General features: G+C 60.7%; 55 protein-coding genes, 1 tRNA gene and 1 pseudogene (1 of these 57 running past the window's edge). 21 read left to right on the top strand and 36 right to left on the bottom strand.

Annotated features, from left to right (window positions below; genetic code table 11):
• Window positions 1-629: the 5' portion of an undecaprenyl-diphosphate phosphatase gene (locus tag FHE74_RS05795; RefSeq protein ID WP_139465564.1), read on the bottom strand. It extends 232 nt beyond the left edge of the window; the window shows 629 of its 861 coding nt (coding positions 1-629); the start codon lies at window positions 627-629; its stop codon lies off the left edge, out of view.
• A gap of 111 nt (window positions 630-740) precedes the next feature.
• On the opposite strand from FHE74_RS05795, the gene FHE74_RS05790 reads away from it, so the two are divergent.
• Together FHE74_RS05790 and FHE74_RS05785 are read left to right on the top strand one after the other, a co-directional pair.
• Window positions 741-1,718: a hypothetical protein gene (locus FHE74_RS05790; RefSeq protein ID WP_139465563.1), complete on the top strand. Its 978-nt coding sequence runs from the start codon at window positions 741-743 to the stop codon at window positions 1,716-1,718.
• 23 nt (window positions 1,719-1,741) lie between these two features.
• Window positions 1,742-2,821, top strand: a complete 1,080-nt coding sequence (locus FHE74_RS05785; RefSeq protein ID WP_139465562.1) for a quinone-dependent dihydroorotate dehydrogenase — start codon at window positions 1,742-1,744, stop codon at window positions 2,819-2,821.
• A gap of 29 nt (window positions 2,822-2,850) precedes the next feature.
• On the opposite strand, the gene FHE74_RS05780 is transcribed toward FHE74_RS05785, so the two are convergent.
• Complete coding sequence (locus tag FHE74_RS05780) at window positions 2,851-3,381, bottom strand: YbhB/YbcL family Raf kinase inhibitor-like protein (RefSeq protein ID WP_139465561.1); 531 nt, start codon at window positions 3,379-3,381, stop codon at window positions 2,851-2,853.
• Between the two features lie 152 nt (window positions 3,382-3,533).
• Here FHE74_RS05780 and FHE74_RS05775 point away from each other — a divergent pair.
• Window positions 3,534-3,619: transfer RNA gene (locus tag FHE74_RS05775), tRNA-Leu, on the top strand.
• Window positions 3,620-3,668: 49 nt separating this feature from the next.
• On the opposite strand, the gene FHE74_RS05770 is transcribed toward FHE74_RS05775, so the two are convergent.
• Window positions 3,669-4,094 (bottom strand): cupin domain-containing protein, encoded by a 426-nt coding sequence (locus FHE74_RS05770; RefSeq protein ID WP_139465560.1) that lies wholly within the window; start codon window positions 4,092-4,094, stop codon window positions 3,669-3,671.
• Window positions 4,095-4,142: 48 nt separating this feature from the next.
• Between FHE74_RS05770 and FHE74_RS05765 the strand changes: the two genes are divergently transcribed.
• Window positions 4,143-4,790 carry a TVP38/TMEM64 family protein gene (locus tag FHE74_RS05765; protein ID WP_246049204.1) on the top strand — a complete coding sequence of 216 codons (648 nt, stop codon included), beginning with the start codon at window positions 4,143-4,145 and terminating at the stop codon, window positions 4,788-4,790.
• A gap of 10 nt (window positions 4,791-4,800) precedes the next feature.
• Window positions 4,801-5,328 (top strand): MarR family transcriptional regulator, encoded by a 528-nt coding sequence (locus FHE74_RS05760; protein ID WP_139465559.1) that lies wholly within the window; start codon window positions 4,801-4,803, stop codon window positions 5,326-5,328.
• Here FHE74_RS05760 and FHE74_RS05755 read toward each other — a convergent pair.
• Genes FHE74_RS05755 through FHE74_RS05745 form a run of 3 tightly spaced genes read right to left on the bottom strand, consistent with a single transcriptional unit; the run spans window position 5,296 to window position 7,790 of the window.
• Entirely contained in the window at window positions 5,296-6,531 is a 1,236-nt protein-coding gene (locus FHE74_RS05755; RefSeq protein ID WP_139465558.1) for an SPFH domain-containing protein, read from the bottom strand. The genes FHE74_RS05760 and FHE74_RS05755 overlap by 33 nt on opposite strands.
• Complete coding sequence (locus FHE74_RS05750; protein WP_139465557.1) at window positions 6,531-6,956, bottom strand: NfeD family protein; 426 nt, start codon at window positions 6,954-6,956, stop codon at window positions 6,531-6,533. Before FHE74_RS05750 ends, FHE74_RS05755 begins: the two co-directional genes overlap by 1 nt.
• A 9-nt stretch (window positions 6,957-6,965) precedes the next feature.
• Window positions 6,966-7,790, bottom strand: a complete 825-nt coding sequence (locus FHE74_RS05745) for a DUF3097 domain-containing protein (RefSeq protein ID WP_139465556.1) — start codon at window positions 7,788-7,790, stop codon at window positions 6,966-6,968.
• 33 nt (window positions 7,791-7,823) lie between these two features.
• Between FHE74_RS05745 and FHE74_RS05740 the strand changes: the two genes are divergently transcribed.
• A complete protein-coding gene (locus tag FHE74_RS05740) occupies window positions 7,824-8,528 on the top strand; it encodes a hypothetical protein (protein ID WP_139465555.1) in 705 nt (234 codons plus the stop codon).
• A 12-nt stretch (window positions 8,529-8,540) separates the two neighbouring features.
• Here the strand turns inward: FHE74_RS05740 and FHE74_RS05735 are convergent, their stop codons facing one another.
• The 3 genes and pseudogenes from FHE74_RS05735 to FHE74_RS05725 form a co-directional block, all read right to left on the bottom strand.
• Complete coding sequence (locus FHE74_RS05735; RefSeq protein WP_139465554.1) at window positions 8,541-9,578, bottom strand: ferrochelatase; 1,038 nt, start codon at window positions 9,576-9,578, stop codon at window positions 8,541-8,543.
• 23 nt (window positions 9,579-9,601) lie between these two features.
• Window positions 9,602-10,012: pseudogene (locus FHE74_RS10860) on the bottom strand (NlpC/P60 family protein); the annotation flags it as partial.
• 1,075 nt (window positions 10,013-11,087) lie between these two features.
• On the bottom strand, window positions 11,088-11,549 hold the full coding sequence (locus tag FHE74_RS05725; RefSeq protein ID WP_139465552.1) for an Rv1476 family membrane protein: 462 nt from the start codon (window positions 11,547-11,549) through the stop codon (window positions 11,088-11,090).
• 206 nt (window positions 11,550-11,755) lie between these two features.
• On the opposite strand from FHE74_RS05725, the gene can reads away from it, so the two are divergent.
• Both can and FHE74_RS05715 read left to right on the top strand, forming a co-directional pair.
• Window positions 11,756-14,575 (top strand): aconitate hydratase, encoded by a 2,820-nt coding sequence (gene can / locus FHE74_RS05720; RefSeq protein WP_218973319.1) that lies wholly within the window; start codon window positions 11,756-11,758, stop codon window positions 14,573-14,575.
• A 151-nt stretch (window positions 14,576-14,726) separates the two neighbouring features.
• Window positions 14,727-15,290, top strand: coding sequence for a TetR/AcrR family transcriptional regulator (locus FHE74_RS05715; RefSeq protein WP_139465551.1), 564 nt, complete (start codon window positions 14,727-14,729; stop codon window positions 15,288-15,290).
• 20 nt (window positions 15,291-15,310) lie between these two features.
• Here the strand turns inward: FHE74_RS05715 and FHE74_RS05710 are convergent, their stop codons facing one another.
• The gene (locus tag FHE74_RS05710) at window positions 15,311-15,535 is read right to left on the bottom strand and encodes a PLDc N-terminal domain-containing protein (protein WP_246049203.1); all 225 of its coding nucleotides are present in this window, start codon (window positions 15,533-15,535) and stop codon (window positions 15,311-15,313) included.
• A gap of 46 nt (window positions 15,536-15,581) precedes the next feature.
• On the opposite strand from FHE74_RS05710, the gene FHE74_RS05705 reads away from it, so the two are divergent.
• From FHE74_RS05705 to FHE74_RS05695, 3 genes are read left to right on the top strand one after another with little or no spacing between them, the layout of a single operon-like run.
• On the top strand, window positions 15,582-15,845 hold the full coding sequence (locus FHE74_RS05705) for an ACT domain-containing protein (RefSeq protein WP_139465550.1): 264 nt from the start codon (window positions 15,582-15,584) through the stop codon (window positions 15,843-15,845).
• Between the two features lie 4 nt (window positions 15,846-15,849).
• Window positions 15,850-17,214, top strand: a complete 1,365-nt coding sequence (locus FHE74_RS05700; protein ID WP_139465549.1) for a PFL family protein — start codon at window positions 15,850-15,852, stop codon at window positions 17,212-17,214.
• 25 nt (window positions 17,215-17,239) lie between these two features.
• Window positions 17,240-18,673 carry an amino acid permease gene (locus tag FHE74_RS05695; protein ID WP_139465548.1) on the top strand — a complete coding sequence of 478 codons (1,434 nt, stop codon included), beginning with the start codon at window positions 17,240-17,242 and terminating at the stop codon, window positions 18,671-18,673.
• Window positions 18,674-18,685: 12 nt separating this feature from the next.
• On the opposite strand, the gene FHE74_RS05690 is transcribed toward FHE74_RS05695, so the two are convergent.
• The 9 genes from FHE74_RS05690 to FHE74_RS05650 form a co-directional block, all read right to left on the bottom strand.
• Window positions 18,686-20,314 carry an ABC-F family ATP-binding cassette domain-containing protein gene (locus tag FHE74_RS05690; protein ID WP_139465547.1) on the bottom strand — a complete coding sequence of 543 codons (1,629 nt, stop codon included), beginning with the start codon at window positions 20,312-20,314 and terminating at the stop codon, window positions 18,686-18,688.
• Window positions 20,315-20,347: 33 nt separating this feature from the next.
• Entirely contained in the window at window positions 20,348-21,622 is a 1,275-nt protein-coding gene (locus FHE74_RS05685) for a sialidase family protein (RefSeq protein ID WP_180339692.1), read from the bottom strand.
• Between the two features lie 156 nt (window positions 21,623-21,778).
• Window positions 21,779-22,183, bottom strand: coding sequence for a metal-sulfur cluster assembly factor (locus FHE74_RS05680; protein ID WP_139465545.1), 405 nt, complete (start codon window positions 22,181-22,183; stop codon window positions 21,779-21,781).
• Window positions 22,184-22,186: 3 nt separating this feature from the next.
• Complete coding sequence (gene sufU, locus FHE74_RS05675; RefSeq protein WP_139465544.1) at window positions 22,187-22,639, bottom strand: Fe-S cluster assembly sulfur transfer protein SufU; 453 nt, start codon at window positions 22,637-22,639, stop codon at window positions 22,187-22,189.
• Window positions 22,640-23,902 carry a cysteine desulfurase gene (locus FHE74_RS05670; protein ID WP_139465543.1) on the bottom strand — a complete coding sequence of 421 codons (1,263 nt, stop codon included), beginning with the start codon at window positions 23,900-23,902 and terminating at the stop codon, window positions 22,640-22,642.
• Window positions 23,902-24,660 (bottom strand): Fe-S cluster assembly ATPase SufC, encoded by a 759-nt coding sequence (gene sufC, locus FHE74_RS05665; RefSeq protein ID WP_139465542.1) that lies wholly within the window; start codon window positions 24,658-24,660, stop codon window positions 23,902-23,904. The genes FHE74_RS05670 and sufC overlap by 1 nt, the downstream gene beginning before the upstream one ends.
• Before the next feature lie 19 nt (window positions 24,661-24,679).
• Window positions 24,680-25,852 (bottom strand): Fe-S cluster assembly protein SufD, encoded by a 1,173-nt coding sequence (gene sufD, locus FHE74_RS05660; RefSeq protein WP_139465541.1) that lies wholly within the window; start codon window positions 25,850-25,852, stop codon window positions 24,680-24,682.
• Window positions 25,852-27,297: a Fe-S cluster assembly protein SufB gene (gene sufB / locus FHE74_RS05655; protein WP_139465540.1), complete on the bottom strand. Its 1,446-nt coding sequence runs from the start codon at window positions 27,295-27,297 to the stop codon at window positions 25,852-25,854. Before sufB ends, sufD begins: the two co-directional genes overlap by 1 nt.
• Window positions 27,294-27,956 (bottom strand): helix-turn-helix transcriptional regulator, encoded by a 663-nt coding sequence (locus tag FHE74_RS05650; protein WP_425456327.1) that lies wholly within the window; start codon window positions 27,954-27,956, stop codon window positions 27,294-27,296. Before FHE74_RS05650 ends, sufB begins: the two co-directional genes overlap by 4 nt.
• A gap of 229 nt (window positions 27,957-28,185) precedes the next feature.
• Between FHE74_RS05650 and mptB the strand changes: the two genes are divergently transcribed.
• The 5 genes from mptB to FHE74_RS05625 are packed head-to-tail and all read left to right on the top strand — an operon-like array spanning window position 28,186 to window position 33,508.
• Window positions 28,186-29,787 (top strand): polyprenol phosphomannose-dependent alpha 1,6 mannosyltransferase MptB, encoded by a 1,602-nt coding sequence (mptB, locus tag FHE74_RS05645; protein ID WP_246049202.1) that lies wholly within the window; start codon window positions 28,186-28,188, stop codon window positions 29,785-29,787.
• A gap of 11 nt (window positions 29,788-29,798) precedes the next feature.
• Complete coding sequence (locus FHE74_RS05640; RefSeq protein ID WP_139465538.1) at window positions 29,799-30,716, top strand: ABC transporter ATP-binding protein; 918 nt, start codon at window positions 29,799-29,801, stop codon at window positions 30,714-30,716.
• 5 nt (window positions 30,717-30,721) lie between these two features.
• On the top strand, window positions 30,722-31,507 hold the full coding sequence (locus FHE74_RS05635; protein WP_139465537.1) for an ABC transporter permease: 786 nt from the start codon (window positions 30,722-30,724) through the stop codon (window positions 31,505-31,507).
• Window positions 31,508-31,534: 27 nt separating this feature from the next.
• The gene (locus FHE74_RS05630) at window positions 31,535-32,497 is read left to right on the top strand and encodes a COX15/CtaA family protein (RefSeq protein WP_139465536.1); all 963 of its coding nucleotides are present in this window, start codon (window positions 31,535-31,537) and stop codon (window positions 32,495-32,497) included.
• 42 nt (window positions 32,498-32,539) lie between these two features.
• Window positions 32,540-33,508, top strand: coding sequence for a quinone oxidoreductase family protein (locus FHE74_RS05625; protein ID WP_139465535.1), 969 nt, complete (start codon window positions 32,540-32,542; stop codon window positions 33,506-33,508).
• Here FHE74_RS05625 and FHE74_RS05620 read toward each other — a convergent pair whose 3' ends face one another.
• Window positions 33,509-34,408 carry a heme o synthase gene (locus tag FHE74_RS05620; RefSeq protein ID WP_139465629.1) on the bottom strand — a complete coding sequence of 300 codons (900 nt, stop codon included), beginning with the start codon at window positions 34,406-34,408 and terminating at the stop codon, window positions 33,509-33,511. It abuts the gene before it with no gap.
• 395 nt (window positions 34,409-34,803) lie between these two features.
• Between FHE74_RS05620 and tkt the strand changes: the two genes are divergently transcribed.
• The 5 genes from tkt to pgl all read left to right on the top strand — a co-directional run bounded on the left by tkt (window position 34,804) and on the right by pgl (window position 41,373).
• The gene (tkt, locus tag FHE74_RS05615; RefSeq protein WP_139465534.1) at window positions 34,804-36,906 is read left to right on the top strand and encodes a transketolase; all 2,103 of its coding nucleotides are present in this window, start codon (window positions 34,804-34,806) and stop codon (window positions 36,904-36,906) included.
• Between the two features lie 27 nt (window positions 36,907-36,933).
• Window positions 36,934-38,013: a transaldolase gene (gene tal / locus FHE74_RS05610; protein WP_139465533.1), complete on the top strand. Its 1,080-nt coding sequence runs from the start codon at window positions 36,934-36,936 to the stop codon at window positions 38,011-38,013.
• Window positions 38,014-38,124: 111 nt separating this feature from the next.
• Entirely contained in the window at window positions 38,125-39,660 is a 1,536-nt protein-coding gene (gene zwf, locus FHE74_RS05605; protein WP_139465532.1) for a glucose-6-phosphate dehydrogenase, read from the top strand.
• Window positions 39,661-39,697: 37 nt separating this feature from the next.
• On the top strand, window positions 39,698-40,624 hold the full coding sequence (locus tag FHE74_RS05600; protein ID WP_139465531.1) for a glucose-6-phosphate dehydrogenase assembly protein OpcA: 927 nt from the start codon (window positions 39,698-39,700) through the stop codon (window positions 40,622-40,624).
• Window positions 40,625-40,662: 38 nt separating this feature from the next.
• Window positions 40,663-41,373, top strand: coding sequence for a 6-phosphogluconolactonase (gene pgl, locus FHE74_RS05595; RefSeq protein WP_139465530.1), 711 nt, complete (start codon window positions 40,663-40,665; stop codon window positions 41,371-41,373).
• A gap of 70 nt (window positions 41,374-41,443) precedes the next feature.
• On the opposite strand, the gene secG is transcribed toward pgl, so the two are convergent.
• From secG to FHE74_RS05515, 16 genes are all read right to left on the bottom strand, one after another.
• The gene (gene secG / locus FHE74_RS05590; protein ID WP_139465529.1) at window positions 41,444-41,677 is read right to left on the bottom strand and encodes a preprotein translocase subunit SecG; all 234 of its coding nucleotides are present in this window, start codon (window positions 41,675-41,677) and stop codon (window positions 41,444-41,446) included.
• A gap of 59 nt (window positions 41,678-41,736) precedes the next feature.
• The gene (gene tpiA / locus FHE74_RS05585; RefSeq protein WP_139465528.1) at window positions 41,737-42,522 is read right to left on the bottom strand and encodes a triose-phosphate isomerase; all 786 of its coding nucleotides are present in this window, start codon (window positions 42,520-42,522) and stop codon (window positions 41,737-41,739) included.
• A gap of 24 nt (window positions 42,523-42,546) precedes the next feature.
• A complete protein-coding gene (locus tag FHE74_RS05580) occupies window positions 42,547-43,767 on the bottom strand; it encodes a phosphoglycerate kinase (RefSeq protein ID WP_139465527.1) in 1,221 nt (406 codons plus the stop codon).
• A gap of 108 nt (window positions 43,768-43,875) precedes the next feature.
• Window positions 43,876-44,880 (bottom strand): type I glyceraldehyde-3-phosphate dehydrogenase, encoded by a 1,005-nt coding sequence (gene gap / locus FHE74_RS05575; protein WP_139465526.1) that lies wholly within the window; start codon window positions 44,878-44,880, stop codon window positions 43,876-43,878.
• 170 nt (window positions 44,881-45,050) lie between these two features.
• Entirely contained in the window at window positions 45,051-46,034 is a 984-nt protein-coding gene (gene whiA / locus FHE74_RS05570; protein WP_246049201.1) for a DNA-binding protein WhiA, read from the bottom strand.
• 52 nt (window positions 46,035-46,086) lie between these two features.
• Window positions 46,087-47,058 (bottom strand): gluconeogenesis factor YvcK family protein, encoded by a 972-nt coding sequence (locus tag FHE74_RS05565; protein ID WP_139465524.1) that lies wholly within the window; start codon window positions 47,056-47,058, stop codon window positions 46,087-46,089.
• A 28-nt stretch (window positions 47,059-47,086) separates the two neighbouring features.
• Complete coding sequence (gene rapZ, locus FHE74_RS05560) at window positions 47,087-47,986, bottom strand: RNase adapter RapZ (protein ID WP_139465523.1); 900 nt, start codon at window positions 47,984-47,986, stop codon at window positions 47,087-47,089.
• A 16-nt stretch (window positions 47,987-48,002) separates the two neighbouring features.
• Window positions 48,003-50,057, bottom strand: a complete 2,055-nt coding sequence (gene uvrC / locus FHE74_RS05555) for an excinuclease ABC subunit UvrC (RefSeq protein ID WP_139465522.1) — start codon at window positions 50,055-50,057, stop codon at window positions 48,003-48,005.
• Between the two features lie 9 nt (window positions 50,058-50,066).
• Window positions 50,067-50,627, bottom strand: a complete 561-nt coding sequence (locus FHE74_RS05550; protein WP_139465521.1) for a PH domain-containing protein — start codon at window positions 50,625-50,627, stop codon at window positions 50,067-50,069.
• A gap of 11 nt (window positions 50,628-50,638) precedes the next feature.
• Window positions 50,639-51,118: a 6,7-dimethyl-8-ribityllumazine synthase gene (gene ribH, locus FHE74_RS05545; RefSeq protein ID WP_139465520.1), complete on the bottom strand. Its 480-nt coding sequence runs from the start codon at window positions 51,116-51,118 to the stop codon at window positions 50,639-50,641.
• Window positions 51,115-52,386, bottom strand: a complete 1,272-nt coding sequence (locus tag FHE74_RS05540) for a bifunctional 3,4-dihydroxy-2-butanone-4-phosphate synthase/GTP cyclohydrolase II (RefSeq protein ID WP_139465519.1) — start codon at window positions 52,384-52,386, stop codon at window positions 51,115-51,117. The genes ribH and FHE74_RS05540 overlap by 4 nt, the downstream gene beginning before the upstream one ends.
• A gap of 21 nt (window positions 52,387-52,407) precedes the next feature.
• Entirely contained in the window at window positions 52,408-53,040 is a 633-nt protein-coding gene (locus tag FHE74_RS05535) for a riboflavin synthase (protein WP_139465518.1), read from the bottom strand.
• 17 nt (window positions 53,041-53,057) lie between these two features.
• Complete coding sequence (gene ribD, locus FHE74_RS05530) at window positions 53,058-54,044, bottom strand: bifunctional diaminohydroxyphosphoribosylaminopyrimidine deaminase/5-amino-6-(5-phosphoribosylamino)uracil reductase RibD (RefSeq protein WP_139465517.1); 987 nt, start codon at window positions 54,042-54,044, stop codon at window positions 53,058-53,060.
• Entirely contained in the window at window positions 54,041-54,700 is a 660-nt protein-coding gene (gene rpe / locus FHE74_RS05525; RefSeq protein WP_139465516.1) for a ribulose-phosphate 3-epimerase, read from the bottom strand. Before rpe ends, ribD begins: the two co-directional genes overlap by 4 nt.
• 42 nt (window positions 54,701-54,742) lie before the next feature.
• Window positions 54,743-56,185: an RsmB/NOP family class I SAM-dependent RNA methyltransferase gene (locus tag FHE74_RS05520; RefSeq protein WP_139465515.1), complete on the bottom strand. Its 1,443-nt coding sequence runs from the start codon at window positions 56,183-56,185 to the stop codon at window positions 54,743-54,745.
• The coding region (locus tag FHE74_RS05515) for a methionyl-tRNA formyltransferase (protein ID WP_139465514.1) at window positions 56,186-57,083 on the bottom strand (898 nt) is incomplete at its 5' end.

Here is a 57,083-nt window from a genome sequence, read left to right as displayed (position 1 = left end):
GCGAGAACTGCAGGGATGGCCAGCAGGAAGCTGAAGCGAGTAGCCACTTCCCGGTCCAGATTGCGGAATAGGCCGCCTGAGATCGTCGCCCCCGAACGGGATACCCCGGGGATAAGCGAGAGGCACTGGCACAGGCCCATGATGATGGCGTCCTTCATCGTGAGCTCGTCATAGCCTCGGGCCTTCTTGCCCATGCGCTCAGCGGCGATGAACACGAAGGAGAAGAGAATCAGGACGGTTGCGGTGATCCACAAATTGCGCAGACCCTCGCGGATGAGGTCCTTGAAAAGGACACCCACGAGAGCGACGGGGATGGTGCCGACGATGACCATCCAACCCATGCGATAGTCAAAACCGCGCTGGTCCTTGTTAAACACTCCACGGAACCAACCAGTGAGAATCTGCCAGATTTCCTTTGCAAAGTAGACCAGCACCGCGGCCTCTGTTCCCAGCTGGATAACGGCAGTAAACGAGGCGCCGGCGTCTGCTCCCCAGAAGAGCTCGGAGATGATGCGCAAGTGGCCCGAAGAGCTCACGGGCAGGAACTCGGTGAGGCCCTGAACGATGGACAGCACGATGACTTGCGACCAACTCATAGTGTCGGGCGCAGCGGCAGCGAGGGTGATCATGGGGCGATACCTTAGCCCCTTGAGTGGCAAAAGCGCGTAGCCACCCGGTTAAGCACGGACAACTCCTGCCGTTTCTGTTGTGTATTCCAATGGCCGGTAAAGTTAGTGGTCGTGATTCGCCGTGCTCTCGTAACGTTCGCTTCCCTTGGCCTTGCAACAGGTTTGGCTGCATGCCAGATCGGGCCCACGCATATGACCGAGGGGCAGGATGGGCAGGGCCCAGAGCCAATGGGCAACGCCACCGCGGTGGCGTCTCCCCCTGCGCAGGATCCCGCCGGAGAGATACTTGGCATTGGAGGGGTAACCGACCTCGCGGTCGACGGCCAGCACATAGCCGCCCGGGTCGCTGATGACGTGTTGGTAGGCACCCTCGATCAACTCCGTGACGGCACTGCCCGTCGTATCGATGCGACGGGTTGTACAGATTTGACTGGCGCTCCATTCGTTCTTGCCTGCGGCGAGACGGTGCGGCTGATTGATGCTAAAGGTAGCCAGGACGAATCCATCGACATAGGTCATCCAATACACAGCGCTGTTCAAGCCAGTAGCGGTGAAGTAATTGCCGCCTCTGGGGAGGAAAACCTCGTGTGGGTTCACCGGGCGGGAGAGGACGCCACCCAGATTGAGGTGGACAAGCCCACGGACGAACTTCTACTCACGCAGGGTGACCACGTACTCCGGATCAACCGCGAGACCACCACGATTCAAGATGTGCAGTGGCGGGATGCTCGCCAAGGCGGAACCTTGCGGGTTGGCCTTGGCGTCGGCACGCTCAACGCCGGCCCTGAGGAAACCGCCGTTGTGTCCGACACCCGAGGCAATCAGCTCTTCCTCTACACCGCGGGCGACGTCGTTCGCCTGCATCAGACCGCACCAACCGAACCGTCGCCATACGCAACTGCCTGGTATAACGATCGCGCCTGGATTGCGTCCACGGCAAACAATGTTGCGCAGAGTTTTGATGTCTCGGGTGGAGTGCCCGTGGAAGACACGCGGTTTAACACCATTGCCAACGTTCGAGTGATGGCATCCACCTCAGAGGGACTGATTCTGGGCGGGCCTGCAGGTCTACAAGTCGTCAAGCCATAATCGCTTTCAAGAAGGAAAAGAACATGGGTATCTACCAGCTTGCGCTCAAGGCAATGTTCCGTGTTGAGGCGGAGAAGATTCACACCGCTATGGTCAGCGGCCTGAACGTTCTCCAAAACCTTCCCCCAGCGCGGTTCGTGCTCAATCAGGTGCTCCCGGTGAAGGATCCGGCCCTTAGCCAGGAGCTTTTCGGGGTCACCTTCCCGCGACCCCTCGGCCTGGCAGCAGGCTTTGATAAGAACGCCGTGGCACCGGATGTGTGGTCGTGCCTTGGATTTGGCCATGCCGAATTGGGCACCGTCACTGCGTCGCCTCAGCCGGGAAACCCAGCTCCTCGCCTTTTCCGTTTGCCGGAGGACAAGGCGATTTTGAACCGCATGGGATTCAACAACGCCGGCGCCAGCGACGTGGCCCGCAATCTCTACCGGCGCAACAAGAGCAACATTGTGGGCATCAACATCGGAAAGACGAAGCTGGCAGACGACGCCGTCGCAGATTACCGGTCATCCGCCCGGTTGCTCGGATCGCACGCGGACTACCTCGTGGTCAACGTCTCCTCCCCCAACACTCCTGGTTTGCGCGACTTACAGGCAGTCGAGTCCCTGCGCCCCATTCTGGAGACTGTACGGGATGCAACGACCACGCCAGTTCTGGTCAAGATCGCTCCCGACCTCAGCAACGAGGACGTGGATGCAGTGGCGGACCTCGCAATTGACCTGGGCATTGCCGGCATCGTGGCCACCAACACGACCATTTCCCGCCAGGGTTTGAAGACTAAGAACGTGGAAGAGCTCGGCGCCGGTGGCGTTTCCGGTGCTCCGGTTGCCGCGCGCTCCCTAGAGGTGCTCCGTCGCCTGCACGAGCGTGCTGGTGACAAGCTCGTTCTGGTGTCTGTCGGCGGCATTTTCACGGGCGAGCAGGCCTGGGAGCGCATTACCGCAGGCGCGAGCCTGCTCGAGGGCTATACCCCCATGATTTACGGCGGTCCTGGCTGGATCCGCGGAATCCACCGCGATATTGCCGCTCAAATCCGGGCACACGGCCTGAACTCGATCTCCGAGGCTGTCGGTTCAGGCCTGCCGTGGATCGCGGGGGCACAGTAGCTGCGATCTAGACAGCCTGCCCCTCGCTTTTAGTTTTCGTACCAGCCCCACACGAGGGTGCGCGCGAGGGAATGGAAGTACAGGTTGAATCCGAGGACTGTGGCGGTGGACTCGGGGTCAATGTCCAGCTTCTCGACGTCCACTGCGTGTACCGCAAAGAGATAGCGATGCGGTCCGTGTCCCTCCGGGGGCTGGGCTCCGTAGTATTCGCGTTGCCCGGCGTCGTTACGCAGCGAGACGGCGCCAATGCCCAGATCTTCCTGGGCACCAGCGTTGGTCGGCAGCTGCGTTACCTCCACTGGAATGTTGAACGCGGCCCAGTGCCAGAAGCCTGATCCGGTTGGAGCGTCGGGATCCAAGCACGTCACCGCCAGGGACTTGGTCCCCTCGGGCAGATCCGACCATGCAAGCTGTGGCGAGACATTGGCTGGAGCGCACTGCTCTTCCGCCAGTTTGTCCCCCGCAACGATGTCGGTGGAACTCAAAGTGAAGGTTGGAAGGTCCTTGAGCGCTGCGTAAGGATCTGGGCCAGGGAAACGGGAGTCGTTGTAGGTGTTCATGGATCCCGTTGTACCAAAACGCACGTCCGCGCGGGCGAGACTCTGGCTCAGTGTTAGGGGGATTTTGCCGCCGCGACGTGGGGATTTGTTGCCCCGTGTTGGGGCGGCTAAGGTATTCGACGTGCCAAGGCGAGCATCGCCTGGAACCACCTGCCCGGGTGGCGGAATGGCAGACGCGCTAGCTTGAGGTGCTAGTGTCCTATTAACGGACGTGGGGGTTCAAGTCCCCCTCCGGGCACACAGTAACCGCCTGTGATCGCATGGATCACAGGCGGTTTTTGTTTTACCTAGTGTTGCTCGTTCGGATCGTTGTCCGCGTCTTGCTTGGTCAAGTGGACCGTTCCGGGCACATGGTCCGGAGCAGCGTAGATGGAGTAGAGCTTTACTGGCTGGTCCGATTCATTGACCAGGTTGTGCCACTTTCCTGCTGGAACAAACACGGCTTCGTCCGGGCCAAGCTCCCGGTCCAGGTCTAGGTTGTCAGGATCCTCGCCCACCATGATGTGGCCCGTGCCGGATTCCACCCGCAGGAACTGGTCGTGGTCGTCGTGGACCTCTGCTCCGATTTCACCTCCGGCCGGAATAGACATCACAGTCATCTGGAGGTGGCTGCCGGTCCACAGCGTGTCGCGGAATGCGTCGTTGGCGTTGGTCACCTCTTCCAGGTTCAAAGCGTACGGATTAGGGCCATGGTCAGTTCGTAGATCGTTCATAGGCGCCAGTGTAGGTTTATGCCGTCGGCGGTGCTAGCGTGAATTTTCGTGCTCAAGAAGGTGTGCGCGCTGGTTCTAGCGGTAGTGGCAATCGCTGTTGTGATGCTTGTCGACGTCCCTGGTCTTGCCACGATGCGCACCTGGGCCGAACAGCTCGGGCCCGCTTTCGTCGTGGTGTTTTGGCTGTTCTATGTCCTAATCACGCAGTTTCCTATTCCCCGCACCGTGTTGACCATTTCCGCGGGAGCGCTCTTCGGACCTTGGCTTGGCATAGCCTTGAGTTTGAGCGCTACGACAGTCGCAGCAGTGATTTCGCTCGTCGTCGTGCGCAACCTTCTTAAGGAATGGATTGCTCCGCGCCTTACTCACCCCATGATCGAACGCATCAACGCGCGTCTCAGGCAGCGCGGGTGGCTGGCTATAACCTCGCTGCGCCTGATCGCCGGGGTCCCCTTCAGCATCATGAACTACGCGGCCGCCGTCAGCGATGTGCGGGTTGGAGTATTCGCCGTTGCCACCCTGGTGGGTTCAGCGCCGGGCACGATCTTGGTCACGCTGTTCGGAGATGCCCTAGCTACTCGCTCAAACCCCTGGGCATTGGCGGCTATGGCGGTGCTAGCGGTGATCGGCATTGTGGGAGTGCTTGTCGACGCGAAAACTCCTACCCAGAGCGAGTCAGTCAAGGCTGAACGGTAGACTAGCGGGCATGTTTGTCGTCCATGCCCGTTATCGTGGCCGGGATAAGCGCCGGCGAGAGATCGTCGAATCGTCTGCGGAAGCCCTGTCTACTCTTCCTGGGGTACGCGGATTTAGCGCCAGTGGCGTGGAGGATATCCAGTCGCAGGTGGAGGACGCAGGAGCCGTTACTAGCGTGGTGATGGCGCTGCTTTCCGACGGAAACTGGGCCATCGCAATCGCCTGTGGCCAGCACGCTAAGGATCGAGCAGCACGCGCCTGCGGTCGCCGCCCAATGAGCGTGCGGGTAGTTGGAGACGAGGATGTCGAGGCAGTATTCCTGCTTCTCGCTCAGGTGCTGGGTAAGCGCACGCCCGAGGGCCGGGAGGCTACCTCACTTGTGCGCCGAGGGATGACCCAGAATGAAGCCGCTGGGCAGCTCGGCATTTCCAAGCAGGCGATGTCTCAACGCCTACAGGCCGCCGGATGGGCGGCAGAAAATGCCGGCTGGCAGCTCGCCGTGAACTTACTCGAGCTCTTCCGCGCTCGCTGCGTGTGACCCCTCAGCTGGTTCGACTGGCTGCTCGGCAACCTGAGCCTTCGGCTCGAGCGAGGGCGTTTCATTGTCCGGCCGGCGCAGGGATCGCTGGGCCAACTGGGCGGGATCTTCGTCCACGGGCTTTTGCGCCACGGCGTTGGCCTGGGCGACTGCCTCGGCAATCTCCGGAGACGATGCGGTGCTAAACCACGAGTCGGTGTTATCGGGCTCGGCCATCTTCCGGGTCTCCTCGTCCACACCAGGAGCCTCATAGCGGAAGACTCCCTCTGCGTCCTGCGTGGCAAAGGACTTGGCAAACTTCTCCAGCGTGTCGCCGAACTGCGAAGGGATCATCCACATCGTGGAGGCCTGTCCGTCTGCCATCTCTGGCAGCTTCTCCAGGTACTGGTAGGCAAGAACCTCCGGCGTGATGCGGGATGCCTTGATCGCCGCGTTGACCTTCTGAATGGAGCGGGCCTCACCCTGAGCGCGGAGGTACTTGGCGGCACGTTCACCCTCTGCGCGCAGAATCTCGGCCTGCCGATCCGCCTCAGCCTGCAGGATCGCGGCGTGCTTCTCACCTTCCGCGGAGAGGATGCGGGCCTGCTTCTTACCCTCTGCGGTCTTGATGTCGGATTCGCGCTGGCCCTCGGCGGTCAGGATCATCGCGCGCTTCTCCCGGTCCGCCTTCATCTGCATCTCCATGGACTGCTGAATCGACGGCGGCGGATCAATGGCCTTGAGCTCGACTCGGCTAATGCGCAATCCCCACTTCGCGGTGGCCGCGTCCAACTCACCGCGCAGGCGGCGGTTGATGGTGTCACGGCTAGTGAGGGTCTCCTCGAGCGTCATGCCACCCACAACGTCACGCAGGGTCGCCACTGAGATCTGTTCGACACCCACGATGTAGTTGTCCACGCCGTAGATCGCGCGTGCAGGCTCGTTGATCTGGAACGTAACCACGATGTCGATAGCGACCGTCAGGTTGTCCTGGGTGATCACCGCTTGCGGCGGGAAGGACACAACGCGTTCGCGCGTATCGACGCGCTCGCGCACCGTGTCGATGAACGGAACCAGTACGGTGAGACCGCCGGAGACCGTGCGTGTGTATTTACCCAGACGCTCGACGACGGCTGCCTCACCCTGCGGGATAAGAGCAATGGATTTGGCGATGAGCAGCACCACTAACGCGATGATGGCCGCCAATAAGATTAAGCCGAACATTATTCCTTCCAAACAATCGCTACGGGACCCTCGATAGCTGCCACAGTCACGACGTCTCCGGCCTGAACTGGATCCTTGGGGTCGAGAAGTCGAGCGCTCCAAATGGAACCATCGAGGCGGATCTGGCCTCCAGAACCATCGATAGCGTCAATGACGTGCGCCGTCTGCCCCACCAAGGATTGAGGTGAGGTGTCGAGGGCTGCAGGAGTATTCAAACGACGACGAAGCGCTGGTCGAAGAAACACCAGCAGCCCCACCGACGAGACGGCGAAGGTGAGCACTTCTGCCCACAATGGAACGTCGAAAAGCGCCACCCCAGCTGCGGCGGCAGCGCCCCCGGCGAGCATGAGAAGGGTGAACTCACCGGCCAGCAATTCCAGGCCAGCAAGAACGACAGTGACGATCAGCCAGATTAAAACTCCCACATAGCCAAGCTATCGTAAATCGGCCTTGGATACTGTGGGATCGGTAACGAAGTCGACTAGACGCTCCACCGCTCCAATTAGCGTGGGATCAATGTCGCGGAACGAGCTCACCGCCGAGGAAACGCGATGCCAGCCCTCCTTCGGATCAGACCAGCCTAATCGGCGGCACACCCCCGTCTTCCAATCTTCTCCATAGGGCACCTCGGGCCAGGCAGAAATTCCTACGCTCGAGGGCTTGACCGCTGCCCAAATATCGATGAACGGATGGCCCGTGACCATGACATGCTCGCCCACGTCGGCGGTCAAGCGCATCTCTTTCGATCCCTTAACCAGGTGATCGGCCAGCACCCCTACTCGGCGGCCCGGCCCCGGCCGGAATTCTCGGAGACGCTTCGGCAAATTGTCGAGTCCTTCGAGGTACTCCACAACGACACCCTCAACACGCAGATCGTGTCCCCACACCTGTTCCACGATGGCCGCATCGTGTATGCCCTCCACCCAGATCCGAGACGGGGCCGCAACTTTGGCCTGGACATTCTCAACACGCCTGGAACCGGAATTGGATCGCTGAACTGCTCGTTTAGTCACCGGCCGCCGCAGTGTTACGCGCTGGCCCTCGAACAAGAAGCCTCCGCGCAGCAGCTTGAATAGGCGCTGGCGTCCTCGCCGATCCTCGAGGCGTACAAACTCCCCGTCGTAGGTCCTCTCGCAGCCCACAACTGCGCCGACGAAGTCGTCGCCGTGAACTTCCACGACAATTCCGTACGCGGCATCAACAACCGGGTAATCACGTGGTCGGTTCCGTCGATGCCCCGAAAATATGTCCTCGTACATGGCCTCACACTGTATCTACTAGCCTTGCCCTCCATGGACATGCGCGCCGAAGTGTATTCACCCCTCCAGAACGCGTCCGTGTGGCTTGCGGCTTGGGTGCACGGAATGGAGCCTGCTGATGAGATGATCGAGGCTTGGGCAAGCCTAGGTTACAGCGCATCCATTGACCTACTAGGAGAGATTCGCCAGCGCATTGATCTCCAGGACATCCCCAGCGTGCGTTTGGTATTGAGCGGGGCTGGCGACGCCATGGGGCTTCCCGGCGATCATCGCGAGTCCATCGCGCTTGCCGGCTGTGGGCTACTTTTGCCCACCTGGGAGAACGAAGACGAGATTCTGACTCTTGGTCCTTCTCCGGCCTTGGCACCACCGATGTGGCTCAGCCCTGGTGAAGCAGACAGCATGCTGAGTGCGGCGGTGGATCAGGCTGCGAACCTCGTGGAGGCATCTGGCTATCGCACGGACTCTCTGCGCGCTCCCCGGCTCACAGTAGGAACCCTGGCGGACTTTTACGACACCCCAGGACTCCCTCCCTCTATTCCCCCGCGCGCCGCAAAGTTGTTTGCGCGCACAGACCAAGTAGCCGCGATTATTGAGACGGTAAAGAACCGGGTCGGCGAGCACAGCTTGGATGCGCACCTGCTTCCGCTGCTGCGAGTAGTGCGCACAGGCCGAATGGTGGGCGTAACGTACGCGGCCGCGGAGTATGCAAAGCTCAGCAGGCGACCTGGCAGATAGAATTTCGCCCTTCTACCCCACCGCAGAGCAGCATCCAGGGCGACATGGGTGACCATTCACAGTGCACCCTTGGACGCTCACTGCTCCGAGTCCTACGCGCAGGGAATCATTACTGAGCTCGTCAATGAGGTCCACGACCATGCGAGAAAAGCGTTCTGAGGGGCCCGCAGTACGTGTGCGGTGCACGGAAACACCGAGTTCCTGGGCAGCGCTGACCAGTTCGGTGTCCAGGTCCCAGATGACCTCCATGTGGTCCGAAATAAAACCAATGGGGCACACGACTACGTCACTGATACCGCCCTGTGCGAGGGCCTTTGTATGGTCCACAACGTCAGGCTCAAGCCACGGGGTTGCTGGGTTGCCTGAGCGGGACTGCCACACGACGTCGTAATCCGTGATCCCAGCGGCCTGCGCTACCAAGCGCGAGGCCTCAGCCACCTGCCGGGAATACAGGTTCTTATCACCCTCGCCACCGGCTTTGTTGTCCGCTTCGGAGGGAACCGAGTGGGCCGTAAAAAGGAGTTTGGTTGTGGGGAGATCTTCCGGAGCCACTTGGGAAAAGGACTCCTCCACAGCTTCTGCCATCTCCTCTATGAAAAGTGGATGGTCGAAGAACTGTCGCAGTTTGGTGAAGGTAATGGAGTCTGCAATCTCCCGGAGTCCTTGGATGTCCTCTTGGTATTGCAGACAGGCCGAGTAACCTCCCCACGCGGAGGTTGCTAGCACGAGCGCATCCTGTACGCCGTCCTTGACCATCTGCTCGACCGTTTCCTGGGCAAACGGGTGCCAATTTCGGTTGCCAAAGTACACCGGCAGGTCAATGTGACGCGCTTCCAGCTCGGCCCGGAGATTATCGATGATCTCCAGGTTGAGCTCGTTCAACGGACTCTTCCCACCAAAGTGGTAATAGTGCTCGCCCACGATCTCGAGTCGCTCGTCAGGGATATTGCGCCCACGGGTGACGTTGCGCAAGAACGGCACGACCTCCTCCGGGCGCTCCGGCCCGCCGAAAGAAAGAACGAGGAGTGAATCAAACTTTCGTATAGTCATGCCGACATCCTACGGCTCCGCGATTAGAGCAAGCGAACGACCTTGTCCGCCATCCCCTCGAAGCGCACCGGGGCCACCTGCACGGTCTGGCCGGAAGCCGGTGCTTCGACCATCGTCCCATCGCCCAGGTAGATGGCGACGTGCTCGCTGCCACCCGGGCCATAGAAGATCAAGTCGCCGCGCTGCATCTCTGATGGATCAACGGCGGTACCGCGGTTGTACATATATCCGCTGTAGTGCGGTAGATCCAGGCCAGCAGCAGCGAAGGCGTACTTCACTAGACCCGAGCAGTCGAAGCCAACCTTGCCGTAGTCTCCATTGGCATCGCCAACTCCACCGTCGCGCAGGCCAGCCGACGGACCGTCATTGGTGCCGCCACCCCACGCGTACGGCGTACCCACCTGAGCCAATGCACGCTGGACTACAGACTCGATATCACCAGCAGATGCTGCCTCCGGCGTGGAAGTCTTCTGCGATTCATCCGTAGCTACCGCACTGGTCTCTGCCACGGACGGCGTATCGACGCTCCCTTCAGCCGCAACGGTCGGCGTAGCCGTGCTGTTCTCTTCCGCGGTAGGCGTATCGACGCCCCCTGTAGCCGATTCTGCAGATTCCATTGGCTTTTCTGGCTCGGAGACTGCTGAAGCGGTAGCGGTCTCCGCATTGTTGGTCGAGGTAATCGCCTTCTCGTGGTCGGCTGCCTGATCACGCAGGGTGGTCAGCTCGGTTTCCTTAGCTGCCTGCGTTGCACGCTGGGCCTCGAGGGAGCGGACCACGGAACGCTGGCGTTCCACCTGCTGGGGCGTCACCGTGCTGTTGCCATCGGCAAAGACCGCGCGAGAAAGGTCGTCGAGAAGCTTCTGGGCCTGCTGCAGGGCTTGCGTCGTACGAGCCAGGTCCTGTTGCGCGCTTGATAGCGCACGGTTGGTGGCATCCAGATCAACAACGGCGTTGGCCGAATCGGTTGAAGGCGAAGCTGTGACTCCGAGCGACTCGAGGGTCTTCAGAATGTTCTCTAGCTCCGTGAGGTGCTGTTGAGCTTCACCAGCGGTGGATGAAAGGTCATTGATTGGATTGGCGTGCGCGGTGGCTGTGCCCGACATAACGGACAGCGCCGCGGCACCAGCGACGGCGTATGCACGTCGCTTCTGCAGCGTGGGGGCCACGTGATCTCCTTAGTCACGTCAAGCCAGTGGCATTGACTTGACGCGGATAGGCGTACGGAAAATTCGGCTCACGAGCCACCCACTGTCCCCAGCTTCGCGCGTGCTTCCCCACATGCTCGAAGGAGTGACGTGTGTCGACGGTCAGGTCGACGGGCTTGATACTCGAGGGGCAAAGAACACCTCGTGAGCCACACCGAACACCATAGGTCACAATTTGGTCAAGTTGCACACCTTTAACATCTGCCACATTCACAGAAAAAGCCCCGGCGCCATATGACGTCGAGGCTGCCTGGGGCTTTAAGTCCAGTTTAAGAAATAGTGATGCTTATCACACCCCTAGGGGTCAAGGCTTCACCCTTGTCTGCATGGCGGCAATTGCTGCCGAGATCGCAAGGATTAACAGCACCACCACCGTGATCACCAGGAAGGGAAAATCAGGAGAGTCGAGTTCGGTAAAGAGGCTTCGCGTGCCGGCAATATAGTCAGGATTAGACGCTAGCGACCACTCTGCCGATTCAATCTCCGCTCTGCTGTGGGAGGCGCTTACGACTGCAGCCGCTTCAGGGCTACGCACGATGACCGTGTCCAATCCGGACGTGTTCATGACGTCCTGGGCCAAATCGCGCAATTCCGGCGCGCTACCCGCGTGTTCTGGAACGACCACGATGCCCGAATCGTCGATAAGCGCCTCGCGCAGACCGTGCTCTAGAGCCGGATCTGCCGGCAAATTGTGGAAAGCAACGGAGTCTTCGTCTAATTGTTGGGCGATCTCCGCAACAAGCGTTGGGTCCGACAGGTGGCTCATGGGCATAAACCTTAGGGCGCGATCCTTACTAGATGGGGGTAGCGAGGCGCGTCGAATACAAACAGAACGCTTGTACTGTTAAGCTTTGGCCCAGACGCTTGATCCTTGGGACGTAAACTCGGTCCTGGACCTACCAGCGTTCACCGGAACACCCGCCCACCTAAGGCGGGCGGCAAACCGTGATAGTCAATGAAATGGAGCTCACTGTGACTGAAAGCAAGAACTCCTTCAATGCCAAGCGCACCCTCGAGGTCGGCGAGAAGTCCTACGACTACTTCGCGCTCGATGCAGTGCCTGGCATGGAGAAGCTTCCCTATTCCCTGAAGGTGCTCGGCGAGAACTTGCTGCGTACCGAAGACGGCAAGAACGTGACTGAGGATCACATTCAGGCCATCGCTAACTGGGACCCGAAGGCCGAGCCCTCCACCGAGATCCAGTTCACCCCGGCCCGCGTCCTCATGCAGGACTTCACAGGCGTTCCCTGCGTGGTGGACTTGGCCACCATGCGTGAGGCCGTCTCCACCCTGGGTGGAAACCCGGATCAGGTGAACCCCTTGAACCCGGCCGAGATGGTCATCGACCACTCCGTCATCGTGGAGGCTTTCGGTCGTCCGGACGCCCTCGACAAGAACGTCGAGATCGAGTACGAGCGCAACCAAGAGCGCTACCAGTTCCTGCGTTGGGGTGCAGAGAACTTCTCCAACTTCAAGGTTGTTCCTCCGGGAACCGGCATCGTCCACCAGGTCAACATTGAGTACCTGTCCCGCGTTGTCTTCGACAACGAGGGCGTTGCCTACCCGGATACCTGCATTGGTACCGACTCCCACACCACCATGGAGAACGGCCTGGGCATCCTGGGCTGGGGCGTCGGCGGCATCGAGGCCGAGGCAGCCATGCTGGGCCAGCCGGTCTCCATGCTGATCCCGCGCGTCGTGGGTTTCAAGCTCACCGGCGATATCCCGGTCGGTGTGACCGCTACCGACGTGGTGCTGACCATCACCGACATGCTGCGCGAGCACGGTGTAGTGGGCAAGTTCGTTGAGTTCTACGGCAACGGTGTGAAGGCTGTGCCGCTGGCCAACCGCGCCACCATCGGCAACATGTCCCCCGAGTTCGGCTCTACCTGCGCGATCTTCCCGATCGACGAGGAAACCATCAAGTACCTCGAGCTGACTGGCCGCGACGAGCAGCAGATCAAGCGCGTCGAAGCCTACGCCAAGGCACAGGGCATGTGGCTGGAGCAGGACGCTCCGGAGGCCGAGTACTCGGAGTACCTCGAGCTCGATCTGTCCACCGTCGTCCCGTCCATCGCCGGCCCGAAGCGTCCGCAGGACCGTATCCTGCTGTCCGAGGCCAAGGACACCTTCCGCAACCAAGTCACCGACTTCACCCAGGATCCGGTCGCCGAAGACGAGTCCAAGGCCGCCGAGAAGATGGGTGCCGAGGGCGAGGACCAGCACGAGTACGACAAGTCCTCCGCTGAAGACTTCAACTCCTCCTGGCCGGGTCGTGGCGAGTCCGCAGCCGCGGGCGCTGCAGGCCGTCCGTCCAAGCCGGTGAAGGTCACCTCCAGCGCTGGAGGCGAGTTCACGCTCGACCACGGCATGGTTGCCATTGCCGCGATCACCTCCTGCACCAACACCTCCAACCCGTCCGTCATGGTGGGTGCTGGCCTCCTGGCCCGCAAGGCCAACGAGCTCGGCCTGCGCGCCAAGCCGTGGGTCAAGACGATCATGGCTCCGGGTTCCCAGGTCGTCGACGGTTACTACAAGCGCGCTGATCTCTGGAAGGACCTAGAGGCTCTCGGCTTCTACCTCGCAGGCTTCGGTTGCACCACCTGCATCGGTAACTCCGGTCCGCTTCCGCAGGAGATCTCGGATGCGATCAACGATAACGATCTGACCGCTACCGCCGTCCTGTCCGGTAACCGAAACTTCGAGGGACGTATCTCCCCCGACGTGAAGATGAACTACCTGGCTTCCCCGCTGCTGGTCATCGCTTACGCCATCGCGGGCACCATGGACTTCGACTTCGAGTCCCAGCCGCTGGGCAAGGGCAAGGACGGCCAGGACGTCTACCTCAAGGACGTGTGGCCCTCCACCGAGGAGATCGAGGAGACCATTTCCCAGGCGATCTCCCGCGAGATGTACCTGGCCGACTACGCCGACGTGTTCAAGGGTGACGAGTCCTGGCAGAACCTGGACATCCCGACTGGCAAGACCTTCGACTGGAACGACGACTCCACCTACGTCCGCAAGGCTCCGTACTTCGACGGCATGCCCACCGAGCCGGCTCCGCTGGAGGACATCACCGGGGCTCGCGTTCTGGCCAAGCTGGGCGATTCGGTCACCACCGACCACATCTCCCCTGCTTCCTCGATCAAGCCGGGCACCCCTGCCGCTAACTACCTCGACGAGAATGGCGTGGAGCGCAAGGACTACAACTCCTTCGGTTCTCGCCGCGGCAACCACGAGGTTATGGTTCGCGGTACCTTCGCCAACATCCGTCTGCGCAACCAGCTCGTCGACGTTGCGGGTGGCTACACCCTCGACTTCACCAAGGAGGACAAGCCGCAGTCCTTCATCTACGACGCAGCGCAGAACTACAAGGAGGCTGGCACTCCCCTCGTGGTAATCGCTGGTAAGGAGTACGGAACCGGCTCCTCCCGCGACTGGGCTGCTAAGGGCACCAACCTGCTCGGTGTGAAGGCCGTCATCACCGAGTCCTTCGAGCGCATCCACCGCTCCAACCTGATCGGCATGGGTGTTATCCCGCTGCAGTTCCCGCAGGGCGAGTCCCACGAGTCTCTCGGCCTGGATGGTCACGAGACGTTCGACATCACGGGTATCACCGCCTTCAACGAGGGCGAGCAGATCCCGTCGACTGTCCACGTAACGGCTACCAAGGAGAGTGGCGAGACCGTCGAGTTCGACGCTGTCGTTCGCATCGATACCCCTGGTGAGGCTGAGTACTACCGCCACGGCGGCATCCTGCAGTACGTGCTGCGTCAGATGGTCAAGGCCTAACTCGCCTGATCACGGCAGGGCGCCCGCGGACCGTTAGGTCACCCGGCGCCGTGCGCTGAGAGTGGGGGCCGAGCACTGAAAGAGCGTGCTGGCCCCCACTCGCCCTATTACTTATTGATCAACTTTTCTCAAGAGAAAGACCCCGCCGAACGTGCCTGTAGTCAGCGACGAAGAACTGCATCGTCGGCGCCACGAGATTATCGAGGCGGCCCGGGAATGCTTTGCGGAATTCGGATACGAAGGCGCCACTGTGCGGCGCTTGGAGCAGGCCACAGGCAAATCTCGCGGGGCAATTTTTCACCATTTCGGAGATAAAGAGAGCCTGTTCCTCGAGGTCGCGCGTGCCGACGCCATTCGGCAGGCCGATATTGTTTCCTCCTCCGGTCTGGTCGAGGTCATGCGCGACATCTTGCGGGAGCCTTCCCGGCACAAGTGGCTAGCCACCCGCCTCGAGATCGCCTCCATCCTGCGTACAGACCCCACTTTCCGCGCGCGTTGGCAAGAACATCAGGCAACGCTCGACGAGGCCGTCCACCGCCGACTGGAAGAGAACCTAGCTAAAGACAGTATGCGCACTGATGTGGACGTCGACGTGTTGCAGATGTTTCTAGAAACCGTGATGGATGGGTTCATTACACGCTTTGCCTCCGGGCAAGATCTGGAGCGCATGCAAGAAGTCCTCGACATTGCCGAGGATGCAGTCCGGAGGAAGTAAACGTTCGATGCGGTTGAGGGCTAGCGTCGTCCAGCGAGGAAGTACGCCGCTGGCCCTACCCCGTTGATCCCCTGGGCGAGAATCCATACCCATTTGGGTCCCCGGACGTTGGCTGCTGGCCGGCGAACGATGTCGACGACCGCAGCAATCTTGGCCGCAATGTCCGCCGCTGCAAGGCCGATCACGGGTAGGCGAACGTAGGTGGGAAGGTCGAGAAATTCCTTCTTCAGCTGGCTCTTATCCATAGCGGAATTTTATCGCATGGATCACACCTGCGGATAGACTAAGACCATGATTGCCATCATGACTGTGACAGGCGCTGATCGAACCGGAATCATCGCCGCTGTGACCACTGAACTAGCCCGACAGAACGTCAATATTCTCAACGTGTCCCAGATGTTGATGGATGACCTGTTCACAATGATCCTGCGTGTCGACCTCGGGGACTTGGCCATCGAACAGCTTCAGGCTTCAATGGACGCGCTAGGAACTCAGGAAAAGTTGGTCATCCGTGTCCAGTCGGAGGCCCTGTTCACTGCGGTCAACGAGGTATAGGTCAATGACTACTGATTTTCGGGCGCACGGTGTCTTGGACACCATCGACATGATCGAGAAGTACCGCCTGGACATTCGCACCGTAACCATGGGCATCTCCTTGCTGGAGTGCTCGCGCAACACGATGGAGGAAACCGCACAGGCGGTCTATGACCGGGTTACCAGCCAGGCGGAGCGCCTAGTGGAAGTGTGCCAAGGCATCGAGCGTGAGCTCGGCATTCCCATCGTGAACAAGCGCATTTCGGTCACGCCGATTTCGCTCATTACCGCTGGCTGCTCCGGCGACCCGATTGCGGTAGCGCGAGCGTTGGACCGGGCCGCGCACGCTGTCGGTGTGAACTTCATTGGTGGTTACTCAGCGCTGGTGGAAAAAGGTGCGACGAGTGCTGAAAAGCTACTCATCCGCTCGCTTCCGCAGGCGCTCTCGGAAACCGACGTGGTGTGTGGCTCGGTCAACGTTGCGTCCTCGCGAGCCGGCATCAATATGAATGCCGTCCGCGAGATGGGGCAGGTAATCAAGGAGGCCGCCCACCTCACACGCGATTCATCAGCCATCGCCTGCGCCAAGCTGGTGGTGTTTGCCAATGCTGTCGGAGACAATCCGTTTATGGCTGGCGCTTTCCACGGCGTTGAGGAGCCTGACTGCGTTATCTCCGTGGGAGTTTCCGGACCAGGAGTGGTGGATCGCGCATTAGGGTCGCTCGAATCCGCCAGCCTCGATGAGGTCGCCGAGGAGATCAAGAAGGCCGCCTTCAAGATCACGCGAACCGGTCAGCTCGTTGGATCTTTGGCGGCGCAGCGCCTAGGCGTTCCGTTCGGCATTGTCGATCTTTCCTTGGCGCCTACTGCTGAACTCGGCGATTCGGTCGGCCACATTCTGGAACACATGGGTCTGGATCAGGTGGGAACGCACGGCACCACCGCTGCTCTGGCATTGCTTAACGACGCGGTGAAGAAGGGCGGAATGATGGCCTCGGCTCGCGTGGGCGGGCTTTCTGGTTCTTTCATCCCGGTATCCGAGGACAAGGGAATGATCGATGCTGTCCGCTCCGGTGCAATCAGCGTGGACAAGCTCGAGGCGATGACCTCGATCTGCAGTGTCGGGCTGGATATGGTGGCCATCCCGGGCGACACCCCAGCTGAAACCATCTCTGGCATGATTGCCGACGAGGCTGCGATCGGTGTGATGAACCATAAGACCACCGCGGTACGAGTCATCCCGGCTCCGGGGACTCTCGCAGGCGATGACGTCAACTTTGGCGGGCTCTTGGGATACGCGCCTGTCATCCCAGTCAATTCTGTAGGGAATGCCAATTTCATTAACAGAGGAGGATTCATTCCCGCGCCTGTTCACGGTTTCCGCAACTAGAAACTTCTCTGGTAAACAGTTTTTTATGTCTGATTCGTCGACCGAACTAAAAAGGTCTCTGTCCCTGCGACACCTCACCATGATCGCTGTCGGCGGGTCAATTGGTACGGGGTTGTTCGTCGCCTCCGGTTCCACGATTTCGCAAGCTGGACCCGGTGGCGCCCTTCTTGCCTATGCCTTGATTGGCTTCATGGTCTGGCTGGTCATGCAGTCGCTTGGCGAGATGGCAGCCTACCTCCCCGTCGCGGGTTCGTTCCAGGACTACGGGTCTCGGTTCGTCTCCCCTTCTTTCGGCTTCGCCATCGGGTGGAACTACTGGTTTAACTGGGCCATCACGCTGGCCGCGGAACTCGTAGCTGCCGCGCTGGTGATGAAGTTCTGGTTCCCCGACACCCCTGCCGTCCTCTGGTCGGCGCTCTTTTTGGCGCTTGTGTTTGGGCTCAATGCGTTAAGCGCGCGCTCGTTCGGCGAGGGCGAGTTCTGGTTCGCATCGATCAAGGTCATCACTGTACTGGTATTCCTCGTGCTGGGTGTTGCCACTATCTTTGGCATCCTCGGAGGAGAGCCGACTGGCTTCCAGAATTGGACTACCGGCGATGCACCGTTCGTAAACGGCGGCCTGGGCGTTCTCGCAGTATTCATCGCCGCCGGATACTCCTTCCAAGGAACTGAGCTGGTCGGCGTGGCCGCGGGCGAAGCCGAAGATCCTGAGAAGACACTCCCCCGCGCGATCCGCACCATCTTCTGGCGCATCCTACTGTTTTACATTGGTGCAATTGCCGTCATTGGCTTTCTTATCCCGTACACCGATGAGCGCCTACTCGCCGCTTCGGAAGACAACATCGCCGTTTCGCCGTTCACGTTGGTCTTTGATAATGCCGGCGTGGCCATCGCTGCCAGTGTGATGAACGCCGTGATCTTGACCTCAGTGCTCTCCGCCGGAAACTCTGGCCTTTACGCCTCCACGCGCATGCTGTACTCAATGGCCAAGGAAGGGCTCGCCCCTAAGATCTTTGGCTCACTGTCCTCTCACAAGGTCCCGATTCCCGCGCTCATTGCTACCGCAGCCGTGGGAATGTTCGGCTTTGTGACGTCCTTGGTGGGCGACGGCGTGGCCTACATCTTCCTGCTTACGCTGAGCGCCCTGGCGGGATTTATCACCTGGATCGGCATCGCGTATTGCCACGTAAAATTCCGCGCGGCTCTGAAGGCTCAAGGCATCGAGCTTTCCACTCTGCCGTACCGTGCTCCGCTCGGCGCCACAGGTTCGCTCATCGCGCTGGTGATGTGCGGCTTCGTTGTGCTTGGACAGGCCTACGCCCCCATCACCAGCGGGGAAAACCTGGGCGCGATTTTGACGCCGTACCTGGGCATCCCGGTGTTCCTCGCGTTGTGGTGGGGACACAAAGTGGTGACCAAGTCACAGCCGGTGAGCCCGGCTGAGGCCCAGCTGAACTAGCGCCACATTAAGCTACGCCAGCTCAACGATCTCCATATAGGAATCGGACCACAGGTCCTCGTCTCCGTCGGGCATTATGATGACCCGCTCGGGTTCGAGGGCCTTTACTGCGCCTGGATCGTGGGTAACCAGCACAACTGCGCCGGTGTAGGTCTTGAGAGCGTCCAGCACCTGCTCACGCGATATGGGGTCGAGGTTGTTGGTGGGCTCGTCGAGAAGCAAGACGTTGGCTCGGGAAGAGACCAGCGTCGCTAGGGACAAACGAGTTTTTTCACCACCTGACAGTGTGCCCGCCGGCTGCTCCAACTTGTCGCCGGAAAACATGAAGGCACCAAGAAGAGAGCGGAGGTCCTGCTCGTTGGCATCTGGGCAGGCGTTGATGGTGTTTTCCCAGACCGACTGGCTGCCGTCAATCGTGTCGTGCTCCTGGGCAAAGTACCCGATCTTCAGCCCGTGGCCGGTGACGATTCCGCCCTCACCGTCGGTGCGTTCCACACCAGCCAGCATCTTGAGAAGAGTGGTTTTACCTGCGCCGTTATAGCCTAGGACAACGACTCGGGAACCCCGGTCAATGGCTAGGTCCACCCCGGCGAATACCTCAAGAGAGCCGTACATCTTGGTAAGGCCCTTGGCGTTCATAGGGGTCTTGCCGCAGGGAGCTGGCTCTGGGAAGGAGATGTTGGCCACCTTGTCGGCCACTCGGACCTCGTCAAGCTGGTTCATCATGCGGTCAGCTCGAGCAAGCATCTGCTTTGCAGCCGCAGCCTTGGTGGCCTTTGCGCCGAGCTTGGCGGCCTGCTTTTGCAGTGCCGAAGCCTTCTTCTCTGCGTTTGCACGCTCGCGGCGTCGACGAGCCTCATCGAGGGCGCGGGCATCCTTGTACTTGGAAAAGCCCATGTTGTACACGTCGGCCTCGCCCCGGACTGCATCCAGGAACCACACCTTGTTGCACACGGCGTCCAGCAGTTCGACGTCGTGCGAGATCATGATCAGCCCACCTTCGTGCTTGGACAGGAAGGTGCGCAACCAGCCGATGGAGTCAGCATCTAGGTGGTTGGTGGGCTCGTCGAGAAGCAAAGTCGTCGCGGATTTCCCGGACCCGTTCGTTGCAGCGAACAAGATCTGAGCGAGTTCGACACGGCGTCGCTGACCACCGGATAGCGTATTGAGCTGCTGGTCGAGAATGCGAGCCTCTAAGCCCAAGTTGTCGCAGATTTGGGCTGCCTCGGAGTCTGCCTCGTAGCCTCCCAGGGCAGCGAAGCGTTCCTCCAGCTTGGAGTAGCGGTCAATGGCTTTATCGCGCTTAGCGCCTTCGGACTCCTCCATGATGGCATGCTGCTTGGCCATCGAGCGCTTGATCTCGTCCAATCCACGGGCAGAAAGAACGCGATCACGAGCTGTTTGTTCGATGTTGCCCTCTCGAGAGTCCTGCGGAAGGTAACCGATGTCGCCCGAACGGGTCACGGAGCCACCGTAAGGCTCCGTCTCCCCTGCCAGAATGCGCATGGTGGTGGTCTTGCCAGCGCCGTTGCGCCCGACCAACCCGATGCGGTCACCAGGCTGCACACGAAGGTGCTGCCCAGGGGCATTGAGGAGGGTGCGGGCGCCTACGCGAACTTCCAGGTCATTGGTGACAATCACGAGCGTTGATCGTATCAGGCCACCGAAGAAGCCCTACTCCAGACAGGTCGAACCCAACCAGGACAACGAGAAGGTGGAGAACACGATGGAGTACGAGTCCGCATGATCCTCCCAGAGCATGCCGATTCGACCGTCTGGCAGGGTTGCCATCGAGGTGTAATCGACCGGCCCTTCGTGGAACTCCTTGGACACCGGCCACGTCTGACCGTCGTCACAACTCATCCTGATGGTTCCATGGTTGCGCTCTGTGGTGGATGCAGTATTGGAGAAGAGCAGAACCTTAGCTTCCTTACTCCCCTGGGGCGCATTAGGGAACGCGCGGATCACAGAGGCATTGTTGCGCGGATCAGGTAGGTTCGGGTCGGCCACTGGCTCGGTCCAGGTCTCGCCGCCATCATCCGAATAGGACACGACTCGGGTGGTTCCTTCTCCCTTGACACGGCCGTTCATCATCAGGCGACCGTCGGAAAGCTCCACAATCTTGTTTTCATCACCGGTGTGTCCAAACGGCTGGCCATGGGACCAGGTGATGCCGAAGTCATCGGAATACCAGGCCACATACGCCCATGTCCCGTCCTCTTGAATTGTCATCGCGGGCTGAACGAGGCGTCCGCGGTGCTCGCCGTAGTGGAGCTGAATACCATTGCCGGAGGTTGCAAATCGACCGCGGTCCTCGGGGCTGGAGACCTCAGAGGTGATCAATCGGTGCTGCCATGTCTGCCCGTCATCAAACGAGCGCGCGTGATTGACGTGTATAGCATCTTTCTGGTCTGGATCTGTTCCGGGAACCGAGGCAGCAATTCCTGCCTTAAGGGAGCGGACATGGATGTTGTGAACGGTTCCGGTATGCCAATTGACAATCAGGCTGGGATCGGAGAACCCTTCGGGAGTACTCGGGTCCCCTTTGGCGACGACAGTCTCGGAACCGAATGTTGCGCCGTTGTCAGTGGAAACCCGCTGCACGATGTCGTTGGGGTTCGGAGCATCCGCGCAGCTTCCCGGGCGTCCGTCGTAGCTAGCAATTACGCTGCCGCGGGGAGAGACCGCGAGGGCAGGAATGCGGTAGCAGTCATATCCCTCTCCGGAAACCGCCAGGGTCTGCCGCGTGAACTCGCCCTCCACCTGCGGATCGGCATCGAATCCGTACCCGGGATCCTGGTCGTCCAAGGAAGACAAACCGAGGGAAGACAAACCTAGGGAGGAAGGGCTGGAATTCCCAATCGCACCGTGAGCGGGGACGGGATAGAGCATGACGGTACTGACCATTCCAACAGCGAGCGTTGTGGCCAAGCGGTGTGAACACAGCATGGGGATCACCTTCCTGAGCTGGGACTGTGTTCTACCTAACATTAGAAGAGTCGGACATCAGATATCTGAACTTTGTGCTGGAAAGCGAAGAAAATAGAGAAAACCCCCGCTCGGGACACCCTAAGGATGCCCGAAACGGGGGTAATTTCTGGGCAGCTAGACTGCGAACCCCAGGGCGCGCAGCTGCTCCCGACCTTCCTCGGTGATCATGTGTGGGCCCCACGGGGGCATCCACACCCAATTCAGGATCAAAGCCTCAGCGTCAGTGTTGCCCACAACCGCGCTCGTAGCTTGATCCTCGATCACATCAGTCAGTGGGCAGGCCGGAGAGGTCAACGTCATGTTGACTACCGCGGTGTGTGCTCCAGCCTCGGAAGTTTCGATCCAAATGTCGTACACCAGACCGAGGTCCACCACATTGATTCCCAACTCGGGGTCGATGACGTCGCGCAGATACTCCTCGACGTCGCCGACGAGCTTGAGCTGCTCCTCAGTCTGCTCTGGCTTCTGCCCTGCCCCGTCGAAGTTGGAACTGCTCTCGGTGTTCTCAGGTTCAGTCATGATTTAGCTCTCCTTCGTTTCCAGCGCCTCAGAGGTCGCTGCTTGGAACGCCTTCCATCCCAGGAGGGCGCACTTCACACGTGCTGGGAACTTGGCCACCCCGGAAAAGGCCACGCCGTCTCCGATGAGCTCGGCGTCTCCCTCCTCTTGGCCGCGCGAGGTGATCATGTGCTCGAAAGCCTCGAGCTTCTCTAACGCCTCAGCCACGGGGAGACCGATAATTTCTTCCGCCATCACAGAGGTCGACGCCTGCGAGATCGAGCATCCTTCGGCGTCATAGGAGACGTCCTCGACAGTCTTCCCGTCCTCGGACACTTTGACGCGCAGAGTTAGCTCGTCGCCACAGGAGGGGTTGACGTGGTGGACCTCCGCGTCAAAGGGATCACGCAGCCCCGCATGGCTGGGGTTCTTGTAGTGGTCCAGGATGACTTCCTGGTACATCGACTCCATGTTCATCTACTTCACTCCAAAGAAATTCTGCGCGTAGACGATCGCATCGGCCAGCGCGTCGATCTCGTCTTCGGTGTTGTAAAGGTAGAAGCTTGCCCGGGCGGTCGACTGCGCATCCAAGGCGCGGTGAGCGGGCCAGGCGCAGTGATGACCAGTGCGGATCGAAACCCCGCGCGAATCCAGCATTTGCCCGAGGTCGTGCGGGTGAACGCCCTCAACGGTAAAGGAGATCGCTCCTCCGCGCCGTTCAGCTGACGTGGGCCCAATGATGCGCACCCCCTTGATAGCCGTGAGCTTTTCCAGCGCATAGGCCGTCAGCCAGTTCTCATGGGCAGCGATGTTTTCCATCCCCACGTCATTGAGGAACCGAACGGCTTCTCCCAAACCCACCACCTGGCTGGTCATCTGAGTTCCTGCCTCGAATCGCTGAGGCGCCGGCGCAAAGGTGGACCCTTCCATCTTCACAACCTCGATCATTGACCCACCGGTGAGGAAGGGCGGCAGCATCTGCAGATAATTCGCCCGTCCGTAGAGCACGCCGACGCCGCTTGGGCCACACATCTTGTGGCCGGAGAAAGCGGCGAAGTCGACGTCCAGCTGGTGAAAGTCCACCGGCATGTGCGGTACAGACTGGCAGGCGTCGAGGACCACAAGTGCACCCACCTCGCGGGCGCGCCGCACCATCTCCTGCACATCTGCGACTGCACCGGTGACGTTGGACTGGTGCGTAAAGGCAACGACCTTGACGGATTCGTCCAGCTCGAGTGAGTCCAGGTCAATACGCCCGTCCTCGGTTGTGCCGTACCACTTCAGCGTGGCACCTGTGCGCTGACAAAGTTCCTGCCAGGGAACGAGGTTCGCGTGGTGCTCAAGCTCAGTGACCACGACCGTATCCCCTTCTGAGACTCGCAGCTCACCCGATCGCTCGTCACCCAAGGTAAAGGCAACCAGGTTGAGTGCCTCGGTCGCGTTCTTGGTGAAGGCAATCTCCGTGGAACGCGCACCTACAAAAGCCGCGATGTCTTCGCGGGCACCCTCGTAAGCATCCGTCGCTTCTTCCGCCAACTGGTAGGAGCCGCGGTGGACGGGAGCGTTGGTGCCCAGCACAAATCGCTCCTCTGCCCGCCACACGCGTTCCGGGCGCTGAGAGGTAGCACCAGAGTCCAGGTAAATCAGCGGCTGATTATCACGGACAGTACGTGCGAGGATGGGGAACTCGCTGCGAACGGCCGCGACATCCAGCTGGCCTTGAGCATCCACGTACGACATTAGGCCAGGAACTGATCGTAGCCGTCGGCCTCAAGCGCATCGGCCAACTCTGCGCCGCCGGTCTTAATGATCTGACCACCTGCAAAGACGTGGACGTAGTCGGGCTTGACGTAGTTGAGGATGCGCTTGTAGTGCGTGATCAGCAGGATGCCGCCGTTGTTCTCGTCCTGGTAGCGGTTCACGCCCTCGGACACGATGCGCAGGGCGTCGACGTCCAGGCCTGAGTCGGTCTCGTCCAGAACGGCAAACTTGGGCTTAAGCAGGCCAAGCTGCATAACCTCGTGCCGCTTCTTCTCGCCACCGGAGAAGCCCTCGTTGACCGAGCGCTCGCTGAAGGACTTGTCGATGGAGAGTGCCTCGCGTGCCTGGTTAACTTCCTTGACCCACTCACGCAGAGAGGGAGCCTCACCACGGGTGTGGGTTACAGCGGTACGCATGAAGTTAGACGTGGACACGCCCGGCACCTCGGTCGGGTACTGCATTGCCAGGAACAGGCCCGCGCGCGCACGCTCGTCAACCTCCAGATCGAGGATGTTGACGCCGTCGAGAAGCACCTCACCCTCGGTGACTTCGTAGCGCGGGTGTCCGGACAGGGTGTAGGCCAGCGTGGACTTGCCGGAGCCATTTGGGCCCATGATGGCGTGGGTTTCGCCGGAATTGATCGTCAGGTTCACGCCCTTGAGGATCGGCTTCGGCTCGGCGCCCTCCTGGCTAGGCAGGACCTGGGCGTGGAGGTTCTTGATTTCCAGAGTGCTCATTGTCGTGCGTTCCTCTTTCTTAAGCGTTCTGCTTGGCTAGCTCGGCGGAGACGCGGTTTTCCAGCTCTTCGCGTACAGATTCAATGGGGATGCGGGAGATGACCTCGGAGAAGAACCCGCGGATGATCATGCGGCGCGCGACATCCTCTGGGATACCGCGAGAACGCAGGTAGAACATGTGCTCGTCGTCGAAACGGCCGACGGTGGCTGCGTGTCCGGCACCGGCGATCTCACCGGTCTCGATCTCCAGATTGGGAATGGCGTCGGCACGCGCTCCCTCGCTGAGAACCAGGTTGCGGTTCGTCTCATACGTGTCGGTGTTCTTGGCATTCGAGCGAATGAGCACGTCGCCCACCCAGCAGGTACGAGCCTCGGTGCGAGGATTGCTGGTGTCGCCCTGGAGTGCGCCCTTGTAGAGCACGAGCGATCGGCAGTTGGGCACCGAGTGATCAACGAGCAGTCGATTCTCGATGTACTGTCCGTCATCCGCAAAGTACAGGCCGATCATCTCGGCATCGCCGCCCGGTGCGGTGTAGTTGACGCGCGGGGTGATCCGCACAACTTCGCCGCCGAAGGTCACTACGGTGTGGCGCAGGGTTGCGTCGCGCCCCAGAAGCGCGCGGTGCGCCGAGAGGTGAACAGCGTCGGTATTCCACTCAGCGTCGACGACGACGGTCAAGCGAGCATTGTCGCCCACTACGAACTCAACGTTGTCGGCGTGGGTGCCCGAGCCCTCGTAGCGCAGGAGCACAGTGGCCTCGGCACCAGATTCGACATTGATGGTGGTCGCGCCGAAGGTGGTGACGTCGGATCCGCGCCCGGTGATCGTCACTGAGATGGGCTTGTCGACGACGTGATTCGCCTTAATCCCCACAAACTGCGCCGTTTCCATGGAGGTCCAGGCCTGTGCAGCGACCCGGTCGGTGGGCGCACCAGCACGGCCAAGACGCTCGTCATCCTTGGCTACAGTGGCAACCTCGACGCCCTCCGGAGCATCGACCCGCACCAGCTGATCCGCAGCCGGGGCAAAAGAGCCATTGTGCAGGCCACGCAGGGAGCGCAGAGAGATGAATCGCCAATCCTCGGCCCGGCCGTGCGGGACCTCGAAGTCATCGACGTTAAAGGAGGCGAAGGCATCGCCCTTGGTCTGGACTCCCGACGCGTTGGTAACAGTAGAGGTTTCGTTGACCATTAACCCACGGATCCTTCCATCTGCAGTTCGATCAGGCGGTTGAGCTCGAGGGCGTATTCCATCGGGAGCTCCTTGGCGATCGGCTCCACGAAGCCGCGCACGATCATGGCCATTGCCTCTTCCTCCGGCACACCACGCGACATGAGGTAGAACAACTGCTCCTCGGAGACCTGAGAAACAGTCGCCTCGTGGCCCAGCGAGACATGATCATTGCGAATGTCGTTGTAGGGGTAGGTATCCGAACGCGAGATGTTGTCGACCAGCAGCGCATCACACTCAACATTGGCGGTGGAGTGATGAGCATTGGCGTTGACCTGAATGAGTCCACGGTAGGCCGAGCGCCCACCAGCGCGCGCAACCGACTTGGACACCACGTTGGACGAGGTGTGCGGAGCCATATGGGTCATCTTCGCTCCGGTGTCCTGGAACTGGCCCTCACCTGCAAACGCCACGGAGAGAACCTCGCCCTTGGCGTGTTCGCCGGTCATCCACACGGCGGGGTACTTCATGGTGACCTTGGAGCCGATGTTGCCATCGACCCATTCCATGGTTGCGCCCTCTTCGGCCTTGGCGCGCTTGGTGACCAGGTTGTACACATTGTTCGACCAGTTCTGAATGGTGGTGTAGCGGCAGCGTCCACCCTTCTTCACGATGATCTCCACGACGGCCGAGTGCAGAGAGTCGGACTTGTAGATCGGTGCGGTGCAGCCCTCTACGTAGTGAACATAGGCGTCCTCGTCCACGATGATGAGCGTGCGCTCGAACTGACCCATGTTCTCGGTATTGATGCGGAAGTATGCCTGCAGCGGAATATCTACGTGCACCCCCTTGGGGACGTAGATAAACGAGCCACCAGACCAAACTGCCGTGTTCAGAGCGGAGAACTTGTTGTCACCAGCAGGGATGACGGAGCCGAAGTGCTCCTTGAAAATCTCCTCGTGCTCACGCAGAGCTGTGTCGGTATCGACAAAGATGACTCCCTTTTCCTCCAGGTCCTCACGGATCTGGTGGTAGACCACCTCAGACTCGTACTGTGCAGCAACACCCGCCACCAGGCGCTGCTTCTCTGCCTCCGGGATACCGAGCTTGTCGTAGGTGTTCTTGATGTCCTCGGGCAGATCCTCCCAGGTTTGTGCCTGGCCCTCCGTGGAGCGCACGAAGTACTTGATCTCGTCGAAGTTGATACCGCTGAGGTCTGCACCCCAGGTAGGCATGGGCTTCTTGTCAAAGATCCCCAGTGCCTTGAGTCGCTGCTCGAGCATCCACTCGGGCTCGTTCTTGAGGCGGGAGATATCGCGGACGACATCTTCGTTCAGGCCACGGCGAGCAGAAGCGCCTGCCTCGTCGGAGTCATGCCATCCGTAGTTGTAGGCGCCGATGGAATCAATGATCTCATCGTCACTCATGGGCGTTGTCATGCCGGGCTTGGTCTGCGCCTGGGTCATGTGTCGCTCCTTTCATCTGGAGTGGTCCGCGGTGTGTCAGGGTTTGATTCTTCCTCGCCAGCAGGCTGGAGCGGAATGTTCGTGGTACAGATGCCGTGACCTTGCGTGATGGTAGCTAGCGGCTGGATGTGTAGCCCCAGTTTGGAGGCAATGACCTCATGCTCAGCCTGGCATAGCTCCGGGTGTTCTGCCGCAACGCTTGCCACGGGGCAATGGTGTTGGCAGATCTGGATCCCGTTACCGGCCCGGGTCACTGTCACGGCGTAGCCGTGCTCGTCCAGGGCCTCTGCGATCTGAGCAGTGGTCTTTTCGATGCAGCCATCGTTGTCGAGGGTTGATTCCACATCAGCCACCACCTGCTCGATGCGCGCGCGGGCAAAATGCCGAACCGCATCGGAGCCGCCGGCTTCGCGCAGAGCATCGAGTGCCTGGGTGGCCAACTCGTCGTACCCGTGCCCGAACCGATTCCTTCCGGCTTCGGTTAGCCGGAAGTACTTGGCAGGCCTGCCGCGTCCGCTCGGGCGCCGCTCAACAGTCTCCGCCAATTCCTCCGTGAGGAGGTTGTCAAGGTGTCGTCGCACACCAGCGGCCGATAGGCCGAGACGCTCACCCAGATCCGCTGCGGTGATGGGCCCGTGCTTGAGCAAAAGACCCAACACGAGTGACCTGGTATTAGAATCACCATCTCTCGTAGAACGAGACTTCACCACGTGTTTCACCTCCTGCTTAAACCCGGGCCCTCGAATGGAACTCTCGGTGGCCGTCTTTTGACAACACTAGTGTGCCTAAATTGCCTCGATGCGTCCACCCTCCCCTAATCCACCGGCGGGTTGCTCTGGACGGCACTGCCGGGCGGAAAGCACTCGCGAATGTCGTACTATCAGGTTCGTGCCGTCACGACTTCCAGCAGACTTGCCCCACCTCGGGCGATCCGGATCCCGTGCTGCTCACCTCCATAACCGAGCAGAAACGCCGGCCACCGACCTCAAACTATTTGCCTACCATCGCTTCCTTGTCCTGCGGTGGATCGGAACTGTTGGTGCACTTCTTATCGGAGTGGGAGGTCTTGGTGCAGGCGCTCTTCCGGTGGTTAACAACCCCTACGGCAAGGCGCCCCTGGGTGATCTGATGGCGCGGATGCTCCAAACCTCGTCCTCGATCGTGCTGATCGGAGCGGGGCTGATCGTCTTGGCCTGGCTCATCATGTCGCGTTACGTGGGTGCCGCATCGGTGCACGTGCGTGATCTGGCGGCTACGTTCCTCTGCTGGTCGTTGCCGATCGCTCTCACTGCCCCACTGTTTACGCAGGACATCTACTCTTACTTGGCGCAAGGCTCGATTGTTGCCCACGGCATGGATCCCTACTCTGCCGGACCGGTTCAACTTTTGGGTGCCGAACATCACCTAGCCCGGTCAGTTCCCTTTATTTGGGCCGAGTCCCCCTCCCCTTACGGCCCGGTGGCCCTTGGGCTGTCAGCCCTGGTCAGCGTTATCACCAACGACTCGATCGTCCTTGGCGTTCTCGCTCACCGGGCCTTGAGCCTGGCGGGAATCGCCAGCTGCGCCTGGGCGGTGCTTCAACTCTCCCGCCGCTGCGGTGTGCGCCCAACAACCGCGTTGTGGCTCGGCATCCTCAACCCGCTTACCCTCCTTCACCTGGTTGGCGGAATTCACAATGAGGCCGTCATGCTGGGCCTGGCTCTCGTAGGCCTCGAGCTTGGCCTGCGCGGAGTGGACAAGGTGACTTACCACACCAGGCCGCTGGGATTTGGCCTCATAGCTCTGGGCGGAGTTCTCATCACCTGCGCCGGCCTGGTCAAGGTCACCGGGTTCATTGGCTTGGGCTTTTTGGGTATGGCTCTGGCGCGGAAGTTTTCTCGGATGGGCCGCCCCGCCGTTGTCGCCATCGGGGTATCCGCCTCGGCCATGGCCTGTGTCCTTGCCCTCACCGTCGCCGCAGTAACGGCGATTACAGGCATTGGATTGGGCTGGATAACCGGTCAAGGCGGCGCCGCAACAATCCGCAGCTGGATGTCCATCACTACCGACATCGGCGTGATCTCCGGATTCTTCGCCATGCTGCTCGGACTCGGCGATCACACGGAGGCAATCCTGTCCATTACCCGCCTAGTGGGCGTGCTCATTGCGGGAGGGTTCGTCGTGCGCATGCTTTTTGCGGTCTACCGCGGCGCGATCCACCCCGTAGGTGGCCTGGGCGTAGGAACGTTTGTGCTGGTGATCCTGTTTCCCGTAGTGCACCCCTGGTACCTCTTATGGGCGATTATTCCCCTGGCCACATGGGCAAATCGCGCATTCTTCCGCGTTGCCGTCATGGCGTATTCGGCGGCGATGAGCTTCTTTGTGCTCCCCCGTGGACTCGCGCTGCCCGCAGCCACAGTGGGAACTATCTATGTTGGAGCAGCCATCGCGGGCGGATTGATCATGATTGCCGGTTGGTGGCTGTTCCGGAGGAAGTCGATTATCACCTAAGCTATGCCCTCGTGGTCAGAACAACCGATGAACCAGCGCTGGTCGTAGACAACGTCTCTAAGACTTTTGGCTCGAAGACAGCCGTCGATCGCGTTTCTTTTTCGCTGCCTCGTGGCGAGGTGCTGGCGTTGCTAGGACCTAATGGTGCTGGCAAGACGACGACGGTTGAGATGTGCGAGGGTTTTCAAACCCCCAGCTCCGGCTCGATCCGCACTGTGGGACTCGATCCAGCGACCTCCCCGATGGAGGTGCGTGAGCGCGTGGGCATCATGCTCCAAGGCGGAGGCGGGTACTCGGGACTCAGCGTTATCGAATCTCTTCGCCTCGCGGCTTCATACAGCGCGAATCCTCATGATCCGGAGTGGCTCATTTCCCTCTTGGGGCTTGAGGGGGTTCGCTCAACCACGTACCGGCGGCTTTCCGGCGGCCAGCAACAGCGCGTGTCGCTGGCGCTCGCCTTGATTGGCCGCCCCGAGCTGGTCTTTTTAGACGAACCCACCGCAGGCATGGACGCACAATCTCGTCACCGGGTGTGGGACATCGTGCGTGCCTTGAAGCGAGATGGCGTCAGCGTACTTATTACGACCCACCTCATGGATGAGGCCGAGCTCTTGGCCGACACGGTGGTCATCGTCGATAAGGGCAGCGTAGTTGCGTCCGGGTCTCCGGCCACTCTGACCCAAAGCGTGGCTCAGGGAATCCAATTTGAAACGCTCACTCCCATCCCGGAGACGAGCCCCTTGTATCGCGAGGTCACTGCTCTCAAGCCGACTACGTACCGATACGAACACTCCCCCTCACCAGAAACCATTGCTCGGCTAGCTGCCGATTTAGCGCGGGAGGACATACAGATTCGCACCCTGGAAGCCGGGCGCTCTTCCCTGGAGGCAGTATTTCTCTCCCTTACTGGTCGCGAGCTGAGGAGCTAGTCCACATGTCTGAACTTCACGGCGTTGCTTTGAACCTGCCAACTGGTGTCTTTGCACCCCAACCGCGGCGTGCGTCTCGCCTGCGCATGGCGCTCGCGCAGGGCAGGGTCGAGGCCTCCCTCATGCTGCGTCATCCAGAACAGCTTCTGCTGAGTTTGATCATCCCGATCGCAGCCCTCATCGCGGTGGCCAAGGTTCCCGCATTAAGTGCGGACCACACCCTTGACACGGCGTTTCCCATGGTTCTGTCCATCGCAGCTGCAAGCTCTGGGTTGACGGGACAGGCCATTTCGGTCGCCTTCGATCGCCGATATGGCGCTCTCAAACGGGCCGGCGCCTCAGGTGTCTCAGCGTCCACAATCATCGCGGGCAAGATTTTCGCCGTCCTCGTGATGGCCTTGGTTCAGGTTGTGGTCCTATCCGCCTGTGCATTCCTCCTCGGGTGGCGTACAACCCTTCTCGGAGTCGCGCTCGCCACGCTCGTATTGCTGGCTGGAATCGCAGCGTGCACGGCCCTCGGCTTGCTCATCGGTGGAAGCCTGAGCTCAGAAATTGTCCTGGGCTTGGCCAACCTGGTGTGGCTCGTGCTTTCGGGAGCCCTAGGGTACGTGTTTCTCACTGGGGGGTTGGCTTCACCGGGATGGAGCATCCTCATTCCGACCGTGGCATTGGGCGCTGGGCTTCACGACGCCTTCCAGCACACAATTCCCTGGCAAAGCCTGCTCGTTCTGGCTGGCTGGTGCGCGCTCGGCGGGATAGCCGCCACGCGTCTGTTCCGGTTCGAGTCTTAAGCCATAGCGGGATTAGACTCAAAGAACGTGTCTGCCACCTCTGTATCTTCCAGTCTTTCCCAACGTTGGCGCACCTGGGTTCCTACCCTGCGGCAACAGCGAATTCTCGCGCTCATCTTGTTGATCGCGCAGGGCGGGATCACCGTCACCGGCTCCATCGTCCGCGTGACAGGCTCCGGCCTTGGTTGCAACACCTGGCCAAATTGCCACGAGGGATCTCTCGTTCCTGTTGCAGGAGCTGCTCCCCTCGTGCATCAGGCAATTGAGTTTGGCAATCGCTTGCTCACTTTCGTGCTGGCCTTCGTTGCGCTGCTGGTCACAATCGCGATGTACAAGGCCAACCGACGCAGCGAGCTTAAGGTTTACGCGTGGATCTCGGGGCTGGGCATCATCGCCCAGGCTGTCATTGGCGGAATCTCTGTTCTCTTGGATCTGCAGTGGTGGGCAGTAGCAGTCCACTTCCTGCCCTCGATGATCCTGGTGTGGGTCGCTGCACTGCTGTACTCCCGGATCGCGGAGGACGACCACAGCGCGGTCTCCACTGCTCTTCCGCCGCACATCCGATCAGTCCTGCTGTGTGGAGCCGTTGCTCTGGCCATCGTGCTGATTACCGGAACGATGGTTACTGGCTCCGGCGTCCACTCGGGAGATGACGGAGTCGGTATGGAGGGCCGCCTCAACGTCGATACCAAGATGATGGCCATCATCCATGCCGTGTGCATGTACCTATACCTGGGATGCACACTCATCGGCGCGTTCCTCATTCGCCGAGCTCGCGCAGCTAGTGCAGCGCAACGCGCGGTCATGGTCCTGCTCGCGGTCATTGTTGTGCAGTGGGCCATCGGCGTCGCACAGTTCTACCTGGGAGTTCCGCGTTGGACCGTGCCGATCCACATCGGTATGTCCTCGGTCGTTACCGCTTGCACCGCGATTGTTTGGGCCCACAGCCGTCGCCGGCTACCCCACCCCGAGACGGAGAGTTCCCGCTAACCCGCCCCGACACAGACGCTGTGCGCGCTATCGTGGGATTGTATGAAGGCAATTTCTGTTGAATCCCACGGTGGACCGGAGGTTCTCCAACTTAAGGACGTCGAAGCACCCACCCCGGCTGAGGGTGAGGTGCTTATCGACGTTTTGGTGGCCGGAATCAACTACATCGACACCTATTTCCGTGAGGGCATCTACCCCAGCGATCTTCCTTTCACCCCAGGCAAAGAAGGTGTTGGTCGCGTGGCCTACGACCCCGAGGGAATCATCGCCGAAGGCACGAAGGTTGCGTGGGCTGATTCCTTTGGGTCCTATGCCGAGCAAGTGTGTGTAGCACGTGACCGCCTCGTTGCCGTCCCGCAAGAAATTGATGACGAGACCGCCGCTTCGATGCTGTTGCAAGGCATGACCGCCCACATGCTCGTGCACTCCGTTTATGACCTGGTGGAAAATTCCACCTGCCTAGTTACCGCCGGTGCCGGCGGAGTGGGCCTGCTGGTCACCCAAATGGCTGCAGACCGCGGCGCAACGGTTATTTCCGTCGTCTCCAGCGACGCCAAGGAGGAACGCGCGTACGCAGCTGGGGCTACTCATGTGCTCCGATATGGAGACGACCTCGTGGAGCAGGTGCGCGAACTTACCGCCGGACAAGGAGTAGACGTTGTCTACGACGGCGTGGGGCAAGCGACCTTCGATCAGTCCCTACACAGCGTTAAACCCCGTGGCCTGGTGGTCCTCTTCGGGGCAGCCTCCGGCCCCGTCGATCCCCTAGACCCACAGGTCCTCAACCAACGGGGATCCATCTACCTCACGCGCCCCTCGCTGGGGGCCTACGTTGCGGATGGAGACGAATTCACGATGCGGGCTCAAGCTGTGGTGCAAGCGATCGTCGAGAAGCGTCTCGACGTCACCGTATCCGCGTCGTACCCCTTAGCGGAAGCAGAGCGAGCTCATCGCGATCTCCAAGAGCGTGCCACGGTCGGATCGATCGTGTTGCGCATGGCGGAAGGCTAATTAGAACAGGGGTTGCCAGCCAAGTACGGCGTCAACGGAGAGCGCGAGGAAAAGCAGCGCGAGGTAATTGTTGGAGAGAATGAACAAGCGCAGAGGCTTGACTTCCTCGCCACGCGCGACGCCACGGTGGAGCTTGGTAGCCAGCGCAATGAACGCGATACCAGTGACAACTGCTCCGACAGCGTAAATCCAGGAGGTTGCTGGGATCAGCGCCAGGGATACCAAGACGGTCACCCAGGTGTAGAACAGGATCTGGCGGGTTACCGCAACAGGCTCGGCGATGACCGGAAGCATGGGCACGTTGGCCTTGGCGTAATCGTCGCGGTACTTCATTGCCAGCGCCCAGGTGTGCGGCGGGGTCCAGAAGAAGATGATGAGGAACATCACCAGGGCCTGCCACCATCCATCCGGACCTTCACCTGCGTGAGCGCGGATCGCCGCCCAGCCCACCAGGACGGGCATGCAGCCAGCGGCGCCGCCCCAGATGACGTTTTGCCAGGTGCGTCGCTTCAGCCACTTGGTGTAGACGAAGACGTAGAACCAGTTGGTCAGGATGATAAACCCGGCTGCCAGTGGCGACCCGATGACAAACCACAGCCAAAGCACGCTGAAAATGAGCAGTACCCAGGCGAACGTGGCGGCACGGCGTTTGGTGATCTTGTGACGGACCAATGGCCGAGCGCGAGTGCGCCCCATCTTCTGGTCTATGTCATAGTCGACAACCATATTGAAGGTATTGGCAGCTGCCGCACCTGCCCATCCGCCGATGAGCGTGCCAGCGATGAGAGCGAGATTGACCGAGCCGCGATCAGCCTGCAGCATGGCGGGGATGGCGGCGACGAGGAGGAGTTCGATGACCCTCGGCTTAGTGAGCGCGAAGTAGGCCTTGATCGTCTCCAACGAAGATCCTCCATCGTGGGTAAGTCCGCGGCCAATTCGGCCTGGTTTGACGGTAACCGAAGAGCTAGTCACCGGATCTGGTCTCCTCCGCCGTTATTGCGGAGAGTAAGAAAAATCTCGCAGCACCTCTGTACTTGTCGGAGGAATCGCTCCGGAAGTTCCCGGGTTCGCTTGAAACCTGAGTTAGGTCGCGTCGATCCATGCTACCGGCGTAATGGAGTCCACCAAAATGCCCCCGGGTTTCCCCCTTTTATCTTTGATCGTATCTTTGGCGGACAATGGCGCTGCGAATAGATAGACTGTTTCGTGGCGTACATTGGCACCCAAGTCTTACACACCCGTGCAAGGCCGGACGTACGGTACGCACGTTACCGCTGAAAACAAGGAGTTAATCTGTGGCTCTAACCGATGAAAAGAAGGCCTACACCGAGCGTCGTTATCCCAGCGACTGGTCTGATGTGGACACTCGCGCTGTAGATACTGCTCGCCTGCTCGCTGCCGATGCCGTGCAGAAGGCTGGCTCCGGCCACCCCGGCACGGCCATGTCTCTGGCCCCGTTGGCCTACACCCTGTACCAGCGAGTGATGCACCACGACCCGGCAGACCCGGAGTGGATCGGTCGAGACCGCTTCATCCTGTCCCTGGGCCACAGCTCCCTGACGCAGTACGTCCAGCTCTTCCTGGGCGGATTCGGACTCGAGGTATCTGATCTTCAGGCACTGCGCACCTGGGGTTCTAAGACGCCCGGCCACCCGGAGCACGGCCACACCAACGGCGTGGAAATCACCACCGGCCCGCTTGGTCAAGGCTTGGCTTCCTCGGTCGGCATGGCTATGGCAGCTCGCCGAGAGCGCGGTCTCTACGACCCGGAGACCCCGGCCGGAGAATCCCCCTTCGACCACTTCATTTACGTTATGGCCTCCGACGGCGATATCCAGGAGGGTGTCACCGCAGAGGCAGGTTCCTTGGCTGGAACTCAGGAGCTGGGCAACCTGATCGTCTTTTGGGATGACAACTCGATCTCCATCGAGGACGACACCAACATTGCCTTCACCGAGGACGTGTCCGCACGCTACGAGGCCTATGGCTGGCATGTCCAGGAGGTCGGATCCGGCGAGGACATCGTAGCCCTCGAGGAAGCCATCAAGAATGCACAGGCAGAGACCACTCGACCCTCGTTCATTCGCGTCCGCACAGTGATCGCCTACCCCGCTCCCAACGCCATGAACACCGGTGCTTCCCACGGCGCTGCTCTGGGCGAGGACGAGGTTGCCGCCACCAAGAAGGTCCTGGGCTTCGACCCGGAGGCTAAGTTCGTCGTCGAGAACGAAGTGCTCGAGCACACCCGCGCGCTGTCCGCACGCGAGTCAGACTACCGCGCAGAGTGGACCAAGAAGTTCGACGCGTGGGCCGAGGCAAACCCGGAGCGCAAGGCTCTGCTCGATCGATTGACCGCCCGCGAGCTGCCGGAGGGGTGGGACGCTGACCTGCCAACCTGGTCCCCCGAGGACAAGGCGCTGGCAACCCGTAAGGCCTCCGAGGCTGCGCTGCAGGCTTTGGGTGCAGTTCTCCCCGAGCTGTGGGGCGGATCCGCTGACCTGGCTGGTTCGACCAACACCATCATCAAGGACTCCAAGTCCTTCGGCCCGGCCCGCCGTTCAACGGATAAGTTCCAGCTCGAGCCGTACGGCCGCAACCTGCACTTTGGTATCCGTGAACATGCCATGGGCTCGATCCTCAACGGCATGGCTCTGCACGGTGGCACCCGACCTTACGGTGCAACGTTCTTTGTCTTCTCCGACTACATGCGCCCGGCAGTCCGCCTGGCGGCGCTGATGAACTCCGACGTCTACTACGTGTGGACTCACGACTCCATCGGTTTGGGTGAAGACGGCCCGACTCACCAGCCCGTGGAACACTTGGCAGCTACTCGCGCTATCCCGGGACTCAGCGTCCTGCGCCCTGCTGACGCCAACGAGACTGTTGCCTCCTGGGCAGCTGCCTTGGAGGCTCCGGAGGGACCCAAGGCTTTGGTGCTCACCCGCCAGAACCTGCCGATCCTGGAGGGTACCCAGGAAAAGGCTCGGGAGGGCGTCAAGCGCGGCGCTTATGTCCTGGTGGAGGCCTCCAAGGAGACCCCGGACTTTATCCTCATCGCCACCGGCTCTGAGGTTCAGCTGGCCGTCCAGGCAGCAACAACCCTCGAATCGGAGGGAATCGCTACCCGCGTTGTCTCCGCACCGTCTCTGAGCTGGTTTGACGAGCAGGACGAGGAGTACCGCGAATCCGTGCTGCCCTCTGCTGTCCGCGCCCGCGTTTCCGTCGAAGCTGGTCTGGCTATGCCGTGGCACAAGTACATCGGAGATGCCGGACGCCACGTCGGCCTAGAGCACTTCGGCGCCTCTGCCGCATACGAGAAGCTCTTCGAAGAATTCGGTATCACCGCCGACGCGGTCGTTTCGGCAGCCCGCGAGTCGATTTCCGCCGCTCAGAAGTAGACCTGGTAAAGGAGTTACGAGCATAAAATGAACCACATCGACACACTGTTCGAGCTTGGTACCTCGACGTGGCTGGACGACCTGTCCCGCGAACGCATCACGTCTGGAAACCTCGCTGAGGTCATCAAGAACAAGTCCATCGTGGGCGTGACCACCAACCCGGTGATCTTCGCCTCCGCCATGAGCAAGGGCACCTCCTATGACGAGCAGATCGCGACTCTCAAGGAAGCTCGTACCGAGGTCGACGAGGCGGTCTACGCCATGACCATCGATGATGTTCGCGATGCCTGCGATGCCTTCGCTGAAATCTTTGAAAAGACCAACGGCAAGGATGGTCGCGTCTCCATCGAGGTCGATCCGCGTATCTCGGCTGACCGTGACGCCACCCTGGCGCAGGCCAAGGATCTGTGGGCCAAGGTCGACCGTCCGAACGTCATGATCAAGATTCCGGCCACCGATGGCTCACTTCCAGCGATCTCTGACGCGCTGGCAGAGGGTATCAGCGTGAACGTGACCTTGATCTTCTCCGTGGATCGCTACCAGCAGGTCATTGATGCCTTCAAGGAGGGCATCCAGCGCGCGGAGAAGGCCGGTAAGGACGTCTCCACGATCCACTCCGTGGCATCGTTCTTCGTCTCCCGCATGGACACCGAGGTGGACAAGCGACTCGAGGCGATCGGCACCGACGAGGCGCTCGCACTGCGCGGCAAGGCTGGCGTCGCAAATGCCCGCCTCGCCTACGCGCTCTTCAAGGAGGTTGGCTCCGAGGGCTTGCCCGCGGGCGCGCCGGTCCAACGTCCGCTGTGGGCATCCACGGGTGTGAAGAACCCCGACTACCCCGCCACGCTGTACGTCACCGAGTTGGCTGGTCCCGACACCGTCAACACCATGCCGGAGGGCACGCTCGACGCTGTTCTGGAGCAAGGGGGCCTGCATGGCAACACCTTGGATGGCACCAAGGAGGACGCTCAGCAGGTTTTCGACTCACTGCGAGGCGCGGGAATCGATGTCGAGGACGTCGTTCGCACCTTGGAGACCGAGGGCGTCGATAAGTTCGTCGCTGCGTGGTCCGAGCTGCTGGAGTCCATGGGTCAGCGCTTGAAGTAGCGGATCCTCTCAGCGCGTCTGGGGCGGGGAAAGGTGCTGCATCTGCGGGTGCACGGCAACCACTCCCCGCCCCATTGTCGTGTCTGGGAAGCCATACCTAGAATGGACGGCATGCCATCTTCCTCCGAATGGACTAATCCGTTGCGCGATCCTCGGGATGCGCGCCTTCCTCGTATCGCTGGACCTTCGGGGATGGTGATCTTCGGTGTCACGGGCGACTTGGCTAAGAAAAAGCTTTTGCCTGCGATTTACGACCTTGCTCACCGCGGCCTCCTCCCCGCCGGGTTTACGTTCGTCGGATTTGGCCGCCGCGAGTGGTCCAATGAGCAGTTCCAGGATTACGTTCGCGATGCCGTTGAGGAGAAGGCTCGCACCGAGTTCGACGAACACGTGTGGCAACGCCTCGCTGAGGGCATGAATTTTGTCCAGGGAAACTTTGACTCCAACGAATCCTTCGACGAGCTTGCCTCCACGCTGTCCAGGCTCGACAAGGAGCGCGGAACCGGTGGCAACTGGGCCTTTTATCTTTCCATCCCGCCGAACAGCTTTAGCGACGTTTGCCACCAACTGGACCGCACGGGAATGGCGGTCGGAGGCGAGAAGAACTGGCGACGAGTCGTCATCGAGAAGCCGTTCGGGCATGATCAGGAATCTGCTCACAAGCTCAACGAGATCGTCAATGCGGTATTCCCGGAGGATGCCGTCTTCCGTATCGATCATTACCTGGGCAAGGAGACGGTCCAGAACATCCTGGCGCTGCGCTTTGCCAACCAACTCTTTGATCCCCTGTGGAACGCCCACTACGTGGACCACGTGCAGATCACCATGGCAGAGGACATTGGCCTAGGCGGTCGCGCGGGATACTACGACGGAATTGGCGCGGCGCGCGACGTCATCCAGAACCACTTGCTGCAGCTGTTGGCCCTTGTGGCCATGGAAGAACCCATTAGCTTCTCCCCGCATGAGATGCAGGCGGAGAAGGTTAAGGTGCTGCGCGCGACCCGCCCCATCGAGCCATTCTCCGAGACGACTGCTCGAGGGCAGTACGCAGCCGGCTGGCAAGGTTCGGAAAAGGTCAAAGGGCTGCGTGAGGAAGAGGGATTCGATCCCAACTCCAATACGGAGACGTATGCGGCCTGCACCCTGGAGATCAACTCGCGCCGCTGGGCTGGAGTCCCCTTCTATTTGCGCACGGGTAAGCGCCTCGGCCGGAGGGTCACCGAGATTGCCATTGTGTTTAAGAACCCTCCCCACCAGCCATTCCACCCGGGGCAGACTGCTTCATTGGGTAATAATGCGGTGGTGATCCGCGTTCAACCCGACGAGGGTGTTCTCATGCGGTTCGGATCCAAGGTACCGGGCTCGGCAATGGAGGTGCGCGACGTTAACATGGACTTCTCCTACTCCGAGGCCTTCACGGAGCAGTCGCCCGAGGCGTATGAGCGGTTGATTCTGGATGCGCTTCTCGACGAAGCCAGCCTCTTCCCCACCAATGAGGAAGTCGAGTTGTCCTGGGCAATTCTCGACCCCATTCTGGATTACTGGGCCAATAACGGAGCACCGGACGAGTACGCCGCAGGGTCCTGGGGACCCGAAAGCAGCGATGCGATTCTTGCCCGCGACGGTCGCACGTGGCGACGCCCCTAACGCACAGCGCACGAAAACCCAGGAAGGTGAACTCACTGTGATCGTCAACTTGCCGGACACCACCACCCGGAAAATTTCCAAGACCCTGCTGGACACGCAGGAAGATTATTCGATGGCGACCGGACGCGTGCTCACGCTCATCGTGGTCGCGGACGCCTCCGACGACGTTGAGGCAATCCTGGCTCCGATTCGCAACGCCTCCCACGAGCATCCCTCGCGCGTTTTGGTCCTCCTGAAAGGCGAACGGCAGGCAGATTCACGTCTCGACGCCCGATTACTCTTCGGCGGAGACTCCGGTGCTTCAGAAACCATCATCATGACTCTGTCTGGCGAGATGGCAGAGCATGCCGCTTCAGTGGTTACTCCGCTTCTCCTCCCGGATACGCCCATCGTGGCCTGGTGGCCGTGCCAAGCCCCAGCGGTGCCCGCCGACCACCAGATCGGCCGCATTGCTCAACGCCGTATCACCAACTCTCGCAACAGTTCAGACGCGAATACCCTTGTTCGACTTGCTGACGGATACCGCGATGGCGATTCCGACCTCGCTTGGTCGCGCATCACGGGTTGGCGCGGTCTCGTCGCCTCTGCATTGGATCGCCTGCCCCGAGAGGATTACTCCTCGGTGGTCGTCTCTGGCCCGGCCGAGGCTCCAACGGTGGACATCGCAGCAGGTTGGCTAGCAGCGCGTATCGACGCTCCCGTCGTTCGGGAAACGTGCGAGGGAAGTGAGCTTTCGCAGTTCCCCATCCAAAAGCTCGTCATCGAAAGCGCCGACGGTGATCTCGTCGTCGAGGCTGTCGACGATCGCACAGTGCGCGTATCCATACCGGATAGCGCGGACTCGCTGGTGGCACTCACTGAGCATTCCGACGCCGACAGTCTTGCTGAGGAGCTACGCCACCTCGGCCCGGACTCGGCCTATGCGGAGTCCCTATCCGCACTCAAACTGGTTACCGCCCGCTAGTAACGAGCGCGACCGAAGAGAAAGGTTTCCTCCTCCCCATGATTTCCGTGCACCGCACTCGAGACATCGATGCATTGACCGATGAGGCAGCGGATCGCTTTGTATCGGTGGTTAAGCGGGTCCAGGACAGCGGCCGTCACGCCCGCGTAGTCCTCACTGGTGGTACCCCCGGAATAGGCACCCTGAAGAAGCTTCGGGAGCGCGCCTCAGAGATCGATTTCACGCGAATCCAGTTTTTCTTTGGCGACGAGCGCAACGTTGCTGTCGAGCACTCCGACTCCAACGAAGGCCAGGCACGCGAGGCGCTTCTTGACCACGTGGACATCCCGCAGGAAAACATTCACTCTTATGGCCTAGGCACTAAAGACATGGAAACCGCCGCACGCGACTATGCGGAGACTCTGGCGCAGTTCGCACCAGAGGGGTTCGATATCCATCTGCTCGGCATGGGTCCGGAAGGGCACATCAACACGCTCTTCCCCCATACTGACGCCGTTGCTGAGCGTCGCGCCCTCGTAGTGCCTGTTTATGACTCCCCCAAGCCGCCGTCAGAGCGAGTCACGCTCACGCTGCCCGCGGTGTGGAAAGCAGATCACGTCTGGCTCCTCGTTTCAGGTGAGGAGAAGGCCGAGGCTGCCCGAAACGTCATTGCTCGGGCAGACTCCACAGAATGGCCAGCTGCCGGTGCGGAGGGCCGCGAGGAGACGATTATCTTCCTAGACGACGCCGCCGCTCAGGACATCGCCTGAAACTAAAAGACAACGCCCCGCATCCCTTCATTTCTCGAAGGAGTGCGGGGCGTTGGTTGTGCTAAAGAAACTAGCTCAGCGCCGTGATGAGGTTAAGCGCAACGATGCACACGATCCACACGATGGCCACAACCACCGTGTAGCGATCCAGGTTCTTCTCCACGACGGTCGAACCAGAAAGGTTCGACTGCACACCACCGCCAAACAGGCTGGAAAGACCGCCGCCCTTGCCCTTGTGCAGGAGCACGAAGGTGGTTAGGAGCACGGCCGCGATGACCAGAACAATCTGGAGGGTGAGAACCATGAAAATGCGAACCTTGTCGTAGATCGAAGTGGAACTTTGCGCTTACTTTACACCAGAGGCTAGGCAGTAACTGCCTGGGCTGCGGCTGCGGCGAGTTTGGCGAATTCTTCACCATCGAGCGAGGCGCCGCCGACCAGTCCGCCGTCGACATCCGGCTGGCTCACGAGCTCACCCACCGAGTCGGTCTTGACAGATCCGCCGTACAGAATGCGGATGCCGGCCGCGACCTCTTCACCAGCAAGATCCTTGATCAGTGCGCGGATGGCGGCACAGACTTCCTGTGCGTCTGCGGCGGTGGCGGTCTTGCCAGTGCCGATTGCCCACACCGGCTCGTAGGCGATCACAGTGTTGCTCAGCTGCTCCGGGGTCAGACCAGCAAGCGATTCGCGGGTCTGCTCGGTAACAAAAGCTACGTGGTTTCCAGCCTCGCGCTCCTCGAGCGGCTCGCCCACGCAGACGATCGGAGTGATTTCCTGGCCGAGGGCGGCCTTGGCCTTCGCGGCGACGATCTCATTGGTCTCGTGGTGGTACTCACGGCGCTCGGAGTGACCAACTACTACGTAGGTGCAGCCCAGGCGCTTGAGCATCTGTGCCGAAATATCGCCGGTGTAAGCGCCCTTTTCGTGCTCAGAAACATCCTGCGCACCGAAGGTGAACAGGTACTTCTCGGCCTCAACTACGGTCTGTACCGAGCGGAGGTCGGTAAACGGGACCGTGACAGCTACGTCGACCTTTTCGTAGTACTCCTTCGGCAGGGCGAAGGCCAGGCGCTGAACAGTGCTGATGGCCTCCATGTGATCGAGGTTCATCTTCCAGTTGCCCGCGATGAGGGGGGTACGTGCCATGGTGGATACTCCTTCGAAGAATTCTTAAGCGTTGAGAACTGCCACGCCGGGGAGGTCCTTGCCCTCGAGAAGTTCGAGGGAAGCACCGCCGCCGGTGGAGATGTGGCTGAATCCATCCTCGTCCAGGCCAAGCAGGCGTACCGACGCTGCGGAGTCACCGCCGCCGACCACGCTGAAGGCGCCGTTGGAACGGGTGGCATCGATAATCGCCTGGGCAACGCCAGCGGTGCCCTTGGAGAAGGCTTCCTGCTCGAAGACGCCCATGGGGCCATTCCAGAAGATGGTCTTGGCGGAGGCCAGGACCTCACCGAACTTCTTCACAGTTTCCGGTCCCACGTCGAGGGACATCCAGCCCTCCGGAATGCTATCCAGATCGACGAGCTTGGTCTCCGCCTTAGCGGAGTCGAACTCACTGGCGGCTAGCAAATCGACCGGCAGGACCAGCTTGGACTCGTAGCGCTCCAGCAGCTCCTTGCAGGTGTCGATCATCTCTTCCTGCAGCAGGGACTCCTGCACGTTGTGGCCCTTGGCGGCCAGGAAGGTATAGCACATGCCGCCGCCGATGATGAGCTTGTCTGCCTTTTCCGCCAGCGCCTCGATGACACCGAGCTTGTCGGAAACCTTGGATCCGCCCAGCACCACGACGTAGGGCTGCTCCGGATCCTTCGCCACAGCGCCGAGCTTGTCCAACTCATCGTTGACCAGGTTGCCGGCGTAAGCGGGCAGCAGCTTAGCTACGTCGTAGACAGAAGCCTGCTTGCGGTGCACCACACCAAAACCGTCGGAGACGAAAGCGCCATTGTCGGCGGCCAAGGCGGCGAGCTCCTTGGCAAACTCCTCGCGCTCGCTGTCGTCCTTCGAGGTCTCTCGAGCGTCGAAACGCACGTTCTCCACCAGGAGGATTTCCCCCTCGGTGAGACCGTTGGCGCGTTCATGTGCGTCCTCACCGGTCACATCGCCGGCCAGGGCAACGTACTGGCCGAGGGCTTCGGACAAAGCCTCAGCTACCGGAGCCAGAGAGTACTTCGGGTTCGGCTCGCCCTTCGGCCGTCCCAGGTGGGCGGTAACGATGACCTTGGCACCAGCGTCGAGAAGCGCCTTCAGCGTGCCCACGGAAGCGTTGATTCGGCCGGGGTCGGTGATCTCACCGTTGTCATTGAGCGGCACGTTAAGGTCCGAGCGGACTAGAACGTGGCGGCCCTCTACGCCGGAATCCAGCAGGTCCTGAAGAGTCTTAACTGACATCAAAAATCTCCTTTGCAAGTGTATTCACTAAAAAGCCCATGGCCCCCGAGAGCACGTGCCGAGGCACGCCCTCGGAGACCATGGGACGCAAACCAATAACTGGTCAGATTAGAGCTTGGAAGCCACGAGCTCGGTCAGACGCAGGAGCTGGCAGGTGTAGCTCCACTCGTTGTCGTACCAGGAAACAACCTTGACCTGGTTGCCCTGAACCTTGGTCAGGCCGGCATCGAAGATGGAGCCGTGGGACTCGTGGATGATGTCGGTGGAAACCAGCGGCTCCTCGGAGTAAGCGAGGGTCTCGCCCAGCTCACCGGTGGCTGCCTTCTTGACGATCTCGTTGATCTCCTCGACGGAGGTCTCGCGGGAAGCGGTGAAGGTCAGGTCGGTCACGGAACCGGTGATGACGGGGACGCGCAGTGCGTAACCGTCCAGCTTGCCCTTGAGCTCCGGAAGAACCAGCGCAACAGCCTTAGCGGCGCCAGTCGAGGTCGGAACAATGTTCTGAGCAGCTGCGCGGGCACGACGCAGGTCGCGGTGCGGAGCGTCGTGCAGGCGCTGGTCACCGGTGTAAGCGTGGATGGTGGTCATCAGGCCACGCTCGATGCCGATGGCATCGTTGAGAACCTTGGCCATCGGAGCCAGGCAGTTGGTGGTGCAGGAAGCGCCGGAGATGACGTTGTGGTTCTCCGGGTCGTAATCCTCGTGGTTAACGCCGTACACGAAGGTGGCGTCCTCGTTCTTCGCCGGAGCGGAGATGAGAACCTTCTTTGCGCCGGCCTCGATGTGGGCCTTGGCGTCGTTGGCGTCGGTGAAGAAGCCGGTGGACTCGATCACGATGTCAACCTCGTGCTTTGCCCAGTCCAGGTTCTTCGGATCGCGCTCGGCGTAAACAGCGATGCGCTTGCCACCAACGGTGATGGACTCGTCGTCGAACTCGACCTCCTGTCCGAGGCGACCCATGATGGAGTCAAACTTCAGCAGGGTGGACAGGGTCTTGTTGTCGGTCAGATCGTTGACAGCAACAACCTCCAGGTCCTCGCTGCGCTCCAGCACCGCGCGGAAGAAGCTGCGGCCGATGCGGCCAAAGCCGTTGATACCAACACGAATGGTCACTGTGTTCTCCTCTGAGTAGAGTTCGAAAGTCCAGGTAGAAAGCCGGTTACTCGGCCTTCAACCTCTTTAGCTAAGAATACTCCTCTACACAAAAAGATGCACTGAAGACCCTCCGTTGTTTGCTCTCAGCAAACGGGCTCTTTTCGGCGGACAAGACGACCGGAAAAGCTTTAAGTGTGATCAACGTCTTCGTCGTCGATAGCCGCTGCAGTACCCGGGATTCCGAGTTCTTCCGCGTGACGGTCTGCCATGGATAGCAATCGGCGAATCCGTCCTGCAACGGCGTCTTTGGTCAACTGTGGGTCTGCAAGACGGCCGAGCTCCTCCAAGGAGGCCTGTCGGTGCTCGACGCGCAGGTGACCGGCCTCGGCCAAGTGCTCCGGGACGTCATCGCCCAGAATCTCCATGGCGCGCTCCACACGCGCAGCTGCAGCTACAGCGGCTCGTGCGGAACGCCGCAGGTTGGCATCATCAAAGTTCGCCAGACGGTTCTCTGGCTCGCGGCTTTCACGCTTCAGACGCTTCTCATCCCATTCCAGCCGCGTACGGTACGCCCCCATCCTGGTTAATAGTGCCCCGACCCCGTCGCCGTCACGCACGACAACCCGGTCGGTGCCACGGGTCTCCTTGGTCTTGGCGGAAAGCCCCAGTCGACGCGCACACCCAACGAGGGCCAAAGCGGCTTCCACGCACGGCGCGCTGACTTCCAGGGTGGAGCTTCGGCCTGGCTCGCTGAGCATGCCTTGGGCAAGAAACGCTCCGCGCCAGGCAGCTTCAGCATCCTCTACACCGCCCGATACGACCTGGGGAGGCAAACCGATCACCGGGGCTCCCGACCGAGTCACTAACCCAAGTCGACGCACCACATCTCCGGCGCCCTCGGTGACGTAAAGATGGTGAGTGGTGGATTTCGACTTACCACCAGGACCGATGGTGTGGATGGCGCATTCAACGCCGAAGGATTCCTTAAGCAAAGCGCGCAGCCGTTCTGCGACTATCCGTTGGGAGAACTCTGCCTCGAGACGAATTGTCGAGTGACCAACCTCAATAGTGGCAGCGAAGCGCAGTAGGGCCGCTGCCTCCGCGTGCCGCGCCGACTGTCGAGGAAGCTCGACGGAGACCAGTTCCTGCTTGACCTTGTCCGTCAATGACACGTCGGTAGCTTCCTTTGCTTTCTGGTACGAGAATCGGGGCGAGTGGGTTAGTTTAGCGCTCTGCATTTAGCCGCTGGAGAGCGGCTGCAAGCTTTACTGGGTCATGAATGTCTGTCACTCGTCCGTTCTCATCAACCGCGCGGAGATCCTCGTACTCAACGCGGGCGCCGAGTGAGGCTGCGGCTTGCTCCACGTATCGGCGCTCGCCGATGGTTGGCAGCACGGTGGAATCCACTAAGACCCTATCCAGCCGGAGGCTGGGCGCGTGCTGGCGCAACATGTGCACGTGCCGCTCAGTGGAAAAGCCGGCGGTCTCCCCCGCTTCTGCTGTCAGATTGATAATGGCTACTTTAAGCGCCGGCGAAGTGTTCAATGCCTCAACAATCCCGGGCACGAGAAGATGCGGGATAACGGAGGAGAACCACGAACCTGGGCCAAGCGTGACCATGTCTGCTTCGGCGATCGCTTGGGTCGCTTCCTGGTTAGCCTGCGGCTTCTCGGGGACCAGGCGAACGCGGCGCACTGTGCCCGTGGTGGTTGCTACAGCCACCTGGCCACGAACTGCCCGCATAATGCGCGGATCGTCATCCAACCCGGCCACGTCCGCCTCGATCTCGAGCGGCTCCAGAACCATGGGTAGGACTCGACCAGCTGAACGGGTTAAGCGTGCCACGGTGTCCAGCGCTTGCTGCTCAGTCCCCAATACCTCGGTTAGACCTGCGATGATGAGGTTTCCCACGGCATGCCCGGCCAGAGCGCCGTGGCCCCGAAAGCGGTGCTGGAGCAGCTCGGAAAGAAGCTTCCCGTCCGCATCCTCGTGAGCTAGCGCTGCCAATGCCATACGCAAGTCTCCTGGCGGAATCATCCCCAGTTCCTTGCGCAGGCGCCCGGAGGATCCGCCGTCGTCAGCAACGGTCACAATGGCGGTGATGCTCTCCAGCTCCATCAGGCGGGTTGCTCGCAAAGTCTGATACAGCCCGTGTCCACCACCGAGGGATGCGATCGAGTGAAAGTTTTCGCTCATTTCTAAGTCAATCTCCTTGGCAGATCAGCTAGGAGCGCGCGATGTCGCGGTGCATGACATTGACTTCCAGGTCGCCTCGCTCGCGCAGTCGGCGGCCGATCTCCTCCGCTACCGCCACGGAGCGGTGGTGCCCTCCGGTGCAGCCCACGCCCACGGAGATAAAGTCCTTGCCCTCGTGTCGGTATCCGCCCAGCATGGAATCAAGCATCGTTTCAAAGTTGTGGATGAAGGTCTCCGCCTCCGGCTGAGAAAGCACGTATTCCGCCACCGGGGCATCGGTTCCACGATAGGCGCGCAACTCGGGAACCCAATAGGGATTGGGGAGGAATCGGACGTCGATAAGCACATCTGCATCCAAGGGTGCTCCGTGCTTGAAGCCGAATGACTCCACGGTGACATGCTGCTTCTCGGCCGCCATGGAGCCAAAAGCCGCCTCGATCGCGCGTCGCAGGTCGTGGACCGAGAGGTTGGAGGTATCGATCACGATGTCCGCATTGGCCTTGACCGCGGAGATCGCCTCCCGCTCGCGAGCGATTCCGTGGCTCAGTGACTCCCCTTCCTGGAGCGGATGGGTTCGCCGGACGGAGTCGAAACGGCGAATGAGGACGTCGTCACGCGCTTCCATGAACAAGACCGTGGGCTCCAAGCCACGGTCCGCAAGCTGCTGTTTCGCCTCCAGCAGGCTGCCCTCGAACATGCGAGTGCGCACGTCGGAAACCACCGCGACCTTGTCTACTGGCGAATTCTCGCTTGCGCACAGCTCAAAGAGATCAACCAGGATTTTGGTCGGAATGTTGTGGGCAACGTAGAAGCCCTTGTCCTCAAACACCTTGGCCGCGGAGCTTAAGCCTCCCCCGGACATCCCGGTGATGAGCACCGGAGGTGTGGACAAGCGCGACGAAGTCTGTGCCGAGGAGGAGACGGTCATGCTGCCATCGTACTGGCTAAGACTCGCTGCGGTGGAGATGTTTGTACACGGATTCCGCAAGCTTCGGCCCGAAACCCTTCACCTGGCTAATCTCTTCCACGCTGGCGGCCTTGAGCTTTTTCACCGATCCGAAGTGCTTAACCAAATCGCGCCGGCGGGCAGGCCCTAATCCGGGCACATCGTCGAGCTCGCTGCGCCGCATGTTTTTCGAGCGCTGCTGGCGGTGATACGTGATGGCAAAGCGGTGAGCTTCGTCCCGGATGTGCTGCAATAGGTATAGCGCCTCGGAGTTGCGGGGAAGAATAACCGGCTCGTTTTCGCCGGGAACCCACACCTCCTCGAGTCGCTTTGCCAGGCCGATGAGGGTGACATCCACAATTCCCAACTCGTCGAACACCTGCTGGGCAGCTGCAACCTGCGGAGCGCCACCGTCGACGATGAAAAGCTGCGGTGGGTAAGCGAAACGCTTGTTGTCGGTGGAGTGTTCCTCTACCTTCTCATCAGCAAAGACGGTGTCGTCTTCGATCGGGTTGGCGGTCTTGTCCTCCTGGTAGCGCTTGAATCGCCGACGGGTGACCTCTGCGATTGACCCCACGTCATTGCTGTGCCCGTCCCCTGCAGCTTCTTTGATGCGGTACCGGCGATAATCTGCCTTCTTCGGCAGCCCGTCCTCAAAAACCACCAAGGAGGCGACAACATCGGTGCCCTGGATGTGGGAGATATCCGTGCACTCGATGCGCAGCGGAGAGTCCTCCATGCCCAGGGCCTCTTGGATCTCCTGCAAGGCCGCCGAGCGAGCAGTGAGATCGCCAACACGCTTAAGTTTGTGCTGCTTGAGCGCATCTTGAGCATTGCGCGTCACCGTGTCCAGCAAGAGTCGCTTATCTCCGCGCTGGGGAACCTTGACGTCAACCGGGCCGCCTCTAAGTTCGCTCAGGATGTTGGAGACTTCGTCAATGGCAGCGGGCTGGACTTGAACGTATACCGCGCGGGGTACGACATCGGTTGCGCGGTCTTGCGCGTGCGATTGCTGGTCAACGCCCCGGCGGCGAATGTGCTTCTCCTCTGCCCGGACATCCGCGCGCTCGCGCTCCACCGCGTCGGAATAGAACTGGACCAAGAATTGCTGGATCAATTCCGGCAAAGCGGGGTCTAGTTGCCCCTCCACGACCGGTTCGGTACTGGCCTGTTCTCCGGCCTTCTCCACGACCCAGCCGCGTTGACCACGAATCCGTCCGTCACGGACGTGGAAGATCTGCACGGCGGCTTCCAGTTCATCGGTGTGAAAGGCCACCAGGTCGGCATCGGTTCCATCGCCCAACACGACCGCTTGCTGCTCGGTGATCTTCTTTAACGCTTCCAGGTCATCGCGCACGGAGGCAGCGCGCTCAAACTCCAGATTCTCGCTGGCCTCGGTCATCTCGGTGGTCAGCCTTCGCATGACCTTGTCGGTATTCCCGGCCATGAAAGAGACGAATCCGTCGACAATCTTGCGGTGCTCGGACTGGTCCACGCGTCCGATGCACGGGGCGGCACACTTGTCGATGTATCCCAGCAGGCACGGCCGCCCCAAGGAGGCGTGCCGGTTGTACACGCCCGTTGCGCACGTGCGCATGGGAAATACGCGAGTCAAGGAATCGATGGTCTCGCGTACGGCCCAGGCGTGCGAATAGGGTCCGAAGTAACGCACTCCTTTGCGCCGCGGCCCGCGGTAAAAGAATGCTCGCGGAATTCGCTCCCCTGTGCTGACGGCAAGCACCGGGTAGGTCTTGTCGTCGCGGTACATGACGTTGAAGCGAGGGTCGAAGCGCTTGATCCAGGTGTACTCGAGCTGGAGTGCCTCAACCTCGCTGGCCACCACTGTCCACTCGACCGACGCCGCCGTGAGCACCATTTGCCGAGTACGCGGGTGCAGCTGCGTGATGTCCTGGAAGTAGTTGGATAGTCGGGCCCGCAGGTTTTTCGCCTTGCCCACGTATACAACTCGACCATCGGCATCGCGAAACTTATAAACCCCTGGATCCGTCGGGATTGTGCCAGGGGCCGGGCGGTACGTGCTGGGATCAGCCATCGTGGGAAATTAATCCTCGGGCATGTAACCGGACTCGAGTTCACGGAAACGGGTCACGGCCTCCACTGCTCGTGCGCCATCTCCCGCCTGCAATGCCCAAATGGGAACATACTCAAATTCCGGCAGCTCCAGGCGCGCCATGCGAGCCCCCTCTGGGAAGCTCAGCCCATAGACAACGACCCACGAGTAAAAGCGGGTACCGATAATGTTGCGGATCTCCACTCCGTCCGCATTTGCACGCAGACGCGGACGCGTTAGTGCTAACCAGACCAGTACCGAAATGACCAGCCCCACGCCGGGGAAAGCCCACTTATCGATGGTCGTAATCGCCGCCCCTGTGTACTCCACATCAAGGGTGATGCCCACGAAGATGTGGATCGCCATGATCACCACGATCAGGCCCGCAGCCACAAGCCGGAGGAAACGAGAACGCACGGTCAACTCCCACGGCTTGGTAGAGGTGACAGCGTGCGGGTCGAGTGCGTTGAGATGCGCACGCTCGTACTCGCTTAACTCCACACGCGCCGGGGTGGAGGTGGGCTCGACTGGGTCACTGGATGGCGTACTCACAATGGGCTACTTTAACGCGCACGCTTAACAAAGCGCGAAAGGGTCAGGGCGGTGTCAATAGCCGCATACATCGCCTCAGCGCCCTTGTCCTCGATCGATCCGGGCCCCCCAGAGCGCTCTTCTGCTTGCTCCTGCGTATCCACCGTCAGGACTCCGTTGCCGATCGGCGTGGACTCATCAAGCGCCACCCTGGTCAATCCTTCGGTCACCGAGCTGCAAACGTAATCGAAGTGAGCAGTTCCACCCCGAATCACGCAGCCCAAGGCAACGACCGCGTCGTACTCACGTGCCGCGGCCTGCACAACGACGGGGAGCTCCAGTGCCCCCACCACGCGGAATTCGTCGACCTTTGCCCCCATCGCCTCGCCGGCCTCCACGGCACGCGAGTGCAGACGATCGCAGATAGCCTCGTTCCACGTAGCGCTGACCACGGCCACGCGCATGCCCTCTGCGCGCAACTGACGGGCGGCGGGCAATCCTTTAGCGCTCATCGGAAAGTTCCTCTCTTCTCATGTTCGGCGTCGAAACGCGCCACATCCGGGAGGTCATGCCCCAGTCGGTCGCGTTTGGTGCGCAGGTAGTCGATGTTGTCTTCTGTCGGCGCCATATGCAACGGCTGGCGTGCGCTTATCGACGTCCCGCTCAACCCTAGTGCTTCACACTTGTGCGGATTATTGCTCAGCAGACGCACGCTTTTAACGCCCAGTTCTTTGAGAATCGCGCCGGCCGCGCTGAAGCTACGGGCATCCACGGGTAAGCCCTGCGACGTGTTGGCGTCGACTGTGTCCATGCCCTTGTCTTGCAGCTCATAGGCATGCAGCTTGGCAACGAGCCCAATGCCCCGTCCTTCGTGTCCGCGAAGGTAGATCACTACCCCGCGTCCTGCCTCCTGAACGAGCCGGAGTGACTCTTGCAACTGAGGACCGCAATCGCAGCGTCGAGAAGCGAAAACATCACCCGTGAGGCACTCGGAATGCACGCGCACCATTACGTCGTCGTCCGTGCGAACGTCTCCCACCACTAAAGCCACGTGCTCGTAACCGGTGACCAAGTCACGGACTCCATGCGCGGTGAACGTACCGTACTCCGTAGGCAAGCGCGTGGCGGTGACCAGTTCAACGGCGGGATCGTGCTCACGGCGATACCGGGCAAGCTGCTCGATGGAGATCATGACCAGCCCATGGTCATTTGCAAACTGACGAAGCTCAGGGCCGCGGGCCATGTCGGTCGGATCGGTTTCAGACACGATCTCGCACAAAGCACCCGCGGGGTGGCACCCGGCCATGCGCGCGAGGTCTACCGAGGCCTCCGTGTGGCCGTCGCGCTCCAGGACACCGCCCTGACGAGCGCGCAGTGGGACGACATGGCCAGGTCGAGTGAAGTCCCCTGGACCACGGTGCGGATCGGCCAAGCGCGCAATGGTTTCCGCACGGTTGGTAGCCGAGATCCCCGTTGTACCCGTGGCCGCGTCCACCGTCACCGCGTAGGCGGTGTGCCGCGCATCCTCGTTATGCGTGGTCATCGGCGGCAGCTGTAGCCGGTCGGCGTCGTGTTCAGTCAGGGCGACGCAAATGTAGCCGGAGGTGTAGCGGACCATGAAGGCCACCAGCTCCGGTGTGGCGTGCTCGGCGGCGAAGATGAGATCACCCTCGTTCTCCCGGTCCTCGTCATCCACCACGATGACGGGCTTGCCCGCTGCAATGGCCGCCAGCGCCTGTTCAACGGAATCGAGGTGGAGATGGGTCGTCTCATCGGTCATGGCGATTTAGTTTAGACTCCCCTAGTCCTGCCCAGGATTGTCCCCCTGGAACCGGCCGGGCACCACGCCCAAGGCGAGCATGCGGGCCACGTACTTGGCCACGACATCCACTTCAAGGTTCACACTGGCGCCTTCCGGGAGCTGCCCGAGCGTGGTCTCCCGCAGGGTGGTGGGAATGAGGGAGACTTCGAAAAAGTCAGGGCCTACTGCGCTAACAGTCAGCGACGTTCCGTCCACCGTGATCGAGCCCTTCTCCACGACATAGTGGGCGATCGCCTGCGGCAGAGCGAAGCGCAGAACGTCCCAATGATCTGTGGAGTGACGGTGGAGCAATTGGGCAGTCGCATCCACATGCCCTTGCACCAAGTGCCCGCCTAGTCGATCGCCGAGGGCCATCGCCCGCTCCACATTGACGTTGTGACCCGGTGTGAGCGATCCCAAGCTGGAGCGGTTCAGGGACTCACGCATCACATCTGCACTGAACTGCCTGTCCGTCAGCTCGGTGACCGTCAAGCAGACGCCATTGACCGCGATGGAATCGCCCAGCTCAGTGCCCTTCAGAACAGTGTTTGCGCACACGGTGAGACGCACCGAATCCCCCACGGTCTCTACTGCGTCGACCGTGCCTAGTTCCTCTACGAGTCCGGTAAACATTGCGCTCCTTGGTTGACCTAAAAATTCTTGAGGGTGCTTCTGCGACGCACGTAGTCCACAACGATGTCGTCGCCAATACGAGTCGAAGACTCTAGAGCGAAACGCGTGGCGTCCGCGAGAGTGCTCGACACCTCACCGCCTATTGACCGCAGCCCATTGCCGAGCATGTACGGTGCCAAATACACCCGCACCGCATCCACCGCGTTTTCGCGCATCAGGGAGGCCGCAATAGTTGGTCCGCCTTCGACGAGGACGTCGTAGGCCCCTTCTTGCCCGAGCACCCGGAGGGCATCAGCGACTGTGGGGAATGAACGGTATCCCTCCCCCATGTCGGCACCTCCCGCAATGATGCGTTGCGGTTGTTGCACGCCTTCGAGCTCTCGCCCGTCCCACCCCCGAGCGGTGAGTCCCGGCTTATCAATCCGTGCGGTTCCAGCGCCCACGATGATGGCGTGACGACGCGCCCGGTCACGATGAGCATGTGCTCGCGATGCGGCCGAGGTAATCCACTGACTGGTTCCATCTGCTGCAGCTACACACCCGTCCAGGGTTTGGGCGATTTTCAACGTCACGTGCGGCAGACCCGTGCGCACCCACGTCAACCAGGCAGTGAGCTCGGGGACGGATTCGTGCACGCGGGCAACATTAAGTCCTGCCTCTTCCAGAGTCTTAGCACCGCCAGCAGCGAGCGGGTTGGGGTCGGGAACCAGGTAGTACACACTTTCGATACCCGCCTCAATGATCGCGTCGGTGCACGGCGGCGTGCGCCCATGATGGTTGCAGGGCTCGAGGGTGACCACGAGCGTCCCGCCTTTGGCCCTCTCCTGGGCAGCGCGCAAGGCCATCACTTCCGCATGGGCCGATCCCTCTTGTTGGGTGGCACCCACGCCTACGATGTTGCCGAAGCGATCGAGGATGGCGGCACCCACCGGCGGGTTTGAACCCGTTTGTCCTCGAACGTTGCGGCCGGCTGCCCGAGCTGCCGCGATTGCTCGATTGATCATGCCTGTCGGGCGGCCGAACGCAGGGCCTGGATGCGCTCGTTGGCGTTGTCGTGTCCGTAGACCGAGGAGCCTGCGACGACTGCATCCACTCCGGCCTCAACAGCAAGCCCGATCGTTTCCTCGTTGATGCCACCGTCGATTTCGATGACCGTAGCGAGATTTCGCTCGTCGATGTAGGTACGAGCGGTGCGCACCTTCGCCAGCTGGTCCTCCATGAAGGACTGGCCTCCAAAGCCCGGCTCAACGCTCATCACCAGCAGCTCGTCCGCAATCTCCAGTAGCTCGAGGTGATCCTCCAGATTCGTTGCAGGCTTGATGCAGAATCCAGCCTTTACGCCCAGCTCTTTGATTTGGCGTAGCAACCCAGCCGGATCATTCGTGGCTTCGACGTGGATGATGATGGTGTCAGCCCCGGCACGCGCATACGTTTCCACCCACTTCTCGGGGTTTTCGATCATGAGGTGGACGTCGAGCTCCTTCTCCGTGAGCCGATCCACCGTCTTGGTCACATCCGGGCCGAAAGACAGGTTGGGAACGAAGTGCCCATCCATGATGTCCACGTGAATCCAGTCTGCATCGGAGATTGCTGCAATCTCCTCGCCCAGGCGGGCAAAGTCGGCAGACAAGATCGAGGGTGCAATGCGTACGTCAGCCATAGCTTCGTAGTCTACCCACACCCTTTAGCCCACGGCTGCGGGCTACACCTTGCGAAGAACCGCAAAGAACATCGCGTCGGTGCCGTGGCGATGCGGCCACATCTGGACGCTGAGCTGATCACCGGCGCCGTCCATACCCGGGCATAAGTCGTGAGCATTCTCCTCGCGCACGTGGCCTTCCTTGACAGCCTCATCGACAATCCCACGCGTTTCCCGAAGATCCGGCGAACAGGTCGAGTACACGATGGCCCCGCCCGGTTTGGTGAGCTCAATGGCCGAGCGCAGAAGCTCAATTTGCAGGGAATTGAGCTCAGCGATGTCGCTTTCCGCCTTGCGCCACCGAGCTTCGGGCCGGCGGCGCAGGGCTCCTAGGCCGGAACAGGGAGCGTCGACAAGCACACGGTCATACCCCGGTTGCAAACCGGGATTGCGCCCGTCAGCGACATGGACGGTGACGTCTAGGTCTTTGACCGCATTCTCGATCAAGCGTGCGCGATGCTCCGAAATCTCGACGGCGTCGAGCTTTGCGCCGTCGATACGCGCCAGAGATCCCAGAAGGGCCGCCTTGCCTCCGGGACCCGCACACAGGTCAAGCCAGCGCCCTTGATCATCAGCAACTGGCACCTCAGCCAGGGCACGTGCAATCAGCTGTGAGCCCTCATCCTGTACACCCGCGAGTTGCTGGGCAACGGGTTCCACCGACCCGGGGTCTCCTGATTCGAGGTATACGCAATAAGGCGAGTAACGCCCTTCCTCTCCCCCAACGATCAGCGCCAACTCTTCAGCGGAGATCTGTCCCGGGCGAGCGACCAGGTGAACCTGCGGACGCGCAGAATCCGCCTCCAGGGCAGCCTCCAGCTCCTGCTCACCCAACACCGCGCTGAAGGACCGAGCGATCCACTCTGGATGTGCATGCTGAAACGCAAGGCGGGCAACGGGATCTGCGGGTGCCAGCTTCTTCAGCCAGGCCTCAGCCTCCGTGCGCCCCACGCTGCGCAAGACAGCGTTGGCAAAACCCTTGACTTTCTCGCCGGCCCGTTCCGCCACCAACGTCACCGAAGTATCTACTGCAGCGTGATCGCTCACTCGGGTATACATCAGCTGGTAAGCACCGAGACGCAGCGCATCCAAAACCTCGGGAGCAATGTCTTCCAGCGGTCGGCTGGAACACTCCCGGATCACTGCATCGAGCACTCCCTGCGTCCGCAGGGTTCCGTAGGCGAGTTCGGTGGCAAAGGCTGCATCGCGCCCAGAGATTCGCCGCTGCTTCAACAAAGCCGGCAGTGTGAGGTTGGCATAGGCCCCCTCGTCGTGGACGCGCCGCAAGGTGTCGTAAGCCGTCACGCGGGGTGCATCAACCTTTGATTCCGTCCTCTGCGCTGCGCGAGTGCGCTTCTTCTGAGCAGCGAAACTCTTCCCCTGCTGCGGCTTTGTTGCCTGCTGACGCTTGGCGCTCGCCGTACGGGAGCGAAAACCTCCGGCCATTTACTGCACCTTCCTTGGGGCATCCGCTGCCAGGCCCCGGGCCCAATCCGCAGCGTTCATCCTCTTCTTACCTTGGGCCTGGACTTGACCAAGCCGCACCGGAGTGCTGCCCGTTCCCAGCAACACCTCGCTCTTGGCAACGTGCAACTCACCTGGGTCAAGTTCTACATCAGCCTGAACAAGAGGTCGTACTGGGCCAAGCTTGAGTCGCTGATCATTCCACTGCACCCACGCGCCAGGTGCCGGAGTGTGTGCACGAATTTCTCGATCAATGACCTCAGCATCCGCAGTGACATCGACCTTTGCGTCCGCAGTGGAAATCTTCCCGGCGTAGCTCGCCTCTCCGATCTGCGCTCGTGGCGTAATGCCGTTGCGAGCAAGGCCATCCATGGTCTCAACCAGGAGATCCCCGCCTTGGTATGCCAACCTCGTCAGAAGATCATCGGCAGTGTCCTCCGGCGCAATCTGCTCCTCCACCTGGGCCAGAATGTCACCAGTATCCAATCCCTCGGCCAAGCGGAAGGTCGTAGCACCCGTACGCGCGTCACCGGCGCGAATTGCTGCCTGCACCGGGGCGGCTCCCCGCCAGCGTGGTAACAGAGAAAAGTGCAGGTTGACCCACGTGTAATCCAAGAGATCGGCTGGCACGAGCCCGCCATAGGCAACGATGGGCACAGCGTCGGGCTGGAGCTGCCCAAGGCGCGTCCGGATCTCATCGCCATCAGGCGTCCCCGCCTTCAGAGTCTCCGGCTTGAGCACCTCGATACCGTGATCCTGAGCGAGCTCCGCCACCGGCGAGGGGTGCAAGGTGCGCCCACGCCCACGACGAGCATCCGGCCGGGTAATGACCGCTACGACCTCATGGTCCGAGGCAATAAGCTTTTCCAGGGCTACAACA

Source organism: Corynebacterium tapiri (assembly GCF_006334925.1).
Classification (GTDB): domain Bacteria; phylum Actinomycetota; class Actinomycetes; order Mycobacteriales; family Mycobacteriaceae; genus Corynebacterium; species Corynebacterium tapiri.
This window is presented reverse-complemented; position numbering and strand designations above follow the sequence as displayed.

What these genes read in the sequence shown, in the direction of transcription:
- tal (WP_139465533.1), top strand. Translation starts at nt 36,934, where the DNA reads ATGAACCACATCGACACACTGTTCGAGCTTGGTACCTCGACGTGGCTG.
- FHE74_RS05535 (WP_139465518.1), bottom strand. Translation starts at nt 53,040, where the DNA reads ATGTTTACCGGACTCGTAGAGGAACTAGGCACGGTCGACGCAGTAGAG.
- rpe (WP_139465516.1), bottom strand. Translation starts at nt 54,700, where the DNA reads ATGGCTGACGTACGCATTGCACCCTCGATCTTGTCTGCCGACTTTGCC.
- uvrC (WP_139465522.1), bottom strand. Translation starts at nt 50,057, where the DNA reads ATGGCTGATCCCAGCACGTACCGCCCGGCCCCTGGCACAATCCCGACG.
- FHE74_RS05735 (WP_139465554.1), bottom strand. Translation starts at nt 9,578, where the DNA reads ATGACTATACGAAAGTTTGATTCACTCCTCGTTCTTTCTTTCGGCGGG.
- FHE74_RS05680 (WP_139465545.1), bottom strand. Translation starts at nt 22,183, where the DNA reads ATGACTGAACCTGAGAACACCGAGAGCAGTTCCAACTTCGACGGGGCA.
- FHE74_RS05580 (WP_139465527.1), bottom strand. Translation starts at nt 43,767, where the DNA reads ATGTCAGTTAAGACTCTTCAGGACCTGCTGGATTCCGGCGTAGAGGGC.
- sufD (WP_139465541.1), bottom strand. Translation starts at nt 25,852, where the DNA reads ATGGTCAACGAAACCTCTACTGTTACCAACGCGTCGGGAGTCCAGACC.
- FHE74_RS05755 (WP_139465558.1), bottom strand. Translation starts at nt 6,531, where the DNA reads ATGTTCGGCTTAATCTTATTGGCGGCCATCATCGCGTTAGTGGTGCTG.
- sufC (WP_139465542.1), bottom strand. Translation starts at nt 24,660, where the DNA reads ATGAGCACTCTGGAAATCAAGAACCTCCACGCCCAGGTCCTGCCTAGC.
- FHE74_RS05625 (WP_139465535.1), top strand. Translation starts at nt 32,540, where the DNA reads ATGAAGGCAATTTCTGTTGAATCCCACGGTGGACCGGAGGTTCTCCAA.
- FHE74_RS05685 (WP_180339692.1), bottom strand. Translation starts at nt 21,622, where the DNA reads ATGCTGTGTTCACACCGCTTGGCCACAACGCTCGCTGTTGGAATGGTC.
- pgl (WP_139465530.1), top strand. Translation starts at nt 40,663, where the DNA reads ATGATTTCCGTGCACCGCACTCGAGACATCGATGCATTGACCGATGAG.
- FHE74_RS05780 (WP_139465561.1), bottom strand. Translation starts at nt 3,381, where the DNA reads ATGAACACCTACAACGACTCCCGTTTCCCTGGCCCAGATCCTTACGCA.
- FHE74_RS05710 (WP_246049203.1), bottom strand. Translation starts at nt 15,535, where the DNA reads ATGGATAAGAGCCAGCTGAAGAAGGAATTTCTCGACCTTCCCACCTAC.
- FHE74_RS05565 (WP_139465524.1), bottom strand. Translation starts at nt 47,058, where the DNA reads ATGAGCGAAAACTTTCACTCGATCGCATCCCTCGGTGGTGGACACGGG.
- FHE74_RS05745 (WP_139465556.1), bottom strand. Translation starts at nt 7,790, where the DNA reads ATGTACGAGGACATATTTTCGGGGCATCGACGGAACCGACCACGTGAT.
- ribH (WP_139465520.1), bottom strand. Translation starts at nt 51,118, where the DNA reads ATGAGCGCTAAAGGATTGCCCGCCGCCCGTCAGTTGCGCGCAGAGGGC.
- FHE74_RS05705 (WP_139465550.1), top strand. Translation starts at nt 15,582, where the DNA reads ATGATTGCCATCATGACTGTGACAGGCGCTGATCGAACCGGAATCATC.
- FHE74_RS05725 (WP_139465552.1), bottom strand. Translation starts at nt 11,549, where the DNA reads ATGAGCCACCTGTCGGACCCAACGCTTGTTGCGGAGATCGCCCAACAA.
- ribD (WP_139465517.1), bottom strand. Translation starts at nt 54,044, where the DNA reads ATGATCAATCGAGCAATCGCGGCAGCTCGGGCAGCCGGCCGCAACGTT.
- rapZ (WP_139465523.1), bottom strand. Translation starts at nt 47,986, where the DNA reads ATGACCGTCTCCTCCTCGGCACAGACTTCGTCGCGCTTGTCCACACCT.
- FHE74_RS05520 (WP_139465515.1), bottom strand. Translation starts at nt 56,185, where the DNA reads ATGGCCGGAGGTTTTCGCTCCCGTACGGCGAGCGCCAAGCGTCAGCAG.
- FHE74_RS05700 (WP_139465549.1), top strand. Translation starts at nt 15,850, where the DNA reads ATGACTACTGATTTTCGGGCGCACGGTGTCTTGGACACCATCGACATG.
- FHE74_RS05770 (WP_139465560.1), bottom strand. Translation starts at nt 4,094, where the DNA reads ATGAACGATCTACGAACTGACCATGGCCCTAATCCGTACGCTTTGAAC.
- FHE74_RS05540 (WP_139465519.1), bottom strand. Translation starts at nt 52,386, where the DNA reads ATGACCGATGAGACGACCCATCTCCACCTCGATTCCGTTGAACAGGCG.
- tpiA (WP_139465528.1), bottom strand. Translation starts at nt 42,522, where the DNA reads ATGGCACGTACCCCCCTCATCGCGGGCAACTGGAAGATGAACCTCGAT.
- FHE74_RS05670 (WP_139465543.1), bottom strand. Translation starts at nt 23,902, where the DNA reads ATGTCGTACGTGGATGCTCAAGGCCAGCTGGATGTCGCGGCCGTTCGC.
- FHE74_RS05695 (WP_139465548.1), top strand. Translation starts at nt 17,240, where the DNA reads ATGTCTGATTCGTCGACCGAACTAAAAAGGTCTCTGTCCCTGCGACAC.
- sufU (WP_139465544.1), bottom strand. Translation starts at nt 22,639, where the DNA reads ATGAACATGGAGTCGATGTACCAGGAAGTCATCCTGGACCACTACAAG.
- FHE74_RS05785 (WP_139465562.1), top strand. Translation starts at nt 1,742, where the DNA reads ATGGGTATCTACCAGCTTGCGCTCAAGGCAATGTTCCGTGTTGAGGCG.
- zwf (WP_139465532.1), top strand. Translation starts at nt 38,125, where the DNA reads ATGCCATCTTCCTCCGAATGGACTAATCCGTTGCGCGATCCTCGGGAT.
- sufB (WP_139465540.1), bottom strand. Translation starts at nt 27,297, where the DNA reads ATGACCCAGGCGCAGACCAAGCCCGGCATGACAACGCCCATGAGTGAC.
- FHE74_RS05740 (WP_139465555.1), top strand. Translation starts at nt 7,824, where the DNA reads ATGGACATGCGCGCCGAAGTGTATTCACCCCTCCAGAACGCGTCCGTG.
- secG (WP_139465529.1), bottom strand. Translation starts at nt 41,677, where the DNA reads ATGGTTCTCACCCTCCAGATTGTTCTGGTCATCGCGGCCGTGCTCCTA.
- FHE74_RS05635 (WP_139465537.1), top strand. Translation starts at nt 30,722, where the DNA reads ATGTCTGAACTTCACGGCGTTGCTTTGAACCTGCCAACTGGTGTCTTT.
- FHE74_RS05760 (WP_139465559.1), top strand. Translation starts at nt 4,801, where the DNA reads ATGTTTGTCGTCCATGCCCGTTATCGTGGCCGGGATAAGCGCCGGCGA.